Here is a 43,018-nt window from a genome sequence, read left to right as displayed (position 1 = left end):
GGCCTCGACCGCGCTCGCCACCTCGCGGGCGGCGTCGAGAAAGCCGCGCCCCCGCGCGGTCAGTTCGATGCTGCGGGTGGTGCGCTCGAACAGGGCGAAGCCCAGCTGCTCCTCGAGCTGGCGGATGCGGCGGGACAGCCAGGGTTGCGCGATGCCGAGGCGGCGGGCGGCCCGGGTGAAGGACATGTCCTCGGCGACGGCGACGAAATGCAGCACGGCCTTGATGTCGAAATGCACCGTCTCTCCCCATCGCGTTTTTCAGGATGATATAGACGGTTTTCGTCTGAAACGACCGAATTCCGTATTGGACGGCCAAGGCCCCGCGCGGCTTCATGGGCAAAAACAAGCGGAGGAGAGACCCATGACGACCCCGGCCCCCCGGATGCTGGAAGGGATTCGCATCGTCGACCTGACCTCGATCGTCTTCGGCCCCTATTGCACCCAGACCCTCGCCGACATGGGCGCCGATGTGATCAAGGTGGAGCCGCCCACGGGCGACCTGTTCCGCATCGCCGGCCGCCCGCCGAAGACGCCGCTGATGGGCGCCTGTCACATGACCCTGAACCGGGGCAAGCGCTCGATCGCCCTCGATCTGAAGGACGAGGCCGATGCCGCCACCATGCGGGCGCTGATCGCGGGCGCCGATGTCTTCATCCACAATGTCCGGGGCAAGGCGATCGAGCGGCTGGGCTTTGGCTATGCCGTGATGAAGGCGCTGAAGCCCGATCTCGTCTATGTCCATTGCGTCGGTTTCGGCTCGGACGGTCCCTATGCCGATCTCCAGGCCTATGACGACGTGATCCAGGCGGCGACCGGCACGGCGACCCTGCTGCCCCGGGTCGACGGCAATCCGGCGCCGCGCTATCTGCCGTCGCTGATCGCCGACAAGGTGGCGGGGCTGCACGGTGTCTATGCCGTTCTCGCCGCCATCATCCACCGGCTGCGCACCGGCGAGGGCCAGCAGGTCGAGGTGCCGATGTTCGAAGCCTTCACCCAGTTCATGCTGGAGGAACACCTGTTCGGCGCCGTGTTCGAGCCGCCGACCGGCCCCGTCGGCTATCCCCGGCAGATCGATCCGGACCGCCAGCCCTTCCCGACCAGCGATGGCCATCTCTCCATCGTGCCCTATACCGACGAGACCACCTGTGTCGTGCTCCGCCTCGTCGGCCGGGATGATTTGCTGACGCGGGAGCCGCTGGATACCCCGATGGGCCGGGCGCTGAACCCGGCCCTCGTCTATGGCGCGATCCGCGAGGCGACCCCGGCGAAGACCAACGCCGAATGGCTGGCGATCTTCCACGGCGCCGGCATTCCGGCCATGCCGGTGCGCGATCTGGCCGACATCAAGGACGATCCGCACCTGAAGGCGACCGGCTTCTTCAGGACGCGCGAACACTCTTCGGAAGGGAGCTATGTCGAGATGAGGCCGCCGGTCCGCTTCGCGGCCGCGAGCGGGCGCGACATTCGCCCGGCCCCCCGCCTTGGCGAGCATGGCGACGAAATCCGGGCCGAAATCGCCGCCCCCGCTGCGGGTGGTTGAGCAAGCCCGCATGGGCGCGCTACAACATCCGGACGACCGAGCCGGAAACCGGCCATCAGGGGAGAGAGACGTGAAATTGTATCATTGCGCCGGGGCGCGTTCCTTCCGGCCGCTGTGGGCGCTCGAGGAAATGGGGCTCGACTTCGATTTCGAACTGATGGATTTCCCGCCGCGCTTTTCCCGCCCGGGCTATCTCGACATCAATCCGCTGGGCACGGTGCCGGCCTTCACCGATGGCCCGCTGCTGATGACGGAATCGAGCGCGATCTGTCATTACCTCGGCACGAAATACGGCCCGACCGATCTCGTCGTCGGCGTGGACGAGCCCGATTACGGCCGCTATCTCAATTTCCTGCATATGTCGGACGCGACGCTGACTTTCCCGCAGACCATCGTGCTGCGCTACACAGCGCTGGAGCCGGAAGAACGCCGCCTGCCCCAGGCGGCGGCGGATTACGCCCAGTGGTTCGCCTCCCGCCTGCGCGGCGCGCTGAAACTGATGGGCCCCGAATTCGCCTGCGCCGGGCGCTTCACCATGGCCGATATCGCCATCGGCTATGCCATCAAGCTGGCCGGCCTGATCGGCCTCGACCAGGCCCTGACGCCGGAAGCAAAGGCCTATTACGCCCGCGTCACCGCCCGTCCGGCCTTCGCGCGGGCCGAAGCGCGGGAGGGCGGGCGGGCCATCGGCACCTGAGCGGGGCATGGACGACATGTCGCGGGGTCGCAACTTTTAATCATCTATCGTCGTTGGACATGACCTGTGGGTAGTCCTATGGTCGCATTGCCTTTCCATCACTGGAGGTCGGCACATGACGTCCTTTCCCGCAGCTGTCGATCTGGCCGATGTCGATGGCGATCAGGTTGTCCGGCTCGAATCGAGTGGTGTTGACTGGTATCCCGACCTTATCGGCGTGCTGGACGTAAACGGCGACGGCCTCAGCGATATCGTCATTGGGGGAACGGCAGGGACGACAGTCCGTCTGGGACAGTGGGGGCCACTACAGCCTGTCGAAGTGGTGGACAATAGTTACCCTGGCAGTAATATCGATTGGCTGCCCAGTAATGGTTACGTCTCGGAAATCCGACCGGTAGGACTCGGCGACATCAATGGTGACGGGTTCGGGGATTTCGACAGCCATACGGCCTTCTATACCCTTACCTATTACTACTACGAGATGGATTCGTGGTGGCAGCAGGAAGATTTCAATGCCGTCGACATCTTTTATGGCGGCAGTGACGGGGCCACCAGCGGGGAGCTGATCCAGAGTCACAACTGGAACGGGCTGTACCTCGAGGCTGTCGGCGACGTCAACGGGGATGGTTTCGACGATGTCTGGGTCAATAACCACTCTGCCGGGTCGCACGGCGGTTTCAGCCACGTCGTATTCGGTAGCCCAACGGGCATTCCGGCCAATGCCAATTCGCCGGCCGCGCCCGGCCTCAGCTTCACCGGGGGAACGGCGTCGGTGGCCGGCGCGCTCGGCGACGTCAATGGCGACGGCATGGCCGATCTGCTGGTTTCGGCCAGCAGCGGCGACAATACCGGTCTCGCCGTCGTGTTCGGCCGCTCCGATCTCGCGACCCAGGCCTTCGATATCAGTACGCTCGACGGCACGAACGGCTTCTGGCTGCCGGGGGCGGGAAGTGCCGCGAAGGTCGGCGATGTCAACGGCGACGGTCTGGACGATATTCTGATCACCCTGTCGGGGCGCGCCGCCAGCGATCCCTTCTACATCGTCTATGGCCGGGCCGACGCGCCCGCCAGTGTCGATGCGTCGTCGGTTGACGGTGTCGATGGCTTCCGCGTGCTGGGTGCCACGAAAGTGAGTGCAATCGGCGACATCAACGGCGACGGACGCGACGACCTGTTCACCACCGCTACTTGGTTCCAAAGTTATGTGGTCTTCATGCCGGCCGACGTCGGTGCCGACGGTCTCGACGCCAGCAGCGTCGATGGCGACAACGGCTTCCAGGTTAGTGGTTACGGTGCTTGGTCCGTTTGCGCGGCGGGTGACATCAACGGCGACGGCTTCGACGACATCGCGGCTGGCGTGGACGGCGGCGATGGAGCGGTTGGCCTCATCCTCGGCCATGCCGGTTCCGCGGTGGACCGGGTCGGGACCTCTGCGCGGGAACACATCACCGGCAGCCTGGAGAGCGATGTCCTGAACGGCGCCGGCGGCAACGATCTTCTGCGCGGGCTGGACGGGGACGATCTGCTGATCGGCGGATCGGGCGGCGACATCCTGTCGGGCGGCGAGGGCATCGACACGGCCAGCTTCGCGACAGGCTCCCATGGCGTGGTGGTCGATCTGGTGGCGGGCACCGCGTCGGGCCGGGGCCTCGGCAATGATACGCTGATCAGCATCGAGAGTGTCATCGGCTCCCTGGGCGACGACGATATCGCCGGCACCGACGGCGACAACCGCATCGACGGCAACCTTGGCGCCGACCGCATGGCGGGGCGCCTCGGCGATGACGTCTATGTCATCGACAATGTCGGCGACCAGGTGCTCGAAGGCCGCAACCAGGGTCACGACGCGGTTGAAACCAGCTTGGCGGACTATGTCCTGGCACCGCATGTCGAGGATCTGACCTTCGTCGGCAGTGGCGATTTCCGGGGGACCGGCAACACGCTGGCCAATGTCATCGTCGGCGGCGCCGGCAATGACGTCCTGAACGGCAGCCTCGGCGGGGATACAATGCGCGGCGGCGCGGGCGACGATCTCTATATCGTCGATCAGGGGGGCGATATCGTCGAGGAGAGCGCGGACAGCGGCTTCGACACCGTCCACACGGAGTGGAGCTACACGCTGACCGACCATGTCGAGGCGCTCGTGCTGCGCGGCACGGCGGGCGCGTCGGGGACCGGCAACGACCTCGCCAACGCCCTGACCGGCAATGACGCGGCCAATGTCCTGAGCGGCCTTGGCGGCGACGATACGCTGTCGGGCAAGGCCGGGGCCGACAGGCTGCTGGGTGGTGACGGCAACGACCGGCTGGACGGCGGCAGCGGCGACGATGTCCTGCGCGGCGGCCTGGGCGACGATATCTATGTCGTCGATTCCCTGGGCGATCAGTTGTCCGAGGCCAATGGCGGCGGCCTGGACACGGTGCTGACCAGCTTGTCCTTCACCCTGGCCTCGGGCTTCGAGAATCTGACCATCCTTACGTCGCAGGCGGTGGATGGCACCGGCAACAGCGCCGCCAATGTGCTGATCGGCGGCAATGGCGCCAATGTCCTCGCGGGCCTCCGCGGCAGCGACACGCTGACCGGGGCCGGCGGCGCGGATATATTCGTGTTCGGCACCGGCTTCGGCCAGGACCGGATCACGGATTTCGCGTCCAATGACGTGATCAAATTCGAGAACGGACTATTCGCCGACCTTGCCGACGTGAAGGCCCATGCGACGCAGGTCGGGGACGACATCCTGATCGCCTGGAGCGCCGGCAACACGATCACGATCGACGAGTACCTGCTGACGAAGTTGAACGCGGGCGATTTCCTGTTCGCATGACGCGGTCCTCGCCCGGGATGTCGCTCCGGGCCGGGGCCGGCGGCGCGCGCTGCGGCTGCGCGGCGACAGGTAGTAACCGTAATCTCAAAGGGAGCAAGGGCGCCATGTCGCCGGAACGCAACCTTTAATATTCATTGCAGTGCTGACACGGCTTTTGCGTAATCCTTGGGTCGCGTTACCTTTCTCTCTTCGGGGGTAGGCAAAATGACGTCCTTTACCGCGACAATCGATCTGGCCGAACTCGACGGAGATCTGGTGCTCCGTCTCGACGGGGGCGCTGATCGGGACAGGTTCGGCGAATTCGTCGGTGCTCTGGGGGACGTCAACGGCGACGGCGTCGCTGATCTCGGCATCGCGGCGTCGGGCGAGACGACGGTCTGGCTGGGGCAATGGGGTCCCTTCGATCCCGCGCAGACCGTTGGCCGTTCCTTCCGCTTCGATGACTCGGCGTCCTGGGTGCCGGGAGATGCCTCCATCTGGGCCGTCTACCCGACCGGAATCGGCGACATCAACGGCGATGGCTTCGCGGATTTCGACAATCACGTCTACTTCCAAAACACCATCACGCACTATTATGAGTATGGGGATTCCTGGGAAGAGTGGCGGTACTACGATTATGCCGACATCCGTTACGGCGGCGACGACCGGGCAACGACCGGCGCGCATTTCGGGGATTCCGGATCGGGCGGCTCCGACAAGCTGTATCTGGAGGGCGTGGGCGACGTCAACGGAGACGGTTTTGACGATGTCTGGGTTACCGCCTATTCCCGCGGGTCGCCGGGCAACATAAGCCGTGTCGTCTTCGGCAGCCCCACGGGCATTCCGGACAATGCCAATTCTCCGGGGGCGCCCGGGCTCGATTTCACGGGGGGGACGGCCAGCGTGGTCGATGCCGCTGGCGACTTCAACGGCGACGGGATGGCCGATCTGGTGATTTCGGCCAGCAGCGGCGATAATTCTGGCATCGCCGTGATTTTCGGCCGGTCCGATCTCGCGACCCAAGCCTTCGATATCAGCACCCTCGACGGCACGAACGGTCTCTGGTTGCCGGGGGCTGGCAGCGCCCGGTCGGTTGGCGACATCAACGGCGACGGGATGGATGACATCGTCGTCGCCTTGTCGGGGCACGTCCCTGGCGATCCCTTCTATGTCGTCTATGGCCGAGCCGACGCGCCTGCCAGTTTCGATGCCGCGACGGTGGACGGCGAAGATGGCTTCCTTCTGCTCGGTGTCGATGGCGAGGTGAGCGCGGTCGGCGACATCAACGGCGACGGGCGTGACGACTTGCTCGTCGGCATCGTCTATGCGGCGAAAGACTATGTGATCTTCGCGCCAGCCGCCGTCGGCGGCGTGGGTCTCGACGTCAGCAATGTCGATGGTGACAACGGCTTCCAGATCGTCTCCGGCGGCGTCGATATCTACGGCGGGGACATTGTTCCGGCGGGTGACCTCAACGGCGACGGGATCGACGATATTGCCGTCGGCCGGGGGGGCGAGAATGCCGTCCATATCATCCTGGGTCATGCCGCGTCGGCCGTGAACTGGGTGGGGACCGCTGTGGGAGAGCACCATACCGGCAGCCTGGAAAGCGATGTCCTGAATGGCGCTGGCGGCAACGATGTCCTGCGGGGGCTCGATGGCGACGATCTGCTGATTGGCGGGTCGGGCGGCGACACCCTGTCGGGTGGTGAGGGGATCGACACGGCCAGCTTCGCGACAGGCTCCCATGGCGTGCTGGTCGATCTGGTGGCCGGCACCGCGTCGGGCCGGGGCCTTGGCAACGACACAGTGATCGGTATCGAGAATGTCGTCGGCAGCACGGGCGATGACGATATCGCCGGCACCGATGGCGACAACCGTATCGACGGCGATCTGGGCGCCGACCGCATGGTGGGGCGCCTCGGCGACGATACCTATGTCGTCGATAACGCGGGCGACGTGGTGGTGGAAAGCCGCGATCAGGGCATCGACACGATCGAGACCACGCTGGCGGCCTATGCGCTGGCGGCCGATCTCGAAAACCTGACCTACACGGGCACGGGCGATTTCACGGCGACCGGCAATACGCTGGCCAATGTCATCATCGGCGGCGCCGGCAACGACGAACTGAACGGCGGGCGCGGCAGCGACACGCTGCGCGGCGGCGCGGGCGACGATCGCTATGTCGTCGATCATCCGGGCGATAGCGTCGAGGAGGGGGCCGACGGCGGTTTCGACACGGTCGAGACGACGCTGAACTATACATTGGGCGACAATGTCGACGGACTGCTGCTGCGCGGCACGGCCGCCCTGTCGGGGACCGGCAACGCCCTTGCCAACGCGCTGACCGGCAATGGCGCCGACAATACGCTGAGCGGTCTTGGTGGCGACGACACGCTGCTGGGCAAGGCCGGCAACGACAAGCTGCTGGGCGGCGACAACAACGACCGGCTGGACGGCGGCACGGGGGACGATACCTTACGCGGCGGGCTGGGTGACGATACCTATGTCGTCGATTCCGCGGGCGACCTTCTCTCGGAAGCCAATGGCGGTGGCCTGGATACGGTGCAATCCAGCGTGTCCTTCGTCCTGGGCTCGGGCTTCGAGAATCTGGCCATCGTTACCTCGCAGGCGGTGAACGGCACCGGCAGCAGCGCGAACAACATTCTGATTGGCGGCAATGGCGCCAATATCCTGACCGGCCTGCGCGGCAACGACACGCTGACCGGGGCCGGCGGCGCGGATATCTTCCAATTCGGTGTCGGCTTTGGTCAGGACCGGATCACGGATTTCGCGTCCAGTGACGTGATCGGCTTCGTGGACGGATTGTTCACCGATTTTGCCGACGTGCTGGATCATGCCACGCAGGTCGGGGCCGATATCGTGATCGCCTGGAGCACCGGCAACACGATCACGATCGACGATTATCTGCTCGAGAAATTGAACGCCGCCGATTTCCTGTTCGCGTAGTCTGCTTCCCTTGTCGCCACCATCGCCCCGGGGGAACAGATGTCAGCCTTCCCGTCGATCCTCGACCTTGCCGGCCTCGATGGCGACGATGGCTTTCGCCTCGTCGCCCGGGCGGGGGATGCGCCGCTCGGCAATGCCGTGGCCGCGCTCGGCGACGTCAATGGCGATGGTCTCGGCGATCTGCTGATCGGCTCGGCCGGTTATGACGGCCTGATCCGTGGCGGCCGGATCGTGCTGGGCCAATGGGGTCCCTTCGAGGCGGCCCATGGCGATTACCGGATCTTCCGGTTCGATGACGGCAAGGCCGGACTGCCCCCGGACGCCGAAGCCTTCGAGAACTGGACCGTCGGTATCGGCGACGTCAACGGCGACGGTCTCGCCGATTTCGCCAATACCCTGCGCTACAAGACCGAATGGTGGTACGGCGATCCCGACGACTTCGACTCGGTGAAATATGTGCGGGGCTTCGACGCCACGGAAGTCCAGTATGGCGGGGCAACGCGGGCCGTCGCGGGCGACCGTTTCGAGAATAACGCGCTCGGTTATGACGGCAGTTCGGTCGAGGTCGACGAATTGTGGCTGTCGGCGGTGGGCGACATCAATGGCGACGGCTTCGACGATGTCGCGGTCGAAGGTCACGGGATCAACGTCGATTACCGCTTCTCCGACAGTGGTGCCACCTTCCGCAAGGTCGTCTTCGGCAGCGCCACGGGCATTCCGCCCAACACCGGCCACGACACGGCCATCAGTCTCAAGTTCGCCGGAGCACCGGTCATCTCCATCCGGTCGGCCGGCGATTTCAACGGCGACGGGATCGGCGACCTCACGGTCGATACCGGCGCCAGCGCCTATGTGGTCTTCGGTCGTCCCGACCTGCCGGACACGCTGAACCTCATCGCGCTCGACGGCACCAATGGCTTCAAGCTGAACGGTGCCCGGGCATCCTGGTCGGTCGGCGACCTCAATGGCGATGGCCTGGGAGACGTCGCCGTCAGCATCAGCGGCGGGTCGGGGGTGACGGCCGGCGTCTATGTCATCTACGGCCGCGCGGTCAATCCGGGCGCCATCGATCCGACCCAGGTCGACGGCGGCAATGGCTTTCGCATCACCGGCAGCGTGAGCGCCGTGGTGGCCGCCGGTGATGTGAACGGCGACGGGCGGGGCGATCTGATCGTCAACGACCGCTACGTCGTCTTCGGGCCGCCCGGCGGGGGCACCGCCGGGATTGAAGTCTCCAGCCTGGACAGTCTCGACGGCAGCGACGGTTTCAAGATCGTCGCCACGGACCTCGACGCGCGGCGGTGGAGCGCCAAGGCGGCGGGCGACATCAATGGCGACGGGATCGACGATATAGCCGTCGATGTCGTTGTCCCGGGCGGAAACGTCATAAACATCATCCTCGGTCGGCCGTCCGGGCCGGCGCAGAACTGGCTGGGCACCTCGGCCCGCGAGCATCATGTGGGCAGCGACGAGGACGACGTCCTGAACGGCGCGGGCGGCAACGATTATCTGCAGGGCTTCGGCGGCGACGATCTGCTGATCGGCGGGTCTGGCGGCGACATCCTCGACGGCGGCGAAGGACAGGACACGGCCAGTTTCGCCAGCGGCCTGCATGGCGTCGTCGTCGACCTTCTGACCGGGACGGCGACCGGCCCCAGCCTCGGCAACGACACGCTGATCAGGATCGAGAATGTCATCGGCACGGCGGGCGATGATGACATTTCCGGCACCGGCGGCGACAACCGCTTCGACGGCGGTCTGGGCGCCGACCGCATGGTGGGGCGCCTCGGCAATGACACCTATGTCGTCGACAACACGGGCGATCAGGTGGTGGAAAGTCGGAACCAGGGCGTCGACAGCGTGGAGACGGTGCTGGCGACCTATACCCTGCCGGCCGATGTCGAGACCTTGACCTTCACGGGCACGGGCGATTTTCACGCCACCGGCAACAAGCTGGCCAATGTCATCATTGGCGGCGCCGGCAATGACGAGCTGAACGGCGGGCGCGGCACCGACACGCTGCACGGCGGCGCGGGCGACGATACTTACGTCGTCGATCACACGGGCGATGTGGTCGACGAGGCCGGCGGCTCGGGCCTCGACACGGTCGAGACGACGCTGAACACCACCCTGGGGGCGGGACTCGAAAATTTGGTGCTGCGGGGCACGGGGGCGATTTCCGGCACCGGCAACGAATTCGACAATGTCATAACCGGCAATACCGGCGACAACACCCTGATCGGCCTTGGCGGCAACGACACGCTGACCGGCGGCAATGGCGACGACAAGATGCTGGGCGGCGATGGCGACGACGTGCTGAGCGGCGGCATTTCCCAATATGGCGACCGGGATATCCTGCGCGGCGGCCGGGGCGACGACACCTATATCGTGTTCGACGGCAACGATACGGTGAGCGAGGCGGATGGCGACGGTATCGACACGGTCCGCGTCGTCTCGGGCATCGGCTATACCCTGACCTCCGGTGTCGAAAATCTGGTCGCCATCTGGAGCAACGGCCCGCTCGTCGGCAACAGCCTCGACAATGTGATCAGCGCCAGCAGCCGGGGCTATAGCGAGGTGATCAACGGCATGCGCGGCAACGACACGCTGAGCGGCCGCGGCGGGGCCGACACTTTCGTCTTCGGCTCGGGCTTCGGCCAGGACCGGATCACCGACTTCGCGGCGGAAGACACGATCAGGTTCGAGGATGGCCTGTTCGATGATTTCGCCGATGTGATGGCCTACGCGGTCCAGGTGAATTCGCAGGTGGTCATCACCTGGAGCGCGGGCAACACGATCACGCTCGACCGCTACCAGCTGAGCAAGCTGGCGGCCGACGATTTCCTCTTCGCGTGATCGGTGCGGTCACGCCGCGCCGAAGACGCGGCGGAAGATCGTGTCGACATGCTTGGTGTGATAGTCGAGGTTGAACAGACCCTCGAGTTCCGCATCCGAGAGGGCGGAGGTCACCTTGGGATCGGCCTTCAGGAAGTCGAGGAAGGCGCCTTCACCGCGCCACACCCGCATCGCGTTCTCCTGCACGATCCGATAGCTGTCCTCGCGCGAGACGCCCTTCTGGGTCAGGGCCAGCAGCACGCGCTGGGAATGCACCACGCCGCCCAGGCGGTCGAGGTTGCGCTGCATGTTCTCGGGGTAGATCACCAGCCCGTCCATCATCGAGGCGAGGCGCGCCAGCGCGAAGTCGAGGTGGACGGTGGCATCCGGGCCGATGCCGCGCTCGACCGAGGAATGGGAAATATCCCGCTCGTGCCACAGGGCGACATTCTCGAAAGCCGGCGTCGCGGCCGAGCGGACGAGGCGGGCGAGGCCGGTCAGGTTTTCCGACAGCACGGGGTTGCGCTTGTGCGGCATGGCCGACGAGCCCTTCTGGCCCTTGGTGAAGGCTTCCTCGGCCTCCAGCACTTCGGTGCGCTGCAGGTGGCGGACCTCGGTCGCCAGTCGCTCGATCGACGACGCGACGACGGCGAGGGCGGCGAAGAAGGCGGCGTGGCGGTCGCGCGGGATGACCTGGGTCGAGACCGGCTCGATTTCGAGGCCCATCTTCTCGGCGACATATTCTTCGACCGACGGATCGACATTGGCGAAGGTGCCGACCGCGCCCGAAATGGCGCAGGTGGCGATTTCCTTGCGCGCGGTGACGAGGCGCTCGCGGCCACGGGCGAATTCGGCATAGGCCTGCGCCATCTTCAGGCCGAAGGTGGTCGGCTCGGCATGGATGCCGTGGCTGCGGCCGATGCAGACGGTATATTTATGCTCGAAGGCGCGGCGCTTGATCACGGCGAGCAGGGCATCGACATCCTCGATCAGGATATCGGCGGCGCGGGCGAGCTGGACCGCGAGGCAGGTGTCGAGCACGTCCGACGAGGTCATGCCCTGATGCATGAAACGGGCTTCCGGCCCGACATGCTCGGACACCGAGGTCAGGAAGGCGATGACATCGTGCTTCACCTCGCGCTCGATCTCGTCGATGCGCTCGACATTGAAGGCGCCACGTTCCCAGATCGCCTTGGCCGCGTCGGCCGGCACGATGCCAAGACCGACCATGGCGTCGGCGGCATGGGCCTCGATCTCGAACCAGATGCGGAAACGCGCCTCCGGGGTCCAGAGATCGGCCATCTTTGCGCGGGAGTAGCGGGGGATCATGGTGCTGTGCCTGACTGGAAAAGCGGGATGGCCCGTCAATAGAAGCGGGCGCCGGTCATGGCAAGCGCGTTTTCCACCGTCCGATGTTGCGGTGCGGCAAAATCGCCTGCTAGACTTCGGCCATGGTTGCCTTGCTTGCCGATCCCCCGCTGGCCTCGCGTCTCGAGGCCGCCTTCGCCCGCCAGCCCTTCGTGGCCTTGCTGGGCATCCGCCTGACCCTGGTCGAACCGGGCCATGTGGTGATGGAAATGCCGCCCCAGCCGCAGTTGATGCAGCAGATGGGCGCGCTCCACGCCGGGGCGACGACGACCTTGGCGGATACGGCGGCGGGCTTCGCTGCCATGACCCTGCTGGACGAGGGGGCGGATCTCGTCTCGGTCGAATTCAAGGTCAATCTGATGGCGCCGGGCCGGGGGCGGCACTTTCGCGCCGACGCCCGGGTCCTGAAGGCGGGGCGCACGATCACGACGGTCGAGGCGCGCGCGCAGGCCCTGCAGGACGACGGGCAATGGACGGATTACGCCGTCTTTCTCGGCACCATGATCACGGTGCGGCCCAAGGGCTGACGCCCCGTGACTTAGCCCCTGACCTCAGCGGCGATGATGGCGGCGGTGACGGGCGTGGGCGAAAATGCCGCTGCGATCGAGCGCGCGCAGCGCCATCACCGACAGGACGACCATGATGGCGAGGGCGGCGACATGTTCCATGCCGACCCACCAATGGGTGCCTTCATACCAGCCCGTGGGCAGAGCGTTCATGTCCATCAGCGTATCTCCGATGCGTTCGTGACAACCAATAGACGGCAAAAAGATTAACCGTGCATTGATCTTCCTCACACTTTGGGGGCGAAGGTTTCCGATTCAAGGCGCAGGCGCGGCAGGCATTCCGGGTATTCCGCATTGAGGAAGGCGAGCAGCTTTTCGCGTATCTCGCAGCGCAGGTCCCAGGATTTTGGCGAGTTGGAGGCACTGACCAGCGCGCGGAGCTGAATGCTGCGCTCGGTCGCGTCCGTCACCTGCAGGACCACGACCTTGCCGTCCCAGAGCGGCGAGGCGCGGGCGATTTCCGACAATTTGCTGCGGATGTTTTCGACCGGGGCCCGGTAATCGACATTGATGAAGACGCTGCCGATGATGTTCGTGCTTTCGCGCGTCCAGTTCTGGAACGGCTTCTCGATGAAATAGGTCAGCGGCAACACGAGGCGGCGCCAGTCCCACAGTTTCACAACGACATAAGTCGAGGTGATGTCCTCGATCCAGCCCCATTCGTTTTCGATCAGCACGGCATCGTCGACCCGGATCGGCTGGGTGACGGCGATCTGGATGCCGGCGATGAGATTGGCCAGTACCGGCCTCGCGGCGAAGCCGGCGACAATGCCGGCGACCCCGGCGGAGGCGAAGAGGCTGACGCCATATTGCCGCACGGTCTCGAAACTCATCAGCGCGGCGGAAATGGTCAGCAGGGCGATCACCATGTCGGCGGCGCGAAGCAGCAGCCTGACCTGGGTGAAATGCTTGCGGGCAAGGAGGTTGTCCTCGCCCTGATCGCGAAATCGCCGCAGGTGCAGATCACCGGCGATATGCAGTGTGATGATGAGCGACCAGCCGATAAGGACGACGAAGGCGACGAGCAGAGCCCTGCCGATCGCCTCGGCGATCGAGATCGGCAGGGCCAGATCGCGGGCCACCAGCGCGCCGGCGGCGACAAGGATCGCCAGCCGGGCGGGGCCGCGAATACGGGCCAGGAAAGATGTCAGGAAGGGATGATCTGCACCCGCCATGCGGCGCAACAAGCGCATCGCCAGAAGGTGAAGGGCAAGGGCGATGATGATCGTCGTCACCAGAACCATGATGCCGGCTGCCCAGTCGGGGATAAGGGGCGATAGCGAGCCGATTTTTTCAGCCAGGCTCTGGGCGGCATTCATGCGCCCACCTTTCCGGCGGCGGAACGGTGTGGACTCTTGTCTGTTCGCAAGGTCAGGTCTCCTTTGTGGCGATCCTCGCGCGGATCAGGCTGTCTCCGGTGTTTCGGGTTTGTGGTGTCGGGCGAGACAAGGCGCTGCCCGCCCCGCCAGTTTGCGGGAAGGGGCGGCTTATTGCAATGCAGCGCGGCCGCGGGCCCGGCAGAGGTCAGAGCAGGCCGAGGCTCTTGAAACTCGCATGGCCCTGGCGGCCGATGACGAGGTGGTCGTGCAGGCCGATGCCGACGGCCTTGAGGGCGGCGGCGAGGTCGCGGGTCATGTCGATGTCGGCGCGGCTGGGGGCGGGGTCGCCCGAGGGGTGGTTGTGCACGAGGATGACCGCCGAGGCGGCATGGTCGAGGGCGCGTTTCACCACTTCGCGGATATAGAGCGGCGACTGGTCGACCGTGCCCTTGCCATGGCCCTCGTCGGCGATCAGGACGTTCTTGCGGTCGAGGAAGAGGACGCGGGTCTCCTCCCGCGCCTCCCGCGCCAGAAGGGCGCGGCAATAGTCGAGCAGGGCGTTCCACGACGAGATGACCGGCCGCTGCATCACTTCGGTGGCGAGCAGGCGCAGGGCCGCCTCGCGCACGGTCTTGAGGGCGATGGCCGCGACCTCACCCATGCCCTCCTGCGCCTCGATCTGGTCGAGGGGGGCGGAGATCAGATTGGCGAAGGAGCCGAAGCGGGCCAGCAGGTCCTTGGCCAGCGGCTTCACGTCGCGCCGGGGAATGGCCAGCGCCAGCAGGAGTTCGAGGATTTCGTAATCCGGCATGCCCTGGCCGGCCGTCTCGCGGAAACGGGCGCGCAGGCGGGCCCGGTGGCCGTGGTAATGGGGCGCGACCTCGGCCGCCAGCGCTTCCGACAGAAGATCCTTCTGGCGGTCGGACTCAGACGGCATAGGGGGGCTTGGTGAAGCCGGCGGGGGAGAGGGTGAAAATCTCGACGCCGGTCTCGGTCACGCCCACCGCATGTTCGAACTGGGCCGACAGCGAGCGGTCGCGGGTGACCGCGGTCCAGCCGTCGCCGAGCATCCGGACATCGGGCTTGCCGATGTTGATCATCGGCTCGATCGTGAAGAACATGCCGGCCTCGATCGTCTGGCCGGTGCCGGGCTTGCCGTAGTGCAGGACATTGGGCGCGTCGTGGAACACCCGGCCGAGGCCGTGGCCGCAGAAGTCGCGGACGACCGACAGGCCGAAGCCCTCGGCATAGCTCTGGATGGCGGCGCCGATGTCGCCGAAGGTGGCGCCGGGCTTCACCGCCTCGATCCCGCGCATCATCGCTTCATAGGTGACGTCGACGAGGCGCCGCGCCTTCAGCGGCACGTTGCCGACCAGATAGGTGCGATTGGTGTCGCCATGCCAGCCGTCGAGGATGACGGTGACGTCGATATTCAGGATGTCGCCGTCCTTGCAGATCTTGTCGCCCGGGATGCCATGGCAGATCACATGGTTCAGCGAGGTGCAGATCGAGGCGGGAAAACCCCGGTAATTATAGGGCGCGGGCCAGGCGCCATGGTCGAGGATGAACTCGCGGGCGAGATCGTCGAGCCGGCGGGTGGAAACGCCCGGCTTTACCTCGGGGGTGAGCATGTCGAGGCAGGCGGCGCCCAGGCGGCCGGCGGCGCGCATCCCGTCGAAATCCGCCGCGCCGTGGATCTTGATCTTCTCCGTCCGGCGATTCGCGTAGGCGTCTTCGTCTTCGCGGTTCCTGGCCTCGGTGGTCCTGTTCATCGTCTATCCGCTATGGGGTGGTTGCCCCGACAAAGGGAACCGGTCGGTCGAGGGTAATGCCCGCCGGTGTGAGCGTGCAAGCATAGCACAGGGCTTCCAGCCCCTGCGCCCGCGCTTTTTGGAAGGCTTCCACATAGGTGGGGTCGATGTCGGCCGCCGGGGCGAACCCCGCCGCATCGCCCCGCTGCACCAGATAGAGGAGGGCGGCGCGATGGCCCCTGGCGACTTCGGCCGCGAGATCCCGCAGGTGTTTCGTGCCCCGCGCGGTCACGCTGTCGGGAAATTCGGCAAGGCCGGGCCGCCGCGACAGGGTCACGCTTTTCACCTCGAGAAAGCAGAGCCCGGGTCCTTCCAGCAGGAAATCGACCCGGCTGGCGCTGCCATAGGCGACCTCGCGGCGGATGGTGGCGAAACCGGCGAGCTCGGGAATTCGCCCCCTTTCCAGCGCTTCGCCGACGATCGCATTGGCCTGGCCCGTGTCGATGCCGACCAGCGTGCCTTCCACCTCGACGAGGCGCCACGACCAGCGCAGCTTGCGCTTGGGATCGTCAGATGCCTCCAGAAAGACGCGGGCGCCGGGCACGGCGAGGCCCAGCATGGAGCCCGGATTGGCGCAATGCGCGGTGATGGGCTCGCTCTCGCCGTCGATGATCACATCGGCGAGGAAACGCTTGTAGCGCCGGACCAGCCGTCCGGGGACGAGGGGGGCGGCGAAGTTCACAAGGGCCGCCTGGCGCAGCAGGCGTCGAATTCCGACGGATCGTGAGCGCAGAAAATCCGAACCTCGCGCCCACGCGACTGGCGCAACTGGCGGAGCCTTTCCTGATTGCGGCGGCGCTCGGCGCCGATCGTGTCGGTCAGCTGCTGGAACAGGCGGATGCCGAGCGGGGTCGTCGGTTCGGCGTCGAGGGAGTGCGTGTGGAAATAGGCGTCCCCCGCGTGCAGCATCCAGCCGTCGCCGTCGCGCACGGCGACACCGCAATGGCCCCTGGTGTGACCATGCAGCGGGATCAGCAGCACATCGCCTTCCGCGGCGAAGAGGGCGCGGACACCGGCGAAGCCGAACCAGTCCTCCCCCGTTGCGTCGTAAAGCTGCCACGACGGGCCATGGGCCCATTGTCCGGGGATGTAGCGCGACCGGGCCATCATGTCCCTGCGCGCCATCGCCGCCTCGTGCTCACGGGCATGGACATGGACCCGGGCCTTGGGGAAATCGCCGAGGCCGCCCGCATGATCGAGATCGAGATGGGTCAGCACGATGTGGCGCACGTCCTCGGCGGAAAAGCCGAGCGCCTTCACCTGCGCCAGCGCGGTTTCCGCCGGATCGAGCCGGGGCGCCAGCACGCCGGTGAAGGTGAGGCCGAGGCGCGAGGGCCGGGCGATGTCCCCGGTGCCGAGGCCGGTATCGACGAGGACGAGGCCCTCCGCCGTCTCGATGGCGAGGATATGGCAGACCATGGTCGCCCGCTCCAGCAGTCCGCCCTTGCCGGTGATGAGGGCGGCGCCACGCGGGCACATGGTGGCGGCATTCAGATGATGGACACGCATGACCGATTCCCTCCCCGGTCTGTTCTGAAACAGGGCGGGGCGCTTCCATCTTTCGTCACCCCGGCGAAGGCCGGGGTCTTCGTCCGATTAGGGCGCCCATCCCTCGAAAGGTTCCGGCCTTCGCCGGAACGACGAGGGGGAGGATAGCGAAACGCGGCCCGGATTTCGTGACAGATTATCACGAAGGGAAGGGGGCGGCGTCAGCGGGCGATCTTCTGGCGGGCTTCCCGACCGAAGGACGACAGGCCGAGGGCGCTTTCCGGCAGCTTCAGGGTGCCGGCCTCGATCCGCTTGCGGAGATAAGTGAAGCTCTGCGCGGTCTGGGCGTGCAGATGCTCGCCCGCGATCAGGGCCGGCCGCACCGGCTCGCCCTCGCGGATGAAGGCGGGCAGGGGGGCGACCCGGGTGTAATAGTCGACATTGAAGAACAGCGGGAAGGAATAGCGTTCCTCCTGCACCTTGCGCACGCGGTGGCTGGTCGCGGTGAAGAGACCGTTGGTCCAGGTTTCCAGCATGTCGCCGATATTGACGACGAAGGCGCCCGGCAGGGGCGGAATGTCGATCCATTCCCCGGCGCCATTCATCACTTCAAGGCCCGGCGCCGTCACATGCAGCAGGGTGAAACACTCATAATCCGTATGGGCGCCGATGCCGGTGGCATCGACCGCCGCCGGGTTGAACGGATAATGGACGAGGCGAAGCTGGCTCGGCGGTTTGGTCACGAATTCGTCGAAGATATCCGGGGCCTGGCCCAGCGCCTCGGCGAAACCATGGAGGAGGTCGCGGCCGACCGACATCACCGCGTCGTAATAGGCCCCCACGCGCTCCCGGAAACCCGGCAGCGCCGGCCATTGGTTCGGCCCCAGCATCGGATTGCCGGCGACGTAATCGGCATCATCCGCCGGCAGGTCCTCGGCAAGATCGAAGGCTTCCTTCAGGTCCTTGGAGGCGCCGTAGAAGACTTCCTCGCCGATCGGCACATAACCCCGGTGATTGCTCGACTGGCCGATATAGACCTGCATCTTCTCGTCGACCGGGCGGGCGAAGAAGTCCTGCGCCGCCGCCACGAGGTCGTCGAACAGCGACGGCGCCATGCCGTGGCCGGTGACATAGAGAAAACCGATGTTACGCGCGGCCTCGCCCAATTCGGCGGCGACTTTCGCCCGGGCTTCAGGGTCGGTGCCGCGCAGGGCGGAAATATCGACGATGGGCAGGCTGGTGAAGGCGTTGGTCTTGGACATCACATTGACCTCAGGCTCTGGCCTGATCGCCATGGCGGGCGTGCTGGCCGAATTCATGGGTGCCGCTGGCGCCTTCGGGCAGGGCGATCAGCCCGGCGGCGACCCGCTTCTGCAGATAGACGAAGCCCTGCGCGGTGACGGCGAACAGATGCTCGCCCGCCTTCACCGGCTTGTATTTCGGGGCGTCCGCCCCGGTGAAACAGGGCAGGGGGGCGACCACGGTGTCGTAGTCGACATTGAAGAACAGGGGGAACGAATAGCGTTCCTCCTTCACCTTGCGCACCCGGTGCGAGGTGGCGACGAACTGGCCGTTGGTCCAGATTTCCAGCATGTCGCCGATATTGACGACGAAGGCATTCTCGACCGGCGGCACGTCGATCCAGTCGCCCTTGCCGTTCATCACCTCGAGCCCGGGGGCGGTCACGCGGAGCAGGGTGAAGCATTCCATGTCGGTGTGCGGGCTGATACCGAGGGCGTTGCCCGGCGCATCCGGATTGAACGGATAATGGACGAGGCGAAGCTGGCTCGGCGGCTTGGTCACATAGCTGTCGAACAGCGACTGGTCCTGGCCCAGCGCCTCGGCGAAAGCGCGCAGCAGGGTGCGGCCGACCGCCATCACGCCGTCGTAATAGGCGCCGACCCGTTTCCGGAAGCCGGGCACGTCCGGCCATTGGTTCGGCCCCAGCATCGGGTTGCCGGCGACATAATCCACGTCGTCCGCCGGCAGGTCCTGCGCGAGGTCGTAGGCTTCCTTCTGGTCGGGCACGCCGCCGTAGATCACTTCCTCGCCCACCGGAACGTAACCCCGGTGATTGCTGGAATTGCCGATATGGACCCGCATCTTCTCGTCGAGCGGCCGGGCGAAGAAGTCCTTCGCAGCGGCCAGCAGACCGTCGAACAGCGCGGGGGCCATGCCATGGCCGGTGACATAGAGGAAGCCGATATTGCGCGCGGTCTCGCCCAGCGCCTCGACCACCTTTCGCTTCGCCGCCGCATCGGCGCCGAAGAGGGGGGAAATGTCGATCACCGGAAGGCTGGTGAAATCGCCGGGGGTCGCCATGGCTGTCGGTCCGCTTAAAGTTTGCCGTCGGCGGCGAGGGCGGTGAAGCTGTCGTCGTAGCGCATCTTCACATTGCCCGGATCGCCCAGGATCTTGCCGCCGGGCATCTGGATGCCGATCGCATCCGCGCTCTTGGCGCCTTCGCCCAGCAGACCATGGGCGAAGCTGAAGTCGGAGACGAGGGTCAGCGCCTTTTCCAGCTCCTTCGAGCGGTAGAAGGCGACGGCTTCCGCCGGGGTCATGAACAGATAGGTGGTGGCGAGCTGGGTCTCGAAGCCGGCGACATCGGTGCCGGAAGCCTTGGCCATGTAGTCCATGGCTTCCCGGGCCTTCTCGTCCTTCCTGGCGAGGAGGGCCAGGGTCTCGTACCAGGCGCCGACCAGGGCCTTGCCGAAGTCGGGGTTATCCTTCAGCACATCGGTGTGAACGATGGCGATGTCCTGGATCTCGTGCGGGATCTTCGAGCTGTCGAAGACGGTGGTGACATCGGGCAGGGCCTGAATATCCGACAGGGCGGGCTTCCACGACACGAGGGCCTGCACGTCCTTGGTGGCGAAGGCGGTCTGGAAGTCGGCGTCGGAGATATTCACCGTCTTCAGGTCGGCTTCCTTGAGGCCGACCGAATCCAGCGCCCGGGCCAGCATGTAATGCGAGACCGAGAATTGCACCAGATGGACGGTCATGCCCTTGAGATCGGCCAGGGTCTTGCCCTTGCCCTTCAGGGTGATGCCGTCGTTGCCGTTGGAATAGTCGCCCATGACGAGGACGGTATTGTCGATGCCGCCGGCCGCCGGGATGGTCAGCGCATCCATGCTGGCGACGAGAACGCCATCGAACTGGCCGGCGGTATACTGGTTGATGGATTCGATATAGTCCGGCACCTGCACCATGTTGATGGTGATGCCGTATTTGTCGGCCCATTTTTTGACGATGCCGTATTCGTCGGCATAGAACCACGGCATGAAGCCGGCATAGATGCCGATGGCGAAGCGGAATTCCTTCTTGGCTTCCGCATGAACCGCGCCCGGCAGCAGGGCCAGACAACACAGGAGAGTTGCGGCCAGACTGGCCAGGCGACGGAACATGGGGTTACTCCTCGTTACCAGGGGCGGGAAGGCGTGACGGCGCGGGCCGTCACAGTTTCCCGTCGGCGGCCATCGCCGTGTAGGTATCGTCGTAGCGCAGCTTCACATTGGCCGGATCGCCCAGCACCTTGCCGCCGGGCAGGCCGAGGCCGATGGCGTCCGGGCTCTTGGCGCCTTCGCCGAGCAAGCCGTGATCGAAGCTGAACTTCGAGACGAGGGTGAGGGCGTCGGCCATTTCCTTGCTGCGATAGAAGGCGACGGCTTCGGCCGGGGTCCTGAACAGATGGGTGGTGGCGAGCTGGGTCTCGAAGCCGGGGATGTCGGTGCCCGCGGCCTTGGCCATGAATTCCATCGCTTCCTTGCTCTTGGCATCACCCTTGGCGATCAGGTCGAGGGTTTCGTACCAGGCGCCGACCAGCGCCTTGCCGAGGGCCGGGTTATCCTTGAGCATCTGGGTATGGACGATGGCGACGTCGAGGATTTCAGCCGGGATCTTCGAGCTGTCGAAGACGGGCGAGACGTCGGCCATCGCTTCGATGTCCGACAGGGCGGGCTTCCAGGCGACGATGGCCTGCACGTCGGGGGTCGAGAAGGCGGCGACGAAATCGGCGTCCGAGATATTCACGGTCTTAAGGTCGGATTCCTTCAGGCCGACGCTTTCGAGCGCCCGCGCCAGCAGGTAATGCGAGACCGAGAACTGCACGAGGTGAACGGTCGCGCCCTTCAGGTCGGCGACGGTCTTGCCCTTGCCCTTCAGGACGATGCCGTCGTTGCCGTTGGAATAGTCGCCCATGACGAGCACGGTGGAATCGACACCGCCGGCCGCCGGAATGGTCAGGGCGTCCATGCTGGCGATCAGCACGCCGTCGAACTGGCCGGCGGTATACTGGTTCACGGATTCGATATAGTCGGGCACCTGCACGAGATCGATCTCGATGCCGTATTTCGTGGCCCATTTCTTGATGATGCCGGCGTCCTGGGCATAGAACCAGGGCATGAAGCCGGCATAGATCGTGGTCGCGACCCTGAACTTGGTCTTGGTCTCGGCCGAAGCCGGGCTGACCATCAGGGCGAGACAGCTCAGAAGCGCGGCGGCAAGGCAGGCCATTCGTTTCATCTATACTCTCCTCGTTGCAGGGTCAGCGGGCCAGCGCCGTCGGGCGCAGAGCGGAAAAATCGACAAGATCGGTGAGGACACCCTGAAGCGTCTCGATCCGCCATTCGCGGGTGACGGGCGCGCCGTCGCGGGCGATGTCGGCGGTCAGCAGCAGGGCACCGCCATGGCCGGTGACCGGGGCAAGGCCCAGGCCCTCGCGGTAGGGCAGGCTGGAATTCGTGATGGTCCAGCCGTCGTCGCCGACGACACCGAAGGACAATTCGCAATCGACAAGATTGCGGGCGCTCGCCATGTCGGGCGCGGCCTTCACGATGTCCGCCAGGCTCTCGGCCTCGGGCAGGGGCTGGGTGCGGTCGCGGGCGAACATGAACTGGTCGCCGGCCCGCACCAGGAAGGCGATGCGGCTGCTGCCCGCTTCGGTCAGGCGCACGGCGCAGGACGGCAGGGTCACCTCGGGGCCGCGGTGCCAATGTTCGATATAGGCGACATCGCGGCCTTCCTCGACCAGAACATCATCCTCGAAACGCAGGAAGCCGCAGTCGGAATAGGGGCTCTTCGGCTGGAAATCGAGGGCGCGGCTCCATTCGAAGCAGGTGCCGTCAAAGGTCAGCTCGCCAGCGAACCCTTCCTGGCCGGCCAGCCACATCAGGCCTTCGCGATCGAGATCGTCGAGGCAGTTGATACCGGTGAAATCCGGGCGGCCGGCGGGCTGGCGCAGATCGGCGTAGAAGCTCGGACCCTGCAGCCATCGCACGCTGGTCGTCGTGTCACGCAGGCCATCGGGCCAGACGATCAACGATCGTTGCCAGAGTCCACGGAGAGTTGCGACAGACACCACGGCGGCCTCCATGAGCGGGCTATCCCGAAAGCATGGGGGTCCATTGTGCGGTGCGGTAGGTGGTAAATGTCAATGAAGATCATAGATGGAATCTATGACTCCAGTTTGTCGAGTTCGGCCTGAATGGCCTCGACCAGCAGAAGGGTCGGGGTGCTGCAGTCCGATTCGGCCCTGGTGATGACATAGACATGGTAACTGGGCAGGATTTCTGGTGGCAGCAGCGGCCACAGGCTCTTGCCCGCCGCTTCCGCGACGACCGTGGGCAGAAAGCCGATGCCGAGCCCGAGTTCGATCAGGCGGCGCACTTCATGCAGATTCTCGGCATAGCCGCCGACGCGCCGGCCGAGGCCGAAGCGACGGCGGAACTGGCGCAATTGCTCGGTTTCGTCCTCGCCGGTGAGGATGAAACGATCGCCGGAAAAATCGCCCGGATGGCCCGGCGGGCTGCCGAAATGCGGATGCCGGGGCCCGCAATAGAGCTGTTGCGTCTCGCGCATCAGCGGGCGATAGGTCAGACCCGCCGCCGGGGCGGTGTCCCCCGCGAGGCCGATTTCCGCCTCGCCCTTGGACACGGCCCTGATGACGGCGCTGTGGGGGGCGATGTCGAACTTGATCTCGATGCCGGGATAGGCGGCGTTGAAACCGACGAGGGCGCGCTCGAACGCCGGGCTGACCAGGTTGGAAATCATGTGCAGGCGGATCGCGCCTTCGACGACGCCCGCGACCTTGGCGACTTCATGGGGAATGTCGCGGGCGGCGAGGGCCATCTGCTCGCAGATTTTCAAGAGGGCCGTTCCGGCGGCGGTCGGCTCGATCCCGGTCGCGCTCCTCGTGCACAGGCGGGTGCCGATCTGGTCCTCGAGGCGCTTCAGCGCGGCGCTGATGCTGGGCTGCTGGCGGTTCAGCTTGCGCGCGGCCGCGCCGATGCCGCCCGAGCGGATGATCTCGACGAACAGCTTGAACAGGTTCCAGTCGATCCGCTGGGCGAAGACGTGATCGTTGGTGCTGTCGGCGGCGGCGGGACGATTGGTGCGCTTGGCGGGCTTCGGCATGGAGGTTTCGATCTTCTGCTGATCCGCTATAGTGCGCCACCATGACGACGACGAACAACGATCCCGCGCCGCGAATCTACACGGCGGCCCTTGCCATCATCGGCAATGAAATCCTGTCGGGCCGGACCCAGGACGCCAATCTGGCGCATCTGGCGAAGACCCTGAACGCCTGGGGCGTCGAGATGCGCGAAGTCCGGGTCGTGCCGGATATCGAGGCGGAAATCGTCGCCGCCGTGAACGCGCTGCGGGCGCGCTACGACTATGTCTTCACCACGGGCGGCATCGGCCCCACCCATGACGACATCACCGCCGATTCGATCGCCAAGGCTTTCGCGCTACCGCTGATCGAACACCCGGACGCCATCGCCCTCCTCGAAGCGCATTATCCGCCGGGTGAACTCACCCCGGTGCGCCGGCGCATGGCGCGGGTGCCGGAAGGCGCCGAACTGATCGAGAACCCGATTTCCAAGGCGCCGGGCTTCAAGATCGGCAATGTCTTCGTCCTGGCGGGCGTTCCGGCGATCATGAGGGCGCAGCTCGAAGGCACGCGGCCCCATATTGCCGGTGGTCGCACCGTGCAGTCGGAAACGGTTTCCGTGCTTGTCGGGGAAAGCCGCATCGCGATCCTGCTCGAGGATGTGCAGAAGCTCTATCCCGACGTCGACATGGGCAGCTATCCCTTCTTTCGCCGGGGCAGTTTCGGCACCGCCCTCGTGCTTCGCGGGCGCGATCCGGCCCGCCTGTCGACCGCCATGGCGGCCCTGACCAAGGCTCTGGTCACGGCCGGGGTCGAGCCGTATCCCGGCGAAATTCCCGAGTGACGGCAGCGACATGGCCGGAATGTGACGGTGGACGCAACCCCGCCGCAAATTCAGCGTTATACTGACGGCAATTCCGATGCTGAATCGGGGAGAACTCTGTTGAACAAGACTGTCGCCGTTCTGGCCGCCGCGCTCGCCCTCTCGGCCTGCGCCTCGGGCTATCGCCCTGTGGTCGATCCCTCCATGTCAAAGGCCCCTCCGGGCTATTACGAACATGACCTCGCCTATTGTCAGAACCTGGCGGACCAGGTGCCGACCGGCAATGAGGCGGCTTCCAACGCGCTGGGCGGCGCCGCGCTCGGCGCCATCGCCGGCGGTGTCATCGGCTCCTTCTCGGGCGACTTCGGCAAGGGCCTCGCCGCCGGCGCCGGTATCGGCGCGGCGACGGGCGCGGCGCGGGGCACCGTGAATGCCGAGGAGGAGAAGCGCCGCGTGATCGACAACTGCATGCGCAACCGGGGCTACTCGGTCCTGAACTGAGCGGGCTTTACTCGCCGGGTCCGCATGCTAGAACCCGGGTGGTGACGGCCCTGGCCGATTCACGCCTTCCTTGCGGGCCCGCTTGGCGAAACTGGTAGACGCAAGCGACTTAAAATCGCTCGGCATTGCCGTGCCGGTTCGATTCCGGCAGCGGGCACCACGGAAGGAACAATCTGATGTCGCGCAAGATCGTCTGGGTTCTGCTGGCCGGCGCCGCCGCCCTGGGCGGCTGTGCCAGTCCCCGCGCCGATGCCGCCCTCGAGGCGCAGAACAGCCTGATCGGCATGCGGAAGGCCGATCTGGTCTCCTGCGCCGGCGCGCCCAATGCCGCCATGCAGACGGTGCCGGGGGAAGAAGTCCTGACCTATGAAAGCCGGAACATCACCGGCTATCCCTCGGGGCCGAGCTTCGGCGTCGGGGTCTTCGGCGGTTCGGGCAATTTCGGCTATGGCTTCGGCCTGCCGGTCGGCGCGCCGTCCTATGTCGACGACGGCCAGAACTGCCGGGCCAGCTTCACCATCAGGAATGGCGTGGTCGCCCGCGTCGTCTATGGCGGCTCGGACGTCGGTCAGACCCGCCGTCTCGAACAATGCTATCAGATCATCGAGAATTGCCTGCCGCGACCGGCCGGCACGCCCTGACGCCCGCCTGAAAAAAGGAAGCCCGGCCAGAGGGGGATGGCCGGGCTTTACGACCCTGTGCAGGGCTGGGGTGGACCGACGAGGGGCAGGGGCCGGTCCGGGGCAGGTCGTACCCCTCGCGGGGCCTTTCTCGAAAGCCGCTTCGTCAACTGCGGCATGAGGATAGTTTCGCCGGCAATTGGTACGGGTTCCGGGCCGAAATAAGGTCTTTTCGGGGCAGAGCGATTTCTTCGCCCGGAGTCGGATCGGCCCCCGGCCCTGACCGGCACCTGCGAGCCCTTCGCAAGTAAACCCGGCCCGACCGACAGCCACCTTAGACTTTTGTCGGGACGTCGAGGCGATACGCGCTGCGTCGCGATAGGAAGACACGGTTTCGGCTGGACCGATCACTTTCTTTGAGATAATCCGGCGCCTATACTCCCTCGGTCGAAAGGGGTTGGCAGCAGAGTCCGGCTTTCGCCGCATGGCGCGGTGAAGGGGCCGATTCCGTCTGTCGGTCCTGACCCGGCCCCTTCCTCAGCGTTTCACGGGTTCCGCATGGACGAGCTGCTCAAGGAATATCTGCCCATCCTGATTTTCCTCGGGGTGGCGCTGGGCCTCTCGATCGCGATGATCGTGGCCTCGCTCATCGCTGGCGAACAGAAGCCGGATACCGAGAAATTGTCAGCCTACGAATGCGGCTTCGACGCTTTCTCCGATGCCCGCGGCCGATTCGACGTCCGCTTCTACCTCGTCTCGATTCTCTTCATCATCTTCGACCTCGAAGTCGCCTTCCTGTTCCCCTGGGCGATCTCGCTCGGCGACATCGGCGTGTTCGGCTTCTGGTCGATGATGGCTTTCCTCGGCGTTCTCACCGTCGGCTTCTGTTACGAATGGAAGAAGGGGGCTCTCGAATGGGAGTGATCACCAAGCCGGAAGGCGCCATCGTTCCGGTAAAGGACCCGTTCTTCACCGACATCTCGGACGAGCTGGCGGACAAGGGTTTTCTCGTCGCCAATCTCGACAATCTCGTCAACTGGGCGCGCACCGGCTCGCTGTGGTGGATGACCTTCGGCCTCGCCTGTTGCGCGGTCGAGATGATGCATTCCTCCATGCCGCGCTATGACATGGAGCGTTTCGGCGTCGCCCCGCGCGCCTCGCCGCGCCAGTCCGACGTGATGATCGTCGCCGGCACCCTGACCAACAAGATGGCCCCCGCCATGCGCAAGGTCTACGACCAGATGTCGGAGCCGCGCTGGGTCATCTCCATGGGCAGCTGCGCCAATGGTGGCGGTTACTATCATTATTCGTATTCGGTGGTGCGCGGCTGCGACCGCATCGTGCCGGTGGACGTCTATGTGCCGGGCTGCCCGCCCACGGCCGAGGCGTTGCTCTACGGCATTCTGCAGCTGCAGAAGAAGATCCGCCGCACCCAGACGATCGCGAGGTAACGGGCGGATCATGGCGCTCTATCCCAATCCCGAGGCCGTGGCGGCCGAAGTCGCCACCCTCGAAGCCCTGATCGGCAATGAAAAGCTCGGCGTGACCGGGGTCTCCCTCGCTGTCGGCGAAGTGACCGTCACGGCCGAAGCCGGCAAGATCCTCGCTCTCCTGACCTGGCTGAAGGCCGAGCCGTCGCTGCTGCTCGATCAGTTGCTCGATGTCTGCGGGGTCGACTATCCCGAGCGCGACCAGCGTTTCGATGTCGTCTATCACCTGTTGTCGATGCGCAAGAACCTGCGCCTTCGCGTGAAGGTCCGCACCGACGAGGACACGCCGGTTCCCTCGGTCGTCGATCTCTATCCGACCGCCGGCTGGTTCGAGCGCGAGGCCTGGGACATGTACGGCATCTTCTTCGCCGGCAATCCCGATCTGCGCCGTCTCCTCACCGACTATGGTTTCGAGGGGCATCCCTTGCGCAAGGATTTCCCGCTGACCGGCTATGTCGAGCTGCGTTACGACGAAGAACAGAAGCGCGTCGTCTACGAGCCGGTGAAACTGACCCAGGAATTCCGCCGCTTCGACTTCATGAGCCCCTGGGAAGGCGCCAAATACATCCTGCCGGGTGACGAGAAGGCAGCGGCACCCGCCGCGCCGCCCGCGCCCGCGAAGAACTGACGAGGCGTCCAGATGGCCGAAGTCGACATCAAAACCTACAGCCTGAATTTCGGGCCGCAGCATCCGGCGGCCCACGGCGTTCTGCGTCTCGTCATGGAACTCGACGGCGAGATGATCGAGCGCTGCGATCCGCACGTCGGCCTGCTTCATCGCGGCACCGAGAAGCTGATCGAGCACAAGACCTACATGCAGGCGGTGCCCTATTTCGATCGGCTGGACTATGTCTGCCCGATGAATCAGGAACATGCCTTCGTTCTCGCCGCCGAAAAGCTGATCGGCTGTACCATCCCGGAGCGGGCGCAATACATGCGCGTGCTGTGGTGTGAAATCGGCCGCATCACCAACCACCTGATGAACACGATGTCCCACGGCATGGACGTCGGCGCGCTCACCCCGATCCTCTGGGGCTTCGAGGAGCGCGAGAAGCTGATGTGTTTCTACGAGCGGGTCTGCGGCGCGCGCCTGCACGCGGCCTATTTCCGCGTCGGCGGTGTCCACCAGGACATGCCGGCGGGCCTCGCCGAAGACATCATGGCCTGGACCGAGAGCTTCCCCAAGGTGCTGGACGATCTCGAGAATCTGATCGTCGAGAATCGCATCTTCAAGCAGCGCAACGTCGATATCGGCGTCGTCTCGGCCGAGGATGCGATCGCCTGGGGCTTCACCGGGCCGATGCTGCGCGGCTCGGGCGTTGCCTGGGATCTGCGCAAGGCGCAGCCTTACGAAGTCTACGACAAGATGGAGTTCGACGTTCCGGTCGGCCGCCACGGCGACTGCTACGACCGTTTCGTCCTGCGCTTCTATGAAATGCGCGAGTCGCTGAAGATCATCCGCCAGGCCATCCAGCAGATGCCGAAAGGCCCAGTGATGACCGAGGACGGCAAGATCGCCCCGCCGAAGCGCGGCGACATGAAGCGTTCGATGGAAGCCCTGATCCATCACTTCAAGCTCTATACCGAAGGCTTCCACGTTCCGGCGGGCGAGGCTTATGCGGCGGTCGAGGCGCCCAAGGGCGAATTCGCCGTCTATCTCGTCTCGGACGGCAGCAACAAGCCTTACCGGTGCAAGATCCGCGCCCCGGCTTTCGCTCATCTGCAGGCCATGGATTTCATGGCCAAGGGTCACATGCTGGCGGATGCGCCGGCGATCATCGGCAGTCAGGATATCGTGTTCGGGGAGGTCGACCGTTGAGCCATGGCGTAGCGCCCGCGGGCCCGTTCGAACAGCCCGCCAGTTTCGAGTTCTCGGCCGAGAACAAGGCATGGGCAGACAAGATCATCGCGCGCTATCCGGCTGGCCGGCAGCAGAGCGCCATCGTGCCGCTGCTCGACATCGCGCAGCGCCAAAGCGGCGGCTGGCTGCCGCGCGCGGCCATGGAATATCTGGCCGGCCTGCTGGGCATGGCCGTGATCCGTGTCTATGAAGTGGCGTCGTTCTACACGATGTTCAACATGGCGCCGGTCGGAAAGCATCTGGTGCAGGTCTGCACCACGACGCCGTGCTGGCTGCGCGGCTCGGACGCGGTGCTGGCGGCCTGCAAGTCGCGGCTGGGCATCGACATCAACCAGACGACGCCGGATGGCACCTTCAGCCTGATGGAAGCGGAATGCCTGGGCGCCTGCGTGAACGCGCCGATGATGCAGGTCAACGACGATTTCTACGAAGACCTGACGGCGGAAACGACGCTCAAGGTGCTCGATGCGCTGGCACGGGGCGAGACGCCGAAGACCGGCCCGCAGATCGATCGCCAGACGTCCTGCCCCGAGGGCGGGCCGACCACGCTGACCACCTTCAAAGCGGCAGGGGAGTGACGCGATGCTTCAGGACAAGGATCGCATTTTCACCAACCTCTACGGCTTCGAGGACTGGAGCCTGCCGGCGGCCCAGATGCGCGGCGACTGGGACGGCACGGCGGCGATCATCGCCAAGGGGCCGGACTGGATCATCAACGAGATGAAGGCCTCGGGCTTGCGCGGCCGTGGCGGCGCCGGCTTCCCGACCGGCATGAAGTGGTCCTTCATGCCCAAGCAGTCGGACGGCCGCCCGAGCTACCTCGTCGTCAATGCCGACGAATCCGAGCCCGGCACTTGCAAGGACCGCGACATCATCCGTCACGATCCGCAGAAGCTGATCGAAGGTTGCCTGATCGCCGGCTTCGCCATGCGCGCCGTCGCGGCCTATATCTACATTCGCGGTGAATTCATCCAGGAACGCCGCCGGTTGCAGGCCGCCGTCGACCAGGCCTATGAAGCCGGGCTGATCGGCAAGAACGCCGCGGGGTCGGGCTACGACTTCGACGTCTTCGTGCACCATGGCGCCGGCGCCTATATCTGCGGCGAAGAGACGGCGCTGATCCAGAGCCTCGAGGGCAAGAAGGGCCAGCCGCGCCTGAAGCCGCCGTTCCCGGCCGGCGTCGGCGTCTGGGGTTGCCCGACGACCGTGAACAATGTCGAATCCATCGCCGTCGCCCCGACCATCCTGCGCCGGGGCGGTGCCTGGTTCGCCGGCCTCGGCCGGCCGAACAACACGGGTACCAAGGTCTTCTGCATCTCGGGCCATGTGAACAAGCCCTGCAATGTCGAAGAGGAAATGGGCATTCCGCTCAAGGACCTCATCGAGAAGCATTGCGGCGGCGTGCGCGGCGGCTGGGACAATCTGCTGGCGGTGATCCCCGGCGGCTCGTCGGTGCCGATGCTGCCCAAGGCGATCTGCGACGAGGTCCTGATGGACTTCGACAGTCTGCGCGCCCAGCGCTCCGGCCTCGGCACGGCGGCGGTGATCGTGATGGACAAGTCGACCGACCTGATCAAGGCGATCGCCCGTCTGGCCAAGTTCTACAAGCACGAATCCTGCGGCCAGTGCACGCCCTGCCGCGAGGGCACGGGCTGGATGTGGCGCGTCATGGAACGCATGGTCCAGGGCAAGGCCGAGATCGAGGAAATCGATACTCTCCTCGAGGTCACGACCCAGATCGAAGGCCATACCATCTGTGCCCTCGGCGATGCGGCGGCCTGGCCGATTCAGGGCCTGTTCCGGCATTTCCGTCCGGTGGTCGAACAGCGTATCGCGGACTACAAGGCCAGGACCACGTCCCGGGCCGTGGCCGCGGAGTGAGGTGATCCGATGCCCATATTGACCGTTGACGGCAAGACCGTCGAAGTCCCGGCCGGCGCCAACGTGCTGCAGGCCTGCGAAGCGGCCGGCGTCGAGATTCCGCGCTTCTGCTATCACGAGCGCCTGTCGATCGCCGGCAATTGCCGCATGTGCCTCGTCGAGCAGGAAAAGGCGCCGAAGCCCATCGCCTCCTGCGCCATGCCGGCGGCCGACAACATGGTGATCAGGACCAACACCCCGCTGGTGCGCAAGGCGCGCCGGGGCGTGATGGAATTCCTGCTGATCAACCATCCGCTGGATTGCCCGATCTGCGATCAGGGCGGCGAATGCGACCTGCAGGACCAGGCGATGGCCTATGGTTTCGACCAGAGCCGTTACCAGGAAAACAAGCGGGCCGTGTCCGAGAAATACATGGGCCCGCTGATCAAGACGACCATGACCCGCTGCATCCAGTGCACCCGCTGCGTGCGCTTCGCGACGGAAGTGGCCGGTGTCGAGGAAATCGGCGCCATCGGTCGCGGCGAGACCATGGAAATCACCACCTATCTCAACCAGGCGGTGACCTCCAATCTGTCGGGCAATGTCATCGACCTGTGCCCGGTCGGCGCCCTGACCTCCAAGCCCTATGCCTTCGCCGCCCGTCCGTGGGAGCTGAAGAAGACCGAAAGCATCGACGTGCATGACGCGCTCGGCTCGGCGATCCGGGTCGATGCCCGCGGCGCTGGCGTGCTGCGCATCCTGCCGCGGCTGAACGACGACGTGAACGAGGAATGGATCTCGGACAAGACCCGCTTCGCCGTCGACGGTCTCGCCAAGCGCCGTCTCGACCGGCCCTATGTCCGGGTCAATGGCAAGCTGCAGCCGGCGAGCTGGGACGAAGCCTTCGCCGCCATCGGCGCGGCGCTGTCCTCGACCCCGGCGTCCAAGGTCGCGGCGCTGGCCGGCGATCTTGCCGATGCTGAATCGATCAAGGCGTTGAAGGACCTGATGACGGCGATCGGCTCGACCTCGACCGACTGCCGGATCGACGGGGCGAAGCTCGAGGCCTCGGTGCGGGCCTCCTACCTGTTCAATTCCGGCATCGCCGGGATCGAGGAGGCGGATGCCCTGCTGCTGATCGGCAGCGACCCGTCGGCGGAAGCCGCGGTGCTGAACGCCCGTATCCGCAAGCGCTGGCTGAAGGGTGGCTTCAAGGTCGCGGCCATCGGCCCCAAGGTCGACCTGACCTATCGCGCCGAATTCCTGGGCGAGGGGGCGGATGTCCTCGCGGCGCTGGTCGCCGGCCAGGGCTTCGCCGAGGTGCTGAAGGGCGCGCAGAAGCCGGCCATCATCGTCGGCCAGGGCGCGCTGTCCCGCGAGGACGGGGCGGTGATCCTCGGCCTCGCGCATAAGCTCGCGGAAGCGACCGGCGTCGTGAAGGACGGCTGGAACGGCTTCAACGTGCTGCATACCGCGGCATCGCGCGTCGGCGCGCTCGATCTCGGCTTCGTGCCGGGCGAGGGTGGCCTGTCGGTTGGGGACGTCGAGGCGGGCAAGGCGGATTTCGTCTGGCTGCTGGGCGTCGACGAGATCGACATGACCAACCTGAAGGCGCCCTTCGTCGTCTATCAGGGCAGCCATGGCGATGCCGGCGCCCATGTCGCCGACGTCATCCTGCCGGGTGCCGCCTATACCGAGAAGTCGGGCACCTATGTGAATACCGAGGGCCGGGTTCAGCGCACCAAGCGCGCCGTGTTCCCGCCGGGCGATGCCCGCGAGGACTGGGCGATCCTGCGCGCCTTCTCGGACCGTGTCGGCAAGACGCTGCCCTACGACAGCCTCGCGCAGCTGCGGGCCAAGCTGGTCGAGCAGGTGCCGCATTTCGCCGCCCTCGACGAGGTGACGCCCGCCGCTTGGGCGCCTTTCGGCAGCGATGGCGAAATCTCTCCGGCGGCGATCGGTTACGCGATCGAGAATTTCTACCTCACCAATCCGATCGCCCGCGCCTCGGCCACCATGGCCGAATGCGTCGCGGTCAAACAGGAAACGGCTTGCGGTTGCGGCCACAGCCACGGGGCGACGGGCACTCATGGTTAATCTGTTCGCGGAGGCGGTCGTTCCTCTGATCGCGATATCCGCCGAAGTGGTGGGCGTGCTTCTGCCGCTCGTTCTTGCGGCCATCGTCGCCGTGGCGGCCCTGGTGTGGCGCGAACTCGCGCCGCATCTGGCCCCCACCGGCGCTTGATCTGTAGTCGAGGCGGGTGAAATGGGCGAAATGCTCCTCGAATTCCTGATCATCCTCGCGAAGATTTTCGCGATCGTGGTGCCGCTCCTCGTCGCGGTCGCCTTCACGACCCTGCTCGACCGCAAGGTCTGGGCGATGATGCAGTTGCGCCGGGGGCCGAACGTGGTCGGCCCCTTCGGTCTGCTGCAGCCCTTCGCCGATGGTCTGAAGCTGCTGACCAAGGAAACGATCATTCCGGCGGGCGCCAACAAGGGCGTCTTCCTGATCGCGCCGGTGCTGACCTTCACCCTGGCGCTGATCGCCTGGGCGGTCATTCCCTTCGGCGACGGCGTCGTGCTCGCCGACATCAATGTCGGCATCCTCTATCTCTTCGCGATCTCGTCGCTCGGTGTCTATGGCATCATCATGGGCGGCTGGGCGTCGAACTCGAAGTATCCCTTCCTGGGCGGGCTTCGCTCGGCGGCGCAGATGGTGTCCTACGAAGTCTCGATCGGCTTCGTCATCGTCACCGTCCTGCTCTGCGTCGGCTCGCTGAACCTCAACGACATCGTGAAGGCGCAGGAACACATCTGGTTCGCGATTCCGCTGTTCCCGATGTTCATCGTTTTCTTCATCTCGGCCCTGGCTGAAACCAATCGCCCGCCGTTCGATCTGCCGGAAGCGGAGTCCGAACTGGTGGCCGGTTTCCAGATCGAATATTCGTCGATGGCCTTCGCGCTGTTCATGCTCGGCGAATACGGCAACATGATCCTGATGAGCGCGATGACCGCGCTGCTGTTCCTCGGCGGCTGGCAGCCCATCTCGATCTTCGGCCTCCTCGACTGGATCCCGGGTCCGATCTGGTTCTTCGCCAAGACCTTCGTCATCCTCTTCACCTTCTGCTGGGTGAAGGCGACCGTGCCGCGCTATCGTTACGATCAGCTGATGCGCCTCGGGTGGAAGGTCTTCCTGCCGTTCTCGCTGTTCTGGCTCGTGCTCACGGCCGGCGTTCTGGTCAGCTTCGGCTGGCTGCCGGTCAAGGGCTGAGGAGGGGCTGACATGGCATTTCTCGACCGTACCGCCCGCGCCTTTCTGCTGACCGAACTGGTCAAGGGAATGCTGCTGACCTTCAGCTATTCCTTCAAGAAGAAGGCGACGATCAACTATCCCTACGAAAAGGGCCGCCTGTCCCCGCGCTTCCGGGGCGAGCACGCGCTGCGCCGTTATCCCAATGGCGAGGAACGCTGCATCGCCTGCAAGCTGTGCGAGGCGATCTGCCCGGCGCAGGCCATCACCATCGAGGCCGAACCACGCGACGACGGCAGCCGCCGGACCACGCGCTACGACATCGACATGACGAAATGCATCTACTGCGGCTTCTGCCAGGAAGCCTGCCCGGTCGATGCCATCGTCGAGGGGCCGAATTTCGAGTTCGCGACCGAAACCCGCGAGGAGCTGATGTACAACAAGGACAAGCTGCTCGCGAACGGCGAGCGGTGGGAGCGCGAGATCGCGGCGAATATCGCCGCCGACGCGCCCTATCGGTGAGGGGGCGATCGTGACAATTTCCGCACTCGTCTTCTATCTCTTCGCGACCATCACCGTCGGCTCGGCGGTCATGGTCATCTCGTCGCGGAACCCGGTGCATTCCGTGCTGTTCCTGATCCTCGCCTTCTTCAATTCGGCCGGGCTGTTCCTGCTGCTCGGCGCCGAGTTCCTGTCGATGATCCTCGTCATCGTCTATGTCGGCGCGGTCGCGGTGCTGTTCCTCTTCGTCGTCATGATGCTGGACGTGAACTTCACCGAACTGCGGCAGGGCTTCCTGCAGTATCTGCCGGTAGGCGGGCTGATCGGCCTCATCCTGCTGGTCGAATTGCTGCTGATCGTCGGCTCGTGGACGATGATCCCGGATGTCGGCGCCTTCGCGGCGGCGCGGGCGCCGGATATCGCGGCGGTGTCCAATACCGACGCGATCGGCCGGATCATGTACACGCAGTATCTGCTGCCGTTCCAGGGCGCCGGCCTCATCCTGCTGGTCGCCATGATCGGCGCCATCGTGCTGACGCTGCGGCATCGTCCGGGCGTGAAGCGCCAGGTGATTTCGGCTCAGGTCTCGCGCACCATGAAGACCGCGGTCGAGGTCAAGAAAGTCCAGCCGGGGCAGGGGATCTGAGCCATGGAAATCGGGCTTGGCCATTATCTGACCGTGGCGGCGATCCTCTTCGTGATCGGCGTCTTCGGCATCTTCCTGAACCGGAAGAACGTCATCATCATCCTGATGTCGATCGAACTCATGCTGCTGGCGGTGAACCTGAATCTGGTCGCCTTCTCCAGTTTCCTGGGCGATCTCGCGGGGCAGATCTTCGCGCTCATCATCCTGACCGTTGCCGCGGGCGAGGCGGCGATCGGTCTTGCCATCCTCGTCATCTATATCCGCAACCGCGGCTCCATCGCGGTTGAGGATATCAATCTCATGAAGGGCTGACGGCATGATCGCGGCCATTGTATTTCTGCCGCTGCTCGGGGCCGTCATTGCCGGCTTCTTCGGGCGGCTGATCGGAGCGCGTGGGGCGCAGCTCGTCACCTCGGTCCTGCTGGTCGTCGCGGCCGTGCTGTCGTGGATCGTCTTCCTCGGGGTCGCCGACCACGAGGGCGGTGTCCAGAAGCTGCACCTGATGACCTGGATCCTCTCGGGCGCGCTCGAGGTGGACTGGGCGCTGCGGGTCGACACGCTGACCGCCGTCATGCTGGTGGTGGTCAACAGCGTCTCGGCGCTGGTGCACATCTATTCCGTCGGCTATATGGCCGAGGATCCGCATATTCCACGCTTCCACGCCTATCTGTCGCTGTTCACCTTCGCCATGCTGATGCTGGTGACCGCCGATAATTTCGTGCAGGTCTTCTTCGGCTGGGAAGGCGTCGGCCTCGCCTCCTATCTGCTGATCGGCTTCTGGTACAAGAAGCCCTCGGCCAACGCGGCGGCGATCAAGGCCTTCGTCGTCAACCGCGTCGGTGACTTCGGCTTCGCCCTCGGCATTTTCGCGATCTTCCTCGTTTTCAACAATCTGTCGTTCGACGCGGTCTTCGCGGCGGCCGGCAGCGAAGCGGGCAAGACCTTCAACTTCCTCGGCTATGACGTCGACATCCTGACGACGATCTGCCTGCTGCTGTTCGTCGGCTGCATGGGCAAGTCGGCGCAGCTCGGCCTGCACACCTGGCTGCCGGACGCGATGGAGGGGCCGACCCCGGTTTCCGCCCTCATCCATGCCGCGACCATGGTCACCGCCGGCGTCTTCCTCGTCGCCCGCTGCTCGCCCCTGTTCGAGCATGCGCCCTTCGCCCTCGAGGTGGTGACGGTGGTCGGCGCGACCACGGCCTTCTTCGCGGCGACGGTCGGTCTCGTCCAGAACGACATCAAGCGCGTGATCGCCTATTCGACCTGCTCGCAGCTCGGTTATATGTTCTTCGCGGCGGGTGTCGGGGCCTATGAAGCGTCGGTGTTCCATCTCTTCACCCACGCCTTCTTCAAGGCCCTGCTGTTCCTCGGCGCCGGTTCGGTCATCCATGCGATGCACCACGAACAGGACATGCGCCACATGGGCGGCACCTGGAAATACATCAAGCTGACCTATGCGATGATGTGGATCGGCAACCTCGCGCTCGCGGGGGTGCCACCCTTCGCCGGCTTCTTCTCGAAGGACATGATCCTCGAGGTTGCCTATGCGGCCCATACGGGGGTCGGCAATTACGCCTTCACCCTCGGCATCATCGCCGCCGGTTTCACCGCCTTCTATTCGTGGCGCCTGCTGTTCATGACCTTCCACGGCGAGAAGCGCTGGGGCGGCCATGGCCATGGTGATCACGGCCATGACGACCACGGCCACGGTCATACCCCGCACGAAAGCCCGTGGGTGATGACCATCCCGCTGCTGGCTCTCGCGGTCGGTGCGATGTTCGCCGGTTATGTCTTCTTCGACGATTTCGTCGGGGAAGGGCGCGAAGCCTTCTGGGGCGGGTCGATCTTCGTCTCCGAGGCCAACAAGGTGATCGAGCACGCCCATCATGTGCCGGAATGGGTGAAGCTGCTGCCCCTGGTGGTGACCGCGCTCGGCATCTTCGTCGCCTGGGTCTTCTATATCGCCAAGCCCAGGTGGCCGGCGGCCCTGGCCGCGACCCACCGCGAGGCCTACGCCTTCCTGCTGAACAAGTGGTATTTCGACGAACTCTATAACCTGGTGTTCGTCGGCGGCGCCCGCGCGCTCGGCCGGTTGTTCTGGAAGGGCGGCGATGGCGCGATCATCGACGGCCTCGGCCCCAACGGCATCTCGGCCCGCGTCCTCGACGTGGCTCGGCGGGCGGTCCGGCTGCAGTCGGGCTTCGTCTACCACTATGCCTTCGCGATGCTGATCGGCGTCGCGGTGCTTGTTTCCTGGTATGTCTACAAGATGGGCGTGACGCCATGATCGCGGACCTGGCCCAAGGGTGGCCGATACTCTCGGTAGTCACCTTCCTGCCGCTCGTCGGCGCGCTCCTCATTCTGCTCACGCGGGGTGAGGGCGAGGCGACGGAGCGGAGCATCCGCTCGATCGCCCTGATCACGACGATCGTGACCTTCCTCGTCTCGCTCATCCTGTGGGCGGGCTTCCGGGAGGGCACGGCCGAATTCCAGTTCGTGGAAAAACACGCCTGGATCGGCGAGACCATCACCTATCACATGGGCGTGGACGGGATTTCGATCCTCTTCATCATCCTGACCACCTTCCTGATGCCCCTGTGCATCCTCGCCTCGGACGTGATCCACACGCGGGTGAGGGAATACATGGTCGCCTTCCTGGTGCTCGAGACACTGATGCTTGGTGTCTTCTGCGCCCTCGACCTCGTGTTGTTCTACCTGTTCTTCGAGGCCGGCCTCATTCCGATGTTCCTGATCATCGGCATCTGGGGCGGGCCGCGGCGGATCTACGCGACCTTCAAGTTCTTCCTCTACACGCTGCTCGGCTCGCTGCTCATGCTGCTCGCGATCATCGCGATCTACCTGACAGCGGGCACGACCGACGTCGTTGAGCTGATGCAGTTCAACTTCCCCGTGGGGATGCAGTACTGGCTGTGGCTGGCCTTCTTCGCGTCCTTCGCGGTGAAGGTGCCGATGTGGCCGGTGCATACCTGGCTGCCGGATGCCCACGTCGAGGCGCCGACGGCGGGCTCGGTCATCCTGGCCGGCGTCATGCTGAAGATGGGTGGCTATGGCTTCATCCGGTTCTCGCTGCCGCTGTTCCCGGATGCCTCGCTCTATTTTGCCCCGCTGATGTTCGGTCTGTCGGTGGTCGCGATCATCTATACGTCGCTGGTCGCCCTCGTTCAGGAAGACATGAAGAAGCTGATCGCCTATTCGTCGATCGCGCACATGGGTTTCATCACCATGGGCATCTTCACCTTCACCGAACAGGGGCTGCAGGGCGCGGTCATCCAGATGATCAGCCACGGCGTGGTCTCGGGCGCGCTGTTCCTTTGCGTCGGCGTCGTCTACGACCGGCTGCATACCCGCGAGATCGCCCGTTACGGCGGCCTCGTGAGCCGGATGCCGGTCTATGCCTTCGTCTTCATGCTGTTCACCATGGCGACGGTCGGCCTGCCGGGCACGTCGGGCTTCGTCGGTGAATTCCTCATCCTCACCGGCACGTTCAAGGCCAGCACGCTGACGGCCTTCCTCGCCGCGACGGGCCTCATCCTCGGTGCCGCCTATTCGCTGTCGCTCTATCGGCGGGTGATATTCGGGGAACTGGTCCATGCCGACCTGAAGGACATGAAGGACCTGAACTGGCGCGAGATCGGCACCTTCCTGCCGCTGATGCTGACCGCGCTGTGGATCGGCATCTATCCGACCTATTTCACGACTGCCACCGATGCCTCGGTGCAGAATCTGATCACCCAATTCCGCGCCAAGATCGCGGCGAATGCCGCCCCGGCGGCACCCGCCGATGCGGCGCCCGAGGCTGGCCAAGGGACGGGCAACTGATGACGTCGACATTGTCTGCGGATCTCGCGCTGATTATCCCCGAGCTGATCCTGGCGGTCGGCGCCCTGGCCCTGCTGCTGGTCGGTGCCTATCGGGGCGAAGGCAGCAGCCGTGTTGTCGGGATCGGCGCCATGGCGGTGATCCTGGCGGCGCTCTATTTCACCGTCTGCGCCGGCTCGGCCGAAACCGTCCATGGCTTCCATGACATGGTGGTGATCGATGGTTTCGGTCGCTTCATGAAGGTGCTGGTGCTGATCGGCGCCCTCGCGGCGATTCCGATGTCGGTCGATTTCCTCAAGCGCGCGGGGGTCGATCGTTTCGAGTTCCCGGTGCTCATCCTGCTGGCGACCGCCGGCATGATGCTGATGGTGTCGGCCAACGACCTGATCACGCTTTATGTCGGGCTGGAGCTGCAATCGCTGGCGCTCTATGTCCTCGCCGCCTTCATGCGCGACGATGCCCGTTCGACCGAAGCCGGTCTGAAATATTTCGTCCTCGGCGCCCTGTCGTCGGGGATGCTGCTTTACGGCTGCTCGCTGATCTATGGCTTCTCGGGCACGACCAATTTCACCGATCTGGCCAAGGGCATCGCCACGCTGGGTGGCCATGGCGCCAGCATCGGCATTGTCATCGGTATCGTCTTCCTCGTTGCCGGCCTTGCCTTCAAGGTCTCGGCCGTGCCGTTCCACATGTGGACGCCGGACGTCTATGAAGGTTCGCCGACGCCGGTCACCGCCTTCTTCGCGGCGGCGCCCAAGGTGGCGGCCATGGCGCTGTTCCTGCGCGCGCTGACGACGCCCTTCGGGGAGATCGTCGGCCAGTGGCAGCAGATCATCATCTTCGTCTCGATCGCTTCCATGCTGCTCGGCGCCTTCGCGGCGATCGGCCAGACCAACATGAAGCGCCTGCTGGCCTATTCCTCGATCGGCCATGTCGGCTATGCCCTGGTCGGTCTTGCCGCCGGGGGCGAGCAGGGCATTCGCGGCGTTCTCGTCTACATGACGATCTATCTCGTCATGACGCTGGGCACCTTCGGCGTGCTGCTCGTCATGCGGAAGGATGGCAAGCCGGTCGAGACCATCGTCGATTTCGCCGGCCTCGGCCGCACCCATCCGTGGCTGGCCTTCGTCATGGCCAGCTTCATGTTCTCGCTCGCCGGCATTCCGCCGCTGGCGGGGTTCTTCGCCAAATTCTACGTCTTCCTGGCGGCGATGGAGCAGGGGCTCTACACGCTGTCGGTCATCGGTATGCTGTCCAGCGTCGTCTCCGCCTTCTACTATCTGCGCATCGTGAAGGTGATGTATTTCGACGCGCCCGAAGGCCAGCTGGAGACGCCCCTCCCGCTCGCCTCGCGCATCGTGGTGACGGTGACGGGCACGCTGACGGTGCTCTACTTCGTCGTTCCGGGGGCGCTGGTCGCGGTCGCCGGCGCGGCGGCCAAGACCCTCGTCCGCTGACGGCATGGTGACGCCGGTCGGAGGACAGGAAAGAACGGGGATCGCCGGCTGGCGTGTCCTCCATTTCGACGAGATCGACTCGACGAACGAGGAGGCACGCCGCCGCGCCGCCGCCGGTGACGAAGGTGACCTTGCCCTGCAGGCCGATGTCCAGACCGCGGGGCGCGGCCGTCGTGGCCGGGCCTGGATATCCACCCCCGGCAACCTGATGTTCAGCCTGCTGCTGCGACCAAAGGCAGGTCCCGCGCGGGCGGCGGAATTGTCCTTCGCCACGGCGGTCGCGCTTCACGAAGCCCTGGCCCAACTGACCGGCGAGGGCTTCCGCTTTCAGCTGAAATGGCCGAATGACGTGCTGCTCGACGGGGCCAAGGTCGCCGGCATCCTGCTGGAATCGGCGACCGGCGGCGATGGTGCGCTGGAATTCCTCGTTATCGGGGCGGGGGTCAATCTGGCTCATTTCCCCGACAACACGCCCTATCCGGCGACCTCCATAAAGGCTACCCTCGGGCACCGGGTCGCGGTTCAGACCGCGCTCGACGAAGTCCTGACCCGTCTCGGCCACTGGATCACGGTCTGGGAACGGGACGGTTTCGCACCCATCCGCGAGGCCTGGATCAGCCGGGCCGCCGGCCTTGGCGAGCGGATCACCGTTCGCCTGTCAGACGAGACGATCGAAGGGGTTTTCGCCGGATTGCGCCCGGACGGTGCCCTCGACCTTCTGCTCGATAGCGGCGCCTCGCGCGCCATAACCGCCGGGGACGTGTTCCTGCCCGGTGTCGTCGGAGTGAGTGTTTGACCAGACCTAAGGGCGGCAAGACCCAGCCGGGATATTTCAACCGCAAGCCCCGGGCGGACGAATTGCTGTTCGTGCCCCTCGGCGGTTCGGGCGAGATTGGCATGAACCTCAATCTCTACGGTCACGCCGGCAAGTGGCTGATGCTCGATCTCGGCATGACCTTCGCCGACAGCCGGATGCCCGGCATCGATCTGATCATGCCGGATCCGACCTTCATCGAGGACCGGAAGGACGATCTGATCGCGATCGTCCTCACCCACGCCCATGAGGACCATATCGGCGCCGTGCCCTATCTGTGGGACCGGCTGCAGTGCCCCATCTACGCGACGCCCTTCACGGCCGCCCTCGTGCGCCGCAAGCTGCAGGAAGTCGGGCTGGAGCGCGAGGTCGAGCTGAACATCCTGCCGATGAACGGCAAGGTCACCCTCGGCCCCTTCGCCTGCGAATTGATCACGCTGACCCATTCGATCCCCGAGCCGAATGCCGTCGCGATCGAAACCGCCCTTGGCACGATTCTGCACACCGGCGACTGGAAGCTGGACCCGGAGCCGCTGATCGGCCCGACCGCCGACCGCAAGCGGCTGGAGGAGTTGGGCAGCAGCGGCATCCTCGCCATGATCTGCGATTCGACGAATGTGTTCTCCCCCGGCACCTCCGGTTCGGAAGCCGCGGTGCGGGAGAGTCTGATCGAGATGATCGCGCCGTTGACCGGGCGGGTCGCGGTCACCACCTTCGCTTCCAATGTCGCGCGGATTTCCTCGATCGGCGTCGCCGCGGCGGCGGCCGACCGCCATCTGGTGCTGGTCGGGCGCTCCATGCACCGGGTGGTCGAGGCCGCCAAGGAAACCGGCTATCTGACCGATCTGCCGCCCACCCTCGACGAGGACGAGGCCGGCTATCTGCCCAAGGACAAGGTGCTCTATCTCTGCACCGGCAGCCAGGGCGAGCCCCGGGGTGCCATGGCCCGCATCGCGCGGGGCGAGCATCGCCATATCGCGCTGGGCCGAGGCGATACCGCGATCTTTTCCTCGAAGATCATTCCGGGCAACGAGATCCCGCTCGGCGAGACCCATAACCAGCTGGCGACGGCGGGGGTGCGGGTGATCACCGAGAAGGGCAACTTCATCCATGTCTCGGGCCATCCCAACAGGGACGAACTGGCCGCCATGTATGCCTGGGTGCGGCCCGAGATTTCGGTGCCGGTCCATGGCGAGGCGCGGCACCTCGTGGAACATGCGGCCTTCGCCCGCACGCTTCAGGTTCGCCACGCCCCGATCATCAAGAATGGCGATGTGCTGCGCCTTGCTCCCGGCGAGCCCGAGTTCATCGGCGTCGTCGAATCCGGCCGCCTCGCCCTCGATGGCGATATCCTGGTGGAGGTCGACGATCCGGCCGTGGTCGCGCGGCGGAAGATCAGCTTCGCCGGCCATGTCGTCGTCACCCTGGTGCTGGACGCCAGGGGCAAGCTGGCGGCCGATCCCGATGTCGTCCTCGCCGGCCTCGCCGAGGAGGAGGGCGGGGACCTCGCCGCCGAGATCGTCGACGCGGTTCAGGCCGCCTTGCCGAAGGGCCGGGGCGGCGA

Annotated in this window: 40 protein-coding genes and 1 tRNA gene; 27 read left to right on the top strand and 14 right to left on the bottom strand. The window is 65.2% G+C overall.

Annotation, left to right across the window (positions count from 1 at the left end; translation table 11 throughout):
* Nucleotides 1–237 (bottom strand): LysR family transcriptional regulator (locus WAZ62_RS11540; protein WP_422643672.1); only part of this gene is annotated, 237 nt, incomplete at its 3' end.
* A gap of 124 nt (nt 238–361) precedes the next feature.
* Here WAZ62_RS11540 and WAZ62_RS11535 point away from each other — a divergent pair.
* From WAZ62_RS11535 to WAZ62_RS11515, 5 genes are all read left to right on the top strand, one after another.
* Nucleotides 362–1,540, top strand: a complete 1,179-nt coding sequence (locus WAZ62_RS11535) for a CaiB/BaiF CoA transferase family protein (RefSeq protein ID WP_422643671.1) — start codon at nt 362–364, stop codon at nt 1,538–1,540.
* Between the two features lie 70 nt (nt 1,541–1,610).
* The gene (locus tag WAZ62_RS11530) at nt 1,611–2,237 is read left to right on the top strand and encodes a glutathione S-transferase family protein (RefSeq protein WP_422643670.1); all 627 of its coding nucleotides are present in this window, start codon (nt 1,611–1,613) and stop codon (nt 2,235–2,237) included.
* Nucleotides 2,238–2,352: 115 nt separating this feature from the next.
* Entirely contained in the window at nt 2,353–5,061 is a 2,709-nt protein-coding gene (locus tag WAZ62_RS11525) for a calcium-binding protein (RefSeq protein WP_422643669.1), read from the top strand.
* Between the two features lie 204 nt (nt 5,062–5,265).
* The gene (locus WAZ62_RS11520) at nt 5,266–8,010 is read left to right on the top strand and encodes a hypothetical protein (RefSeq protein WP_422643668.1); all 2,745 of its coding nucleotides are present in this window, start codon (nt 5,266–5,268) and stop codon (nt 8,008–8,010) included.
* A gap of 39 nt (nt 8,011–8,049) precedes the next feature.
* A complete protein-coding gene (locus WAZ62_RS11515; RefSeq protein WP_422643667.1) occupies nt 8,050–10,866 on the top strand; it encodes a hypothetical protein in 2,817 nt (938 codons plus the stop codon).
* 9 nt (nt 10,867–10,875) lie between these two features.
* On the opposite strand, the gene purB is transcribed toward WAZ62_RS11515, so the two are convergent.
* Nucleotides 10,876–12,174 (bottom strand): adenylosuccinate lyase, encoded by a 1,299-nt coding sequence (purB, locus tag WAZ62_RS11510; protein WP_422643666.1) that lies wholly within the window; start codon nt 12,172–12,174, stop codon nt 10,876–10,878.
* A 122-nt stretch (nt 12,175–12,296) separates the two neighbouring features.
* Between purB and WAZ62_RS11505 the strand changes: the two genes are divergently transcribed.
* Entirely contained in the window at nt 12,297–12,740 is a 444-nt protein-coding gene (locus WAZ62_RS11505; RefSeq protein WP_422643665.1) for a PaaI family thioesterase, read from the top strand.
* A gap of 24 nt (nt 12,741–12,764) precedes the next feature.
* Here WAZ62_RS11505 and WAZ62_RS11500 read toward each other — a convergent pair whose 3' ends face one another.
* From WAZ62_RS11500 to WAZ62_RS11445, 12 genes are all read right to left on the bottom strand, one after another.
* On the bottom strand, nt 12,765–12,938 hold the full coding sequence (locus WAZ62_RS11500; protein WP_422643664.1) for a hypothetical protein: 174 nt from the start codon (nt 12,936–12,938) through the stop codon (nt 12,765–12,767).
* Nucleotides 12,939–13,006: 68 nt separating this feature from the next.
* Nucleotides 13,007–14,098: a mechanosensitive ion channel family protein gene (locus WAZ62_RS11495; RefSeq protein ID WP_422643663.1), complete on the bottom strand. Its 1,092-nt coding sequence runs from the start codon at nt 14,096–14,098 to the stop codon at nt 13,007–13,009.
* Nucleotides 14,099–14,303: 205 nt separating this feature from the next.
* Nucleotides 14,304–15,035, bottom strand: coding sequence for a RadC family protein (gene radC, locus WAZ62_RS11490; RefSeq protein WP_422643662.1), 732 nt, complete (start codon nt 15,033–15,035; stop codon nt 14,304–14,306).
* Nucleotides 15,025–15,870, bottom strand: coding sequence for a type I methionyl aminopeptidase (gene map / locus WAZ62_RS11485; RefSeq protein WP_422643661.1), 846 nt, complete (start codon nt 15,868–15,870; stop codon nt 15,025–15,027). The genes radC and map overlap by 11 nt, the downstream gene beginning before the upstream one ends.
* Before the next feature lie 10 nt (nt 15,871–15,880).
* Nucleotides 15,881–16,591: a DNA/RNA nuclease SfsA gene (sfsA, locus tag WAZ62_RS11480; RefSeq protein WP_422643660.1), complete on the bottom strand. Its 711-nt coding sequence runs from the start codon at nt 16,589–16,591 to the stop codon at nt 15,881–15,883.
* Nucleotides 16,588–17,418: an MBL fold metallo-hydrolase gene (locus WAZ62_RS11475; protein WP_422643659.1), complete on the bottom strand. Its 831-nt coding sequence runs from the start codon at nt 17,416–17,418 to the stop codon at nt 16,588–16,590. Before WAZ62_RS11475 ends, sfsA begins: the two co-directional genes overlap by 4 nt.
* A 200-nt stretch (nt 17,419–17,618) precedes the next feature.
* Nucleotides 17,619–18,659: an isopenicillin N synthase family dioxygenase gene (locus WAZ62_RS11470; RefSeq protein WP_422643658.1), complete on the bottom strand. Its 1,041-nt coding sequence runs from the start codon at nt 18,657–18,659 to the stop codon at nt 17,619–17,621.
* 10 nt (nt 18,660–18,669) lie between these two features.
* A complete protein-coding gene (locus WAZ62_RS11465; protein WP_422643657.1) occupies nt 18,670–19,719 on the bottom strand; it encodes an isopenicillin N synthase family dioxygenase in 1,050 nt (349 codons plus the stop codon).
* A gap of 14 nt (nt 19,720–19,733) precedes the next feature.
* A complete protein-coding gene (locus WAZ62_RS11460) occupies nt 19,734–20,804 on the bottom strand; it encodes a putative urea ABC transporter substrate-binding protein (RefSeq protein ID WP_422643656.1) in 1,071 nt (356 codons plus the stop codon).
* A 49-nt stretch (nt 20,805–20,853) separates the two neighbouring features.
* Nucleotides 20,854–21,921 (bottom strand): putative urea ABC transporter substrate-binding protein, encoded by a 1,068-nt coding sequence (locus WAZ62_RS11455; protein WP_422643655.1) that lies wholly within the window; start codon nt 21,919–21,921, stop codon nt 20,854–20,856.
* A 22-nt stretch (nt 21,922–21,943) separates the two neighbouring features.
* Nucleotides 21,944–22,717 (bottom strand): hypothetical protein, encoded by a 774-nt coding sequence (locus WAZ62_RS11450; RefSeq protein ID WP_422643654.1) that lies wholly within the window; start codon nt 22,715–22,717, stop codon nt 21,944–21,946.
* A gap of 134 nt (nt 22,718–22,851) precedes the next feature.
* Complete coding sequence (locus WAZ62_RS11445) at nt 22,852–23,811, bottom strand: LysR family transcriptional regulator (RefSeq protein ID WP_422643653.1); 960 nt, start codon at nt 23,809–23,811, stop codon at nt 22,852–22,854.
* Nucleotides 23,812–23,852: 41 nt separating this feature from the next.
* Between WAZ62_RS11445 and WAZ62_RS11440 the strand changes: the two genes are divergently transcribed.
* The 21 genes from WAZ62_RS11440 to WAZ62_RS11340 form a co-directional block, all read left to right on the top strand.
* Entirely contained in the window at nt 23,853–24,632 is a 780-nt protein-coding gene (locus WAZ62_RS11440) for a competence/damage-inducible protein A (RefSeq protein WP_422643652.1), read from the top strand.
* Nucleotides 24,633–24,731: 99 nt separating this feature from the next.
* On the top strand, nt 24,732–25,112 hold the full coding sequence (locus tag WAZ62_RS11435; RefSeq protein ID WP_422643651.1) for a hypothetical protein: 381 nt from the start codon (nt 24,732–24,734) through the stop codon (nt 25,110–25,112).
* 76 nt (nt 25,113–25,188) lie between these two features.
* Nucleotides 25,189–25,272 (top strand) — tRNA-Leu (locus tag WAZ62_RS11430).
* Between the two features lie 16 nt (nt 25,273–25,288).
* Nucleotides 25,289–25,753, top strand: a complete 465-nt coding sequence (locus tag WAZ62_RS11425; RefSeq protein ID WP_422643650.1) for a hypothetical protein — start codon at nt 25,289–25,291, stop codon at nt 25,751–25,753.
* Between the two features lie 537 nt (nt 25,754–26,290).
* Nucleotides 26,291–26,656 carry an NADH-quinone oxidoreductase subunit A gene (locus tag WAZ62_RS11420; RefSeq protein WP_109901686.1) on the top strand — a complete coding sequence of 122 codons (366 nt, stop codon included), beginning with the start codon at nt 26,291–26,293 and terminating at the stop codon, nt 26,654–26,656.
* Nucleotides 26,647–27,183 (top strand): NuoB/complex I 20 kDa subunit family protein, encoded by a 537-nt coding sequence (locus WAZ62_RS11415; RefSeq protein ID WP_422643649.1) that lies wholly within the window; start codon nt 26,647–26,649, stop codon nt 27,181–27,183. The genes WAZ62_RS11420 and WAZ62_RS11415 overlap by 10 nt, the downstream gene beginning before the upstream one ends.
* 10 nt (nt 27,184–27,193) lie before the next feature.
* Complete coding sequence (locus WAZ62_RS11410; RefSeq protein ID WP_422643648.1) at nt 27,194–27,850, top strand: NADH-quinone oxidoreductase subunit C; 657 nt, start codon at nt 27,194–27,196, stop codon at nt 27,848–27,850.
* Nucleotides 27,851–27,862: 12 nt separating this feature from the next.
* Nucleotides 27,863–29,041, top strand: coding sequence for an NADH-quinone oxidoreductase subunit D (locus tag WAZ62_RS11405; RefSeq protein ID WP_422643647.1), 1,179 nt, complete (start codon nt 27,863–27,865; stop codon nt 29,039–29,041).
* The gene (gene nuoE, locus WAZ62_RS11400) at nt 29,038–29,661 is read left to right on the top strand and encodes an NADH-quinone oxidoreductase subunit NuoE (RefSeq protein WP_422643646.1); all 624 of its coding nucleotides are present in this window, start codon (nt 29,038–29,040) and stop codon (nt 29,659–29,661) included. The genes WAZ62_RS11405 and nuoE overlap by 4 nt, the downstream gene beginning before the upstream one ends.
* A 4-nt stretch (nt 29,662–29,665) precedes the next feature.
* A complete protein-coding gene (gene nuoF, locus WAZ62_RS11395; RefSeq protein ID WP_422643645.1) occupies nt 29,666–30,964 on the top strand; it encodes an NADH-quinone oxidoreductase subunit NuoF in 1,299 nt (432 codons plus the stop codon).
* 9 nt (nt 30,965–30,973) lie between these two features.
* The gene (gene nuoG / locus WAZ62_RS11390) at nt 30,974–33,040 is read left to right on the top strand and encodes an NADH-quinone oxidoreductase subunit NuoG (RefSeq protein WP_422643644.1); all 2,067 of its coding nucleotides are present in this window, start codon (nt 30,974–30,976) and stop codon (nt 33,038–33,040) included.
* Nucleotides 33,033–33,188 (top strand): hypothetical protein, encoded by a 156-nt coding sequence (locus WAZ62_RS11385; protein ID WP_422643643.1) that lies wholly within the window; start codon nt 33,033–33,035, stop codon nt 33,186–33,188. The genes nuoG and WAZ62_RS11385 overlap by 8 nt, the downstream gene beginning before the upstream one ends.
* Nucleotides 33,189–33,209: 21 nt before the next feature.
* On the top strand, nt 33,210–34,214 hold the full coding sequence (gene nuoH / locus WAZ62_RS11380) for an NADH-quinone oxidoreductase subunit NuoH (protein WP_422643642.1): 1,005 nt from the start codon (nt 33,210–33,212) through the stop codon (nt 34,212–34,214).
* 12 nt (nt 34,215–34,226) lie between these two features.
* The gene (gene nuoI, locus WAZ62_RS11375) at nt 34,227–34,715 is read left to right on the top strand and encodes an NADH-quinone oxidoreductase subunit NuoI (RefSeq protein ID WP_109919886.1); all 489 of its coding nucleotides are present in this window, start codon (nt 34,227–34,229) and stop codon (nt 34,713–34,715) included.
* Between the two features lie 10 nt (nt 34,716–34,725).
* Nucleotides 34,726–35,340: an NADH-quinone oxidoreductase subunit J gene (locus WAZ62_RS11370; protein ID WP_422643641.1), complete on the top strand. Its 615-nt coding sequence runs from the start codon at nt 34,726–34,728 to the stop codon at nt 35,338–35,340.
* A 3-nt stretch (nt 35,341–35,343) separates the two neighbouring features.
* Nucleotides 35,344–35,652, top strand: coding sequence for an NADH-quinone oxidoreductase subunit NuoK (gene nuoK / locus WAZ62_RS11365; RefSeq protein WP_422643640.1), 309 nt, complete (start codon nt 35,344–35,346; stop codon nt 35,650–35,652).
* 4 nt (nt 35,653–35,656) lie between these two features.
* A complete protein-coding gene (gene nuoL, locus WAZ62_RS11360; protein ID WP_422643639.1) occupies nt 35,657–37,630 on the top strand; it encodes an NADH-quinone oxidoreductase subunit L in 1,974 nt (657 codons plus the stop codon).
* Nucleotides 37,627–39,183, top strand: a complete 1,557-nt coding sequence (locus WAZ62_RS11355) for an NADH-quinone oxidoreductase subunit M (protein ID WP_422643638.1) — start codon at nt 37,627–37,629, stop codon at nt 39,181–39,183. Before nuoL ends, WAZ62_RS11355 begins: the two co-directional genes overlap by 4 nt.
* Nucleotides 39,183–40,640 (top strand): NADH-quinone oxidoreductase subunit NuoN, encoded by a 1,458-nt coding sequence (gene nuoN, locus WAZ62_RS11350; protein WP_422643637.1) that lies wholly within the window; start codon nt 39,183–39,185, stop codon nt 40,638–40,640. The genes WAZ62_RS11355 and nuoN overlap by 1 nt, the downstream gene beginning before the upstream one ends.
* Before the next feature lie 4 nt (nt 40,641–40,644).
* The gene (locus WAZ62_RS11345) at nt 40,645–41,436 is read left to right on the top strand and encodes a biotin--[acetyl-CoA-carboxylase] ligase (protein WP_422643636.1); all 792 of its coding nucleotides are present in this window, start codon (nt 40,645–40,647) and stop codon (nt 41,434–41,436) included.
* Nucleotides 41,433–43,018, top strand: a 1,586-nt coding sequence (locus WAZ62_RS11340) for a ribonuclease J (protein WP_422643635.1), incomplete at its 3' end; no start/stop codon positions are given. The genes WAZ62_RS11345 and WAZ62_RS11340, both read left to right, overlap by 4 nt.

Source organism: Zavarzinia sp., assembly GCF_049306435.1.
Lineage (GTDB): Bacteria > Pseudomonadota > Alphaproteobacteria > Zavarziniales > Zavarziniaceae > Zavarzinia.
Note: the sequence above shows the minus strand (reverse complement) of the source record. Positions and strands in the feature narration are given on the sequence as shown.

Bases quoted from the DNA above. Each gene is read 5' to 3' on its own strand.
- WAZ62_RS11500 (WP_422643664.1), bottom strand. From the start codon at position 12,938: ATGGACATGAACGCTCTGCCCACGGGCTGGTATGAAGGCACCCATTGG.
- nuoH (WP_422643642.1), top strand. From the start codon at position 33,210: ATGGGCGAAATGCTCCTCGAATTCCTGATCATCCTCGCGAAGATTTTC.
- WAZ62_RS11460 (WP_422643656.1), bottom strand. From the start codon at position 20,804: ATGTTCCGTCGCCTGGCCAGTCTGGCCGCAACTCTCCTGTGTTGTCTG.
- WAZ62_RS11385 (WP_422643643.1), top strand. From the start codon at position 33,033: ATGGTTAATCTGTTCGCGGAGGCGGTCGTTCCTCTGATCGCGATATCC.
- nuoL (WP_422643639.1), top strand. From the start codon at position 35,657: ATGATCGCGGCCATTGTATTTCTGCCGCTGCTCGGGGCCGTCATTGCC.
- WAZ62_RS11420 (WP_109901686.1), top strand. From the start codon at position 26,291: ATGGACGAGCTGCTCAAGGAATATCTGCCCATCCTGATTTTCCTCGGG.
- WAZ62_RS11405 (WP_422643647.1), top strand. From the start codon at position 27,863: ATGGCCGAAGTCGACATCAAAACCTACAGCCTGAATTTCGGGCCGCAG.
- WAZ62_RS11440 (WP_422643652.1), top strand. From the start codon at position 23,853: ATGACGACGACGAACAACGATCCCGCGCCGCGAATCTACACGGCGGCC.
- WAZ62_RS11415 (WP_422643649.1), top strand. From the start codon at position 26,647: ATGGGAGTGATCACCAAGCCGGAAGGCGCCATCGTTCCGGTAAAGGAC.
- nuoF (WP_422643645.1), top strand. From the start codon at position 29,666: ATGCTTCAGGACAAGGATCGCATTTTCACCAACCTCTACGGCTTCGAG.
- WAZ62_RS11425 (WP_422643650.1), top strand. From the start codon at position 25,289: ATGTCGCGCAAGATCGTCTGGGTTCTGCTGGCCGGCGCCGCCGCCCTG.
- WAZ62_RS11445 (WP_422643653.1), bottom strand. From the start codon at position 23,811: ATGCCGAAGCCCGCCAAGCGCACCAATCGTCCCGCCGCCGCCGACAGC.
- purB (WP_422643666.1), bottom strand. From the start codon at position 12,174: ATGATCCCCCGCTACTCCCGCGCAAAGATGGCCGATCTCTGGACCCCG.
- nuoG (WP_422643644.1), top strand. From the start codon at position 30,974: ATGCCCATATTGACCGTTGACGGCAAGACCGTCGAAGTCCCGGCCGGC.
- WAZ62_RS11505 (WP_422643665.1), top strand. From the start codon at position 12,297: ATGGTTGCCTTGCTTGCCGATCCCCCGCTGGCCTCGCGTCTCGAGGCC.
- WAZ62_RS11470 (WP_422643658.1), bottom strand. From the start codon at position 18,659: ATGTCCAAGACCAACGCCTTCACCAGCCTGCCCATCGTCGATATTTCC.
- WAZ62_RS11410 (WP_422643648.1), top strand. From the start codon at position 27,194: ATGGCGCTCTATCCCAATCCCGAGGCCGTGGCGGCCGAAGTCGCCACC.
- nuoI (WP_109919886.1), top strand. From the start codon at position 34,227: ATGGCATTTCTCGACCGTACCGCCCGCGCCTTTCTGCTGACCGAACTG.
- WAZ62_RS11495 (WP_422643663.1), bottom strand. From the start codon at position 14,098: ATGAATGCCGCCCAGAGCCTGGCTGAAAAAATCGGCTCGCTATCGCCC.
- radC (WP_422643662.1), bottom strand. From the start codon at position 15,035: ATGCCGTCTGAGTCCGACCGCCAGAAGGATCTTCTGTCGGAAGCGCTG.
- WAZ62_RS11515 (WP_422643667.1), top strand. From the start codon at position 8,050: ATGTCAGCCTTCCCGTCGATCCTCGACCTTGCCGGCCTCGATGGCGAC.
- WAZ62_RS11520 (WP_422643668.1), top strand. From the start codon at position 5,266: ATGACGTCCTTTACCGCGACAATCGATCTGGCCGAACTCGACGGAGAT.
- WAZ62_RS11465 (WP_422643657.1), bottom strand. From the start codon at position 19,719: ATGGCGACCCCCGGCGATTTCACCAGCCTTCCGGTGATCGACATTTCC.
- WAZ62_RS11455 (WP_422643655.1), bottom strand. From the start codon at position 21,921: ATGAAACGAATGGCCTGCCTTGCCGCCGCGCTTCTGAGCTGTCTCGCC.
- nuoK (WP_422643640.1), top strand. From the start codon at position 35,344: ATGGAAATCGGGCTTGGCCATTATCTGACCGTGGCGGCGATCCTCTTC.
- map (WP_422643661.1), bottom strand. From the start codon at position 15,870: ATGAACAGGACCACCGAGGCCAGGAACCGCGAAGACGAAGACGCCTAC.
- nuoN (WP_422643637.1), top strand. From the start codon at position 39,183: ATGACGTCGACATTGTCTGCGGATCTCGCGCTGATTATCCCCGAGCTG.
- WAZ62_RS11355 (WP_422643638.1), top strand. From the start codon at position 37,627: ATGATCGCGGACCTGGCCCAAGGGTGGCCGATACTCTCGGTAGTCACC.
- WAZ62_RS11345 (WP_422643636.1), top strand. From the start codon at position 40,645: ATGGTGACGCCGGTCGGAGGACAGGAAAGAACGGGGATCGCCGGCTGG.
- WAZ62_RS11535 (WP_422643671.1), top strand. From the start codon at position 362: ATGACGACCCCGGCCCCCCGGATGCTGGAAGGGATTCGCATCGTCGAC.
- WAZ62_RS11525 (WP_422643669.1), top strand. From the start codon at position 2,353: ATGACGTCCTTTCCCGCAGCTGTCGATCTGGCCGATGTCGATGGCGAT.
- WAZ62_RS11475 (WP_422643659.1), bottom strand. From the start codon at position 17,418: ATGCGTGTCCATCATCTGAATGCCGCCACCATGTGCCCGCGTGGCGCC.